Origin of the sequence: Methylobacterium sp. J-030, assembly GCF_022829545.1 — a bacterium.
Lineage (GTDB): Bacteria > Pseudomonadota > Alphaproteobacteria > Rhizobiales > Beijerinckiaceae > Methylobacterium.
Genome location: NZ_JAKSYM010000363.1, coordinates 1 through 48,176, shown reverse-complemented (window position 1 = coordinate 48,176; position 48,176 = coordinate 1). Strand labels below are relative to the sequence as shown.

At 71.6% G+C, this 48,176-nt stretch carries 52 protein-coding genes; 25 read left to right on the top strand and 27 right to left on the bottom strand.

Going from position 1 to position 48,176, the window contains the following annotated elements; all coding sequences use genetic code 11:
- From MKK75_RS28755 to MKK75_RS28730, 6 genes are all read left to right on the top strand, one after another.
- On the top strand, positions 1-646 hold a 646-nt coding region (locus tag MKK75_RS28755; RefSeq protein ID WP_279594205.1), incomplete at its 5' end, for a DNA translocase FtsK.
- 426 nt (positions 647-1,072) lie between these two features.
- Positions 1,073-1,561 (top strand): Hsp20 family protein, encoded by a 489-nt coding sequence (locus tag MKK75_RS28750; protein ID WP_244045899.1) that lies wholly within the window; start codon positions 1,073-1,075, stop codon positions 1,559-1,561.
- A 123-nt stretch (positions 1,562-1,684) separates the two neighbouring features.
- The gene (locus MKK75_RS28745) at positions 1,685-2,221 is read left to right on the top strand and encodes an Hsp20/alpha crystallin family protein (protein ID WP_244045898.1); all 537 of its coding nucleotides are present in this window, start codon (positions 1,685-1,687) and stop codon (positions 2,219-2,221) included.
- Positions 2,222-2,478: 257 nt separating this feature from the next.
- Positions 2,479-2,919, top strand: a complete 441-nt coding sequence (locus MKK75_RS28740; RefSeq protein ID WP_279594204.1) for a hypothetical protein — start codon at positions 2,479-2,481, stop codon at positions 2,917-2,919.
- Positions 2,920-2,935: 16 nt separating this feature from the next.
- Complete coding sequence (locus MKK75_RS28735; RefSeq protein ID WP_244045897.1) at positions 2,936-3,274, top strand: hypothetical protein; 339 nt, start codon at positions 2,936-2,938, stop codon at positions 3,272-3,274.
- A 120-nt stretch (positions 3,275-3,394) separates the two neighbouring features.
- Positions 3,395-3,973 carry a hypothetical protein gene (locus MKK75_RS28730; RefSeq protein ID WP_244045896.1) on the top strand — a complete coding sequence of 193 codons (579 nt, stop codon included), beginning with the start codon at positions 3,395-3,397 and terminating at the stop codon, positions 3,971-3,973.
- Here MKK75_RS28730 and MKK75_RS28725 read toward each other — a convergent pair.
- The gene (locus tag MKK75_RS28725; protein ID WP_244045895.1) at positions 3,944-4,663 is read right to left on the bottom strand and encodes an ArsR/SmtB family transcription factor; all 720 of its coding nucleotides are present in this window, start codon (positions 4,661-4,663) and stop codon (positions 3,944-3,946) included. The two genes, MKK75_RS28730 and MKK75_RS28725, sit on opposite strands and share 30 nt — an antisense overlap.
- Between MKK75_RS28725 and MKK75_RS28720 the strand changes: the two genes are divergently transcribed.
- Positions 4,644-4,895 (top strand): hypothetical protein, encoded by a 252-nt coding sequence (locus MKK75_RS28720; RefSeq protein ID WP_244045894.1) that lies wholly within the window; start codon positions 4,644-4,646, stop codon positions 4,893-4,895. The two genes, MKK75_RS28725 and MKK75_RS28720, sit on opposite strands and share 20 nt — an antisense overlap.
- A 15-nt stretch (positions 4,896-4,910) precedes the next feature.
- On the opposite strand, the gene MKK75_RS28715 is transcribed toward MKK75_RS28720, so the two are convergent.
- From MKK75_RS28715 to MKK75_RS28705, 3 genes are all read right to left on the bottom strand, one after another.
- Positions 4,911-5,951, bottom strand: coding sequence for an aldose epimerase family protein (locus MKK75_RS28715; RefSeq protein WP_244045893.1), 1,041 nt, complete (start codon positions 5,949-5,951; stop codon positions 4,911-4,913).
- Between the two features lie 2 nt (positions 5,952-5,953).
- Positions 5,954-7,201, bottom strand: a complete 1,248-nt coding sequence (locus tag MKK75_RS28710) for a nuclease (RefSeq protein WP_244045892.1) — start codon at positions 7,199-7,201, stop codon at positions 5,954-5,956.
- Between the two features lie 132 nt (positions 7,202-7,333).
- Positions 7,334-8,248 (bottom strand): hypothetical protein, encoded by a 915-nt coding sequence (locus MKK75_RS28705; protein ID WP_244045891.1) that lies wholly within the window; start codon positions 8,246-8,248, stop codon positions 7,334-7,336.
- Positions 8,249-8,809: 561 nt separating this feature from the next.
- Here MKK75_RS28705 and MKK75_RS28700 point away from each other — a divergent pair.
- The 3 genes from MKK75_RS28700 to MKK75_RS28690 are packed head-to-tail and all read left to right on the top strand — an operon-like array spanning position 8,810 to position 11,324.
- On the top strand, positions 8,810-9,763 hold the full coding sequence (locus MKK75_RS28700) for a lipid kinase (protein WP_244045890.1): 954 nt from the start codon (positions 8,810-8,812) through the stop codon (positions 9,761-9,763).
- Positions 9,760-10,524, top strand: coding sequence for a TerC family protein (locus tag MKK75_RS28695; RefSeq protein WP_244045889.1), 765 nt, complete (start codon positions 9,760-9,762; stop codon positions 10,522-10,524). Before MKK75_RS28700 ends, MKK75_RS28695 begins: the two co-directional genes overlap by 4 nt.
- The gene (locus MKK75_RS28690; RefSeq protein WP_244045888.1) at positions 10,524-11,324 is read left to right on the top strand and encodes an ABC transporter substrate-binding protein; all 801 of its coding nucleotides are present in this window, start codon (positions 10,524-10,526) and stop codon (positions 11,322-11,324) included. Before MKK75_RS28695 ends, MKK75_RS28690 begins: the two co-directional genes overlap by 1 nt.
- 4 nt (positions 11,325-11,328) lie before the next feature.
- Here the strand turns inward: MKK75_RS28690 and MKK75_RS28685 are convergent, their stop codons facing one another.
- The 3 genes from MKK75_RS28685 to leuS form a co-directional block, all read right to left on the bottom strand.
- Positions 11,329-11,610 (bottom strand): helix-turn-helix domain-containing protein, encoded by a 282-nt coding sequence (locus MKK75_RS28685; protein WP_244045887.1) that lies wholly within the window; start codon positions 11,608-11,610, stop codon positions 11,329-11,331.
- Positions 11,607-11,930: a type II toxin-antitoxin system RelE/ParE family toxin gene (locus tag MKK75_RS28680; protein WP_244045886.1), complete on the bottom strand. Its 324-nt coding sequence runs from the start codon at positions 11,928-11,930 to the stop codon at positions 11,607-11,609. The genes MKK75_RS28685 and MKK75_RS28680 overlap by 4 nt, the downstream gene beginning before the upstream one ends.
- 149 nt (positions 11,931-12,079) lie before the next feature.
- Positions 12,080-14,665 (bottom strand): leucine--tRNA ligase, encoded by a 2,586-nt coding sequence (leuS, locus tag MKK75_RS28675; RefSeq protein ID WP_244045885.1) that lies wholly within the window; start codon positions 14,663-14,665, stop codon positions 12,080-12,082.
- A 407-nt stretch (positions 14,666-15,072) separates the two neighbouring features.
- On the opposite strand from leuS, the gene MKK75_RS28670 reads away from it, so the two are divergent.
- Positions 15,073-15,825 (top strand): YggS family pyridoxal phosphate-dependent enzyme, encoded by a 753-nt coding sequence (locus tag MKK75_RS28670; protein ID WP_244045884.1) that lies wholly within the window; start codon positions 15,073-15,075, stop codon positions 15,823-15,825.
- A 182-nt stretch (positions 15,826-16,007) separates the two neighbouring features.
- On the opposite strand, the gene MKK75_RS28665 is transcribed toward MKK75_RS28670, so the two are convergent.
- On the bottom strand, positions 16,008-16,706 hold the full coding sequence (locus MKK75_RS28665; protein WP_244045883.1) for a glutathione S-transferase family protein: 699 nt from the start codon (positions 16,704-16,706) through the stop codon (positions 16,008-16,010).
- Positions 16,707-16,820: 114 nt separating this feature from the next.
- Here MKK75_RS28665 and MKK75_RS28660 point away from each other — a divergent pair, with 114 nt between their 5' ends.
- Positions 16,821-17,396, top strand: coding sequence for a TetR/AcrR family transcriptional regulator (locus MKK75_RS28660; protein ID WP_244045882.1), 576 nt, complete (start codon positions 16,821-16,823; stop codon positions 17,394-17,396).
- A gap of 136 nt (positions 17,397-17,532) precedes the next feature.
- Here the strand turns inward: MKK75_RS28660 and MKK75_RS28655 are convergent, their stop codons facing one another.
- On the bottom strand, positions 17,533-18,102 hold the full coding sequence (locus MKK75_RS28655) for a L,D-transpeptidase (protein WP_244045881.1): 570 nt from the start codon (positions 18,100-18,102) through the stop codon (positions 17,533-17,535).
- 389 nt (positions 18,103-18,491) lie between these two features.
- Here MKK75_RS28655 and MKK75_RS28650 point away from each other — a divergent pair, with 389 nt between their 5' ends.
- The 4 genes from MKK75_RS28650 to MKK75_RS28635 all read left to right on the top strand — a co-directional run bounded on the left by MKK75_RS28650 (position 18,492) and on the right by MKK75_RS28635 (position 21,629).
- A complete protein-coding gene (locus MKK75_RS28650; protein WP_244045880.1) occupies positions 18,492-19,178 on the top strand; it encodes a response regulator transcription factor in 687 nt (228 codons plus the stop codon).
- A 65-nt stretch (positions 19,179-19,243) separates the two neighbouring features.
- Positions 19,244-19,696, top strand: coding sequence for a cyclic nucleotide-binding domain-containing protein (locus tag MKK75_RS28645; RefSeq protein ID WP_244045879.1), 453 nt, complete (start codon positions 19,244-19,246; stop codon positions 19,694-19,696).
- Positions 19,697-19,819: 123 nt separating this feature from the next.
- The gene (gene dapD, locus MKK75_RS28640) at positions 19,820-20,695 is read left to right on the top strand and encodes a 2,3,4,5-tetrahydropyridine-2,6-dicarboxylate N-succinyltransferase (RefSeq protein WP_244045878.1); all 876 of its coding nucleotides are present in this window, start codon (positions 19,820-19,822) and stop codon (positions 20,693-20,695) included.
- Between the two features lie 79 nt (positions 20,696-20,774).
- Positions 20,775-21,629 (top strand): alpha/beta fold hydrolase, encoded by an 855-nt coding sequence (locus tag MKK75_RS28635; RefSeq protein ID WP_244045877.1) that lies wholly within the window; start codon positions 20,775-20,777, stop codon positions 21,627-21,629.
- 6 nt (positions 21,630-21,635) lie between these two features.
- Here MKK75_RS28635 and MKK75_RS28630 read toward each other — a convergent pair whose 3' ends face one another.
- Positions 21,636-22,076, bottom strand: a complete 441-nt coding sequence (locus MKK75_RS28630; protein ID WP_244045876.1) for a hypothetical protein — start codon at positions 22,074-22,076, stop codon at positions 21,636-21,638.
- Positions 22,073-22,636, bottom strand: a complete 564-nt coding sequence (locus MKK75_RS28625) for a hypothetical protein (RefSeq protein ID WP_244045875.1) — start codon at positions 22,634-22,636, stop codon at positions 22,073-22,075. Before MKK75_RS28625 ends, MKK75_RS28630 begins: the two co-directional genes overlap by 4 nt.
- 183 nt (positions 22,637-22,819) lie before the next feature.
- On the opposite strand from MKK75_RS28625, the gene MKK75_RS28620 reads away from it, so the two are divergent.
- From MKK75_RS28620 to holA, 5 genes are all read left to right on the top strand, one after another.
- Complete coding sequence (locus tag MKK75_RS28620) at positions 22,820-23,692, top strand: acid phosphatase (RefSeq protein ID WP_244045874.1); 873 nt, start codon at positions 22,820-22,822, stop codon at positions 23,690-23,692.
- Positions 23,693-24,140: 448 nt separating this feature from the next.
- Entirely contained in the window at positions 24,141-26,357 is a 2,217-nt protein-coding gene (locus MKK75_RS28615) for a TonB-dependent siderophore receptor (RefSeq protein ID WP_244045873.1), read from the top strand.
- A gap of 119 nt (positions 26,358-26,476) precedes the next feature.
- A complete protein-coding gene (locus MKK75_RS28610; protein WP_244045872.1) occupies positions 26,477-27,433 on the top strand; it encodes an AEC family transporter in 957 nt (318 codons plus the stop codon).
- Between the two features lie 290 nt (positions 27,434-27,723).
- Entirely contained in the window at positions 27,724-28,269 is a 546-nt protein-coding gene (gene lptE / locus MKK75_RS28605; RefSeq protein ID WP_244045871.1) for an LPS assembly lipoprotein LptE, read from the top strand.
- Between the two features lie 6 nt (positions 28,270-28,275).
- The gene (holA, locus tag MKK75_RS28600) at positions 28,276-29,307 is read left to right on the top strand and encodes a DNA polymerase III subunit delta (protein ID WP_244045870.1); all 1,032 of its coding nucleotides are present in this window, start codon (positions 28,276-28,278) and stop codon (positions 29,305-29,307) included.
- 238 nt (positions 29,308-29,545) lie between these two features.
- Here holA and MKK75_RS28595 read toward each other — a convergent pair whose 3' ends face one another.
- The 4 genes from MKK75_RS28595 to mnmG all read right to left on the bottom strand — a co-directional run bounded on the left by MKK75_RS28595 (position 29,546) and on the right by mnmG (position 34,110).
- Positions 29,546-30,439, bottom strand: a complete 894-nt coding sequence (locus MKK75_RS28595) for a ParB/RepB/Spo0J family partition protein (protein ID WP_244045869.1) — start codon at positions 30,437-30,439, stop codon at positions 29,546-29,548.
- A gap of 59 nt (positions 30,440-30,498) precedes the next feature.
- Complete coding sequence (locus MKK75_RS28590) at positions 30,499-31,356, bottom strand: ParA family protein (protein WP_279594203.1); 858 nt, start codon at positions 31,354-31,356, stop codon at positions 30,499-30,501.
- On the bottom strand, positions 31,353-31,991 hold the full coding sequence (gene rsmG, locus MKK75_RS28585; RefSeq protein WP_244045868.1) for a 16S rRNA (guanine(527)-N(7))-methyltransferase RsmG: 639 nt from the start codon (positions 31,989-31,991) through the stop codon (positions 31,353-31,355). Before rsmG ends, MKK75_RS28590 begins: the two co-directional genes overlap by 4 nt.
- A 232-nt stretch (positions 31,992-32,223) precedes the next feature.
- Entirely contained in the window at positions 32,224-34,110 is a 1,887-nt protein-coding gene (mnmG, locus tag MKK75_RS28580; RefSeq protein WP_244045867.1) for a tRNA uridine-5-carboxymethylaminomethyl(34) synthesis enzyme MnmG, read from the bottom strand.
- A 382-nt stretch (positions 34,111-34,492) separates the two neighbouring features.
- On the opposite strand from mnmG, the gene MKK75_RS28575 reads away from it, so the two are divergent.
- A complete protein-coding gene (locus MKK75_RS28575; protein WP_244045866.1) occupies positions 34,493-34,642 on the top strand; it encodes a hypothetical protein in 150 nt (49 codons plus the stop codon).
- Positions 34,643-34,684: 42 nt separating this feature from the next.
- Here MKK75_RS28575 and MKK75_RS28570 read toward each other — a convergent pair whose 3' ends face one another.
- Both MKK75_RS28570 and MKK75_RS28565 read right to left on the bottom strand, forming a co-directional pair.
- The gene (locus tag MKK75_RS28570) at positions 34,685-34,906 is read right to left on the bottom strand and encodes a heavy-metal-associated domain-containing protein (protein ID WP_244045865.1); all 222 of its coding nucleotides are present in this window, start codon (positions 34,904-34,906) and stop codon (positions 34,685-34,687) included.
- A gap of 181 nt (positions 34,907-35,087) precedes the next feature.
- Positions 35,088-35,960 carry a MipA/OmpV family protein gene (locus MKK75_RS28565; RefSeq protein ID WP_244045864.1) on the bottom strand — a complete coding sequence of 291 codons (873 nt, stop codon included), beginning with the start codon at positions 35,958-35,960 and terminating at the stop codon, positions 35,088-35,090.
- Between the two features lie 285 nt (positions 35,961-36,245).
- Between MKK75_RS28565 and MKK75_RS28560 the strand changes: the two genes are divergently transcribed.
- Positions 36,246-37,694, top strand: a complete 1,449-nt coding sequence (locus tag MKK75_RS28560) for an EAL domain-containing protein (protein WP_244045863.1) — start codon at positions 36,246-36,248, stop codon at positions 37,692-37,694.
- A 180-nt stretch (positions 37,695-37,874) separates the two neighbouring features.
- Here MKK75_RS28560 and panC read toward each other — a convergent pair whose 3' ends face one another.
- From panC to bla, 4 genes are all read right to left on the bottom strand, one after another.
- The gene (gene panC / locus MKK75_RS28555) at positions 37,875-38,723 is read right to left on the bottom strand and encodes a pantoate--beta-alanine ligase (protein WP_244045862.1); all 849 of its coding nucleotides are present in this window, start codon (positions 38,721-38,723) and stop codon (positions 37,875-37,877) included.
- A 158-nt stretch (positions 38,724-38,881) separates the two neighbouring features.
- Complete coding sequence (locus MKK75_RS28550; RefSeq protein ID WP_244045861.1) at positions 38,882-39,238, bottom strand: hypothetical protein; 357 nt, start codon at positions 39,236-39,238, stop codon at positions 38,882-38,884.
- A 167-nt stretch (positions 39,239-39,405) separates the two neighbouring features.
- Positions 39,406-39,894, bottom strand: coding sequence for a YbaK/EbsC family protein (locus tag MKK75_RS28545; protein ID WP_244045860.1), 489 nt, complete (start codon positions 39,892-39,894; stop codon positions 39,406-39,408).
- 21 nt (positions 39,895-39,915) lie between these two features.
- Positions 39,916-40,794 carry a class A beta-lactamase gene (gene bla, locus MKK75_RS28540; protein WP_244045859.1) on the bottom strand — a complete coding sequence of 293 codons (879 nt, stop codon included), beginning with the start codon at positions 40,792-40,794 and terminating at the stop codon, positions 39,916-39,918.
- Positions 40,795-40,935: 141 nt separating this feature from the next.
- Between bla and mnmE the strand changes: the two genes are divergently transcribed.
- Positions 40,936-42,261, top strand: a complete 1,326-nt coding sequence (mnmE, locus tag MKK75_RS28535; protein ID WP_244045858.1) for a tRNA uridine-5-carboxymethylaminomethyl(34) synthesis GTPase MnmE — start codon at positions 40,936-40,938, stop codon at positions 42,259-42,261.
- 12 nt (positions 42,262-42,273) lie between these two features.
- Here mnmE and MKK75_RS28530 read toward each other — a convergent pair whose 3' ends face one another.
- Together MKK75_RS28530 and MKK75_RS28525 are read right to left on the bottom strand one after the other, a co-directional pair.
- Positions 42,274-42,753, bottom strand: a complete 480-nt coding sequence (locus MKK75_RS28530; RefSeq protein ID WP_244045857.1) for a hypothetical protein — start codon at positions 42,751-42,753, stop codon at positions 42,274-42,276.
- Positions 42,754-42,951: 198 nt separating this feature from the next.
- Entirely contained in the window at positions 42,952-44,574 is a 1,623-nt protein-coding gene (locus MKK75_RS28525) for an ABC-F family ATP-binding cassette domain-containing protein (protein WP_244045856.1), read from the bottom strand.
- Positions 44,575-44,742: 168 nt separating this feature from the next.
- Here MKK75_RS28525 and MKK75_RS28520 point away from each other — a divergent pair, with 168 nt between their 5' ends.
- Entirely contained in the window at positions 44,743-45,003 is a 261-nt protein-coding gene (locus tag MKK75_RS28520) for a hypothetical protein (protein ID WP_244045855.1), read from the top strand.
- Between the two features lie 94 nt (positions 45,004-45,097).
- Here the strand turns inward: MKK75_RS28520 and MKK75_RS28515 are convergent, their stop codons facing one another.
- The 4 genes from MKK75_RS28515 to MKK75_RS28500 form a co-directional block, all read right to left on the bottom strand.
- On the bottom strand, positions 45,098-45,496 hold the full coding sequence (locus MKK75_RS28515) for a type II toxin-antitoxin system VapC family toxin (protein ID WP_244045854.1): 399 nt from the start codon (positions 45,494-45,496) through the stop codon (positions 45,098-45,100).
- On the bottom strand, positions 45,493-45,747 hold the full coding sequence (locus tag MKK75_RS28510) for an AbrB/MazE/SpoVT family DNA-binding domain-containing protein (RefSeq protein WP_244045853.1): 255 nt from the start codon (positions 45,745-45,747) through the stop codon (positions 45,493-45,495). Before MKK75_RS28510 ends, MKK75_RS28515 begins: the two co-directional genes overlap by 4 nt.
- A gap of 151 nt (positions 45,748-45,898) precedes the next feature.
- Entirely contained in the window at positions 45,899-46,810 is a 912-nt protein-coding gene (locus MKK75_RS28505; RefSeq protein ID WP_244045900.1) for a neutral zinc metallopeptidase, read from the bottom strand.
- Positions 46,811-46,952: 142 nt separating this feature from the next.
- The gene (locus tag MKK75_RS28500) at positions 46,953-47,831 is read right to left on the bottom strand and encodes a uracil-DNA glycosylase family protein (RefSeq protein WP_244045852.1); all 879 of its coding nucleotides are present in this window, start codon (positions 47,829-47,831) and stop codon (positions 46,953-46,955) included.
- Between the last annotated feature and the right edge of the window lie 345 nt (positions 47,832-48,176).

Genomic DNA, 48,176 nt, shown 5'->3' with positions numbered 1-48,176 from the left:
CATCGAGGGGGCGATCCAGCGTCTGGCCCAGATGGCGCGGGCGGCGGGCATCCACCTGATCATGGCGACGCAGCGTCCGTCGGTGGACGTGATCACCGGCACGATCAAGGCGAACTTCCCGACCCGGATCAGCTTCCAGGTCACCAGCAAGATCGACTCGCGCACGATCCTGGGCGAGATGGGCGCGGAGCAGCTGCTCGGTCAGGGCGACATGCTGTTCATGGCCGGCGGCGGGCGCACGACGCGCGTGCATGGGCCGTTCTGCTCGGACAGCGAGGTCGAGAGCGTGGTCGCCCACCTCAAGCGCCAGGGGCGGCCGAGCTACCTCGACGCCGTCACGGCGGACGACGAGGACGGGGCTCCCGAGAAGGGCGCCAAGGGCAAGGCCGGCGCGGCGGAACTCGAACTCGACGGCGCGGTGTTCGACCAGGGGTCCTTCGGCGAGGCTGGCGGCGACCTCTACGAGCAGGCCGTCCAGGTGGTGCTGCGCGACCAGAAGGCCTCGACCAGCTACATCCAGCGCCGCCTGCAGATCGGCTACAACCGCGCCGCCTCGCTGATGGAGCGGATGGAGGTGGAAGGCATCGTCGGGCCCGCCAACCATGCCGGCAAGCGCGAGATTTTGGTGGAGGACGCGGTCGGCTGAGCCCGGCCGCCGGGTATAGCTTTCCAGAGTCGGCACGCGCCCTCCCTCCCCTCTTTGCGGGGGAGGGTGGCCCCTGCGTCAGCAGGGGTCGGGAGAGGGGAACCCGGGTTCAGAAAAGGGCGCGACCGGCCTGACGGGCACAGCTCCATCCTGCGCCGTCGCTCCCCTCTCGCGGGACTTCGTCCCGACCCGACCCCCTTCGGGGGCCACCCTCCCCCGCAGAGGGGGGAGGGAGATGCGCGTGGGACCGATCGCCCCTTCGAACGCCTTTCGCCCAGCCCACCAAAAAATTTTCGTTTACCCGCGGAACCTGCCTGCCGCCCGCACGTTACGCGCGTGCGAGGTCTGGAAACGGGCTCGCGGGAGGGCGCCGGATCCGGTGTCCGGCGTCGCTTGTAGTCACGTTGCTCTCTGGAGGATGTGGGTATGAGGACTTACGACGTTTCGCCCCTGTTCCGGTCGTCCATCGGGTTCGACCGCCTGTTCGAGCTGCTCAACCAAGCTGAGCGCGTCGAGCCGTCCACCGCTTGGCCGCCCTACAACATCGAGAAGGTCGCCGAGGACCAGTACCGCATCACCATGGCGGTGGCGGGCTTCACGGCCGATGAGATCGCGCTGACCCAGCAGGATACCGCGCTGCTCGTCACCGGCCAGAAGGCGGCCCCGGAGGCCGAGAAGCACTATCTCCACCGCGGCATCGCGGCCCGCACCTTCCGGCAGACGTTCAATCTCGCCGAGCACGTGAAGGTGGTGGGCGCGAACCTGGAGAACGGCCTGCTCACCGTCGCGCTGAAGCGGGAGGTGCCGGAGGCCCTGAAGCCCCGCCGCATCGCCATCGGCGGCGTCTCGGCGTCGTCCGGCCAGGACAACGCCCCGGCGCAGATCGGCCGCGAGCGCGAGGCCAAGGCCGCCTGATCCCGCGCCCTGCGGCCCGGGCGCCTCCGGGCCGCAGGGCATCCCGAGACGACACTCCCGCGCGGGTCCCCGGACCCGGGGGCCCGCTCCCGCAACGACATGTCTTGCGATGGAGACCGGACCATGAGCGTGCGCGATCTGAGTCCCTGGAACCGCAGCGGCGGCACCCCGGCCCCGGCCGGCCTGTCGAACGAGCCGGCGAGCCCGTTCCCGACGCTGCACCGCGAGATGAACCGCCTGGTCGACGACGTGTTCACCGGGTTCGGCGTGCCGAGCCTGACGGGCACCAGCCTGGCGGCCCGGAGCTTCGGCTGGCCGAACGTCGCGGTGGTGGAGGCGGACGGCGCCCTGCGCGTCTCCGCCGAGCTGCCCGGCCTCGACGAGACGGATGTCGAGCTCCTGATCGCGGACGGCGTGCTGATCCTGAAGGGCGAGACGCGCGCCGAGACCGCCGACAGGGAGCGCGGCTATTCCGAGCGCAGCTACGGCCGGTTCGAGCGGTCGATCGCCCTGCCCTTCGCGGTGCAGGAGGACAGGGCCGAGGCGAGCTTCCGCAACGGCGTCCTCACCGTGACGCTGCCGCGCTCGGCCGAGGCGCCGGATCGCTGGCGCCGCATCGCGATCAACGGCGGCAAGGGCGCCTCCGCGGCCAAGCACTGAGCGCCGCCGGAGCGGTCTGCGAGCCCGTCATGGTTTCGAAAGGTGGAGACCTTTCGCCGGTCACGGGTGGAGCCCTGGAGACCATCTCAGGGCCCGCCCTAAGAACCCGCCAAAGGGCTCGCCCTTCGGGAACCCGGGATCGCGGATCAGACAGGCTCCGAGGCCAAACGCAGGACGCGGCGGCCGGCGCGCACCCTGGGGCGTGCCGGCCGCCCCCAGCCTCCGCCCGCACGCGGGGGAGTCCAGAGGAGGGTTTCATGCAGCCGATCGACACCCTTTCCCGTCAGGCCGCCCCGGTCGCGACCGGTATCGCGCGCGGCATCGAGCGTCTCGGCCCGGTGGCGGCGGCCAATCTCCGGGCACCGGCGGTCGACCCGTTCGAGGCCTTCGTGGCGCCGGGCGACGTCTTCCGCCATCCCCGCGAGGTGCCGACCTATCCGGGCCTGTCCACGGCCGAGAAGCGGGTAATCCTGGCCTCATGGGCCTCCGACGCCCGGGCGGTCGAGGCGAGCCCGACCCTGCGCTGCCTGCCGGGCTGCCGGGCCGAGCCCGTCCCCATCGACGAGATCCTGGCGGCGCTGCAGGCGCTCGACGCGGGATCCGCGCCGCAGCCGGCGCCGCGCCGGTCGCCCGTCCCGGCGGCCGTCACCCGGCGCTGGGCGCGCGAGCGCGATACGCCCGGATCCGCCCTGAACTGAACCGGGAGGACATTCCATGACGACGTTCGACCTGAAGGATCACCATCGCGGTCTCTGGCGCCGGCGGCGGCACCGCGGCCCGGCGGCCGAGACCCACGAATCCATGCTGGTCGGCTGGCTGCTGACCACCGTGATGTGCCTCGCCCTGGCGGCGCCCTGCCCGCCCGCGGCCCTGCCCTGGGTTGCGGCCGTGCTGCTCAGCCTGTCGGGCTTCGCGTGGCTCGGCTTCGCCCTCACCCGGGGCGTACCACCGGCCACGTCCCCGGCCCTGACGGTCTGGGACGCCGCGCTGCTGTCCTTCGCGGCGAGTTTCGGCATCCAGGCGGCCGCGCGGCTCGGGCTCCTCGGAGCCTGACGCGCAGGATGAAGGCCCACACGTCGCGTCCCGGCGGATGCCGCCCGGGCGGAGGCGGGACCGGAGCCCCCACGGGGCTCCGGTCCCGGTCGAGAGACCCACACATGTCGGGAGGTCACCATGGAGGAACGGACGATCGGAATCGGCCCCAACACCCCGCCCGTGGCGGTGCCGCCGGACTGGCTCGCCGGCCGCGCGGCCCGGATCCGGCGCCGGGAGCGCTCGGTCGCCTATGCCGAGCGCCAGGGCGTGGCCTACATCGCCGAGCCCGGGACCGGCGTCACCGGGCCGACGCCGGTCGCGCCCACGATCCCGTCCTGGCAGCCCGGCCCGCGCCCGCGCCCGCGGCCCCCGCGCCCGCCGGTCCGGCGCGCGTCGGAAGACCGCAGGCCGGCGCCCGCGCTTCCGGATCTGGAGCGGGCGCTGGTCAACCCCGCGGCGGTGTTCGCCACGCCCGCGCAGGTGCTCGACCATTCCCGGCTGCTGCCCGGCTGCAAGCGGGAGATCCTGCGGCGCTGGGCCTGGGACGAGCACCTGAAGGAGGTGGCGGCCGCGGAAGGCATGGCCGAGGGCGAGCCCTCGCAACTCGACGTTGTGAAGGCCGCGCTCCTCGCGCTCGGCGAGACGTGGCATCCCCACCCGGCCGCACCCGCCGCCGCGATCCCCGTGTCACGGGAATGCGCGTGCGCCGCCGCATGAGGCCGGATCGAGGCCGAGTTCGGTCCTGAGGGCGATCCAGCCCTTCGGCGTGGCCTGCACGGCGCGGCCCGTCTCCGCGCGCCGCAGCCAGCCCTGTGCGCAGAACGCCCGCATCAAAGCGGTCGCCAGCGGGCCGGCGAGGTGGTGCTCGCGCTCGGTCCAGTCGAGGCAGGCCCCGGCGAGACCGTGGCGGCTTGGCCGCAGCGCCGCCACGTCGAGCCCTAGGCCGGCGCACCACGCAACCCCGGCCGGGGTCACGTCGTAGCGCCTGCCCTCCGCCGGACGGAGGAGGTCGCGCGCCTGCAGGGCCTCGGCGACGGCGACACCCAGTTGCCCGGCCAAGTGATCGTAGCAGCAGCGCGCGAAGTGCAGGCTCCGGGCCTCCTGACCCGGCGGCTTGCGGCGCACCTCCCCCGGCGGACGGATCGCCGCCAGATGCTCCAGGGCCTCGGCCACGTGGGGGCCGGCGAGCCGATCGTAGCGGTGGCGGCCTTGCCTCTCGACCGTCAGCAGCCCGCCGTCGCGGAGCTTGCCGAGATGGGCGCTCGCCGTCTGCGCGGTCACTCCGGCCGCGTAGGCCAGCTCGCCCGCGGGGCGGGCCCGCCCGTCGAGCAGGGCCATCAGCATGGCCGACCGGGCCGGATCCGCGATCAGGAAGGCGGCGGTGGCGATGTTGGGGTGCAGACCCATCGGCGATCTCCCGCGGAACCGGCCCATCCTGCCACCGGAACCGGACGCATGGTTCGACGCGCATCGAAGCATCGGGCGGCGGCTCACCTGGGAATATCCACGCGGCGCGCCGCACGGCGATCAGGTCGACCTCGTCGAGGTGATGGATCGTGCGGGCGGACGCATCGCCCATCACCGGGTCTACTGGGGCTGGGCGGGGTTCCGGGCGCTGACCGGCCGCGCGGGGCGCTGAAACTGGCGGACGCCCCTAATCCACCGAGAACCGGAACTCCGTGGCGGCCGCAAACGCCTCGCCCGGCCGCAGCACCGCGGAGGGGAAATTCGGGTGGTTCGGGGCGTCGGGGAAGCCTTGCGTCTCGAAGCAGACCCCATCGCCGGACCGGTAGATCCGCCCGGACGGGCCGATCAGCGTGCCGTCGAGGTTGTTGCCGCTGTAGAGCTGCAGCGCCGGCTGCGTGGTCCAGACGTCGAGCCGGCGCCCGCTGCTCGGATCGGTGCAGGTCGCGGCTGGCCGCAGCGTCCCGGCGGGGCCGCGCAGCGCGAAGGTGTGGTCGTAGCCCTTGGCGTAGGCGAGCTGCGGGTCCCCGGTGCGGATCCGCTCCTCCAGGGCCCGCGCGGTGCGGAAGTCGAACGGCGTGCCCGCGACCGGCTGGAGCGCGCCGGTCGGGATCTGGGTCGCGTCGGTCGGCGCGAAGGCATCGGCTTCGAGCTGCACGCGGTGGCCCAGGACGCTGCCCGTCCCCTCCCCGGCGAGGTTGAAGTAGCTGTGGTTGGTGAGGTTCAGGATCGTCGGCCGGTCGGTCACGGCGGCATAGTCGATCCGCAGCACCCCGTCCGCCGGCAGGCTGTAGGTGACGCGGACGTCGAGATTGCCCGGAAACCCCTCCTCCCCGTCCGGCGAGCGGCGGCTCAGGACGAGGCGCGTCGCGTCCGAGGCGTCTGCCCGCCACAGGCGTTTGCCGAAATTCCGCGGGCCGCCGTGCAGGGTGTTGGGGCCCTCGTTCACCGGCAATTGGTAGCTGTGCCCATCGAGGCTGAAGCGCCCGCCGGCGATGCGGTTGGCGTAGCGGCCAACGATCGCGCCGAAGCTCGGGCTCAGGGTCTCGTAGCCCGCCAGGGTGTCGAGGCCGAGGACGACGTTGGCCGTGCGGCCGGACCGGTCGGGCACCTCGATCGCCGTCACGGCGGCGCCGAACGCGATGACGGCGACGCGCAGGCCGCCGCGGCTCAGGACGTGGCGGGCGACCGGCCGGCCATCCGCGGTATCGCCAAAATGCTCGGTCGGCACGCCTAGCGCTTCCACACGCCGAGCCGCTCGCTCCGGGCGTGATCCTCGGCCGCGACCAGTTCGGGGCTCGCCTCAGGGGAGGCGCGGCCGCCCCCATTGAACAGCACCACCTCGGAGAGGTCGCGGCCATCCACGAGGCAGTTCATGGTGGCGCTGCCGGGGGCGGGCTGGCAGGTCACCGGCCGGCTGCCGATGTAGCGGGCCAGCTCATCCGCCTGCCCGCCCCGCACCCATTCGACGCCGAACAGATGCACCACCTTGCCGCTGACCTTGAGGGTGGCGGTGTCGATCACCTGGGCCGGCCCCGCCACGGCGTTCGGCGGCAGCGGCGTGTCGGGCTCGGCGTCGCCGGCCGTCTCGGGGGGCGGCGTGACCGTATCGGGGGCGGCGGCGGGTGGAGTCTGGGACGCGGCGGGCGGGGTGGGGGGGCTCGGCGCCTCCGTCCGGATCGCGGCCGGGGCCGCGCGGCGCGGGGATTCGGGCCCGCGGCCGTTCAGGACGAGCCCTGCGGCGATCACCGCCACCAGGGTGCCGGCGGCCGCACCCAGGAGCAGGCGGTGCTGCCGGTGGGTCCCCTCGTCCACGACGGTCCCGCCGCCGGCGAGCCGGTCGCGCAGACGGCCGAGGCCCGCCCCGATGCGGCCGGGCCCGCTGTTCCAGGCCGCCGCCGGATCCAACCCCGGGGTCTCCGCAGCCTCGGTCTCGACCGGGCGGGCGAGCCGGCCGCGCAGGCGCGTCCGCAGGGTCGCGAACCGGCCGGCGGCGTTCTGGGCCAGGACGCGGCCCTGCTCGGAGGAGCGCTCGGCCAGGGACCGGGCCCGTTCGGATTGCGCGCCGACGAAGCGCGCGGTGGCGGCCTTCATCTCGTAGGCGCCAGTCCGCAGTGCGGAATCCCGGGGCTCCTCGACGGCGTGCGCCGCCCGTTCGATCTCCGGCTCGGGGGGCAGGAACAGGGCAGGGTGGCGCGCGCGCAGCTCCGCCATGAGATCCGCCAGGGTCATCGGCGCGTCGGACTCGTCCCGATGGCGCACGGCGCCCTGCCGGTCGAGAACCCGGATGCCGGTTCCGGCCTCGTCGGGCACGCAGGCGGCCTCGGCCAGGAGTTCGAGGGTCCGCACCGCCACCGGGCGGGGGCGGGCACGGGCGACCGCGTCCCGGATCGCCGCGCGCAAGGCGTCGCGGCCGGGATCGTCGCGGGGCGGACGGACCGGTTCCCCCTCCTGTTGCCCCACCAGAGTCGAAGCCGTCATTCACCCGATCCCGGCACCACCGAGGCGCGGCCCGGAACCCAGCTGCCGGAGCCCGCGCGGGAGCGCCTCACCAAACGTTCGATCGCCGGGATTCGTCCCCTCGGCCATCCGCCGCACGCGGCGACAGGCTCCTTACGCCTTGCCGGGCGAGGCGGCCAGGGTCCCGGCCTGGATGCTCCGCCGCAGGACGCGGCCGGTCTCGCCCAGGATGTAAGGCCGCGTGCCGGCAAAGCCCACCTCCAGGACCAGCTCGGCCTCGCCGCTGGAGACGGCGCCGCGCCCGGGATTGGCGGTGCGGAAATCGACCAGCGTGCGGATCGTGCAGGTCTCGGCGTCGCAGGCGGCGCGCATCGCCCGCGGCTCGTAGCGCCGCTCGGGCCAGCGCTGGACGAAGCTGCGCTTCTCGGCGACGAGCGCCGCCGTGGTGACCGGCCGGCCGTAGAAGCGCACGCGGGTCGCGTAGAACCGGGTCGCGGCGCCCACCATGGTGTCGTCGGAGCCCGAGACGGTGGCGAGGTAGCTCGCCGTCAGCGCCCGGGCGGCGGCGGCGCGCTCGGCCGACAGGCCCGGCGCCGGGGCGAGCGCGGCCGGCGTCTCGGCGAGGCGGTACGGGCGATGGGCTTCGTGGCGCGCTTCGGGGTGTTCCCGGCGGCGCAGGCTCTCCCGGACCGGCGGACGCTCCAGGGCGGCCGCCCGCTTCGGGCCAGGCCCCCGCGTCGCCGCGGCCTTCGGCAGGGCGTCCTCGGCCGGTTCCGGCCTGGCGGCCTCGCGGACCGGGGCGACCTCGCGCAGAGTCTCGGGCTGGGCCTTCGCAGCGGCCGCCTCCGGGCTCCGGGGGCTTGCGGCCCTCATCGACTCCGTCATCGGTTCCTTCGCGGCCCCTGCGGCGGGTGCGGCCGCGCGCGGCGGCGGGTCGACCCAGCCGCTCCCGGACGCCGCGCCCGGCTGCTGGGCCGCGGCGGTGCCCGCGAGGGCGAGCGGCAGGAGCAGGCCGAAGGCGAGCGTTTGGGTGCGGGCCTGGACTCGGACGGGGCGGGTGGCGGACATCGGTGCCTTCCTGGCGGCCGGGGCGGACATCAAGATGAACGCGCCCGCTTGGGTGGCGAGTTCCACGAGGGGCTCGGGCGCGGATGACATCTTGCCTGATCGTACGGCGGCGACCAGCCCTGGATTGCGGGGATGATGGGGTTGCGTTCGTGCGTTTGGGTACCAAGTCGGGGACAGTCACGGTCGAGGTCGCTCTCGGCTGCGGTTGTTCCCAGGTTCCACCCCACCGCGCACCGAGGATCCCGTGGCCCAACCCGACATCCAGGCCCGCCCGACCCGCCCTTCCAGGGTGGTCAGCCGCGCGCATCCCTTTTCCGGACGGGTGGAGCGTCAGTGGAACCCGGTCCGGGATCCGGCACGAAGAGCGCCGCGTCGGCGGCACGGATTGACCGGACGGACGCCCCGCGACGTGGTGCGCCTGGTCCCGGGTCGCATTCCCCTGGCGCTGCATGCACCCGGGAACCGGGTCCGTGCTCGTTTGGCGCGACGGAATGGCGCCGGATCCTCGCTCCATACCTTTCACCGGCTGACCCGCCGGTATCCCGGATCCGGGAGCCCCCGATGAGCGACGCGCCGCGCCGGGCCCTGCTGGTCTGCAACGCCAAGGCCCGCAACGGCGGCCTCGACCTCGACGAGATCCGCCGGATCCTGCGCGCGGGTGGGATCGAGCCGGTGGAGCCGCCGCCGGACGCCGATTGCCGCGACGCGATCCGCAGCCAAGCCGGATCGGTCGATCTGGTGATCCTCGGCGGCGGCGACGGCACCATGAACGTCGCTGCCCCCGCCCTGGTGGAGGCCGGCCTGCCATTCGCCATCCTGCCGCTGGGCACCGCCAACGACCTCGCCCGCTCCCTCAACCTGCCGCTCGATCCCCTGGAGGCGGCCCGCTTCATCCCGACCGCGCAGGCGCGGCCGGTGGATCTCGGCTGGGTCAACGGCCACTACTATTTCAACGTGGCGAGCATCGGCTTCTCGGCGGAACTCGCGGGCGCGCTGACGGCGGAATCGAAGAAGACCTTCGGCGTGCTGGGCTACGCGGTGGCGGCGATCCGGGTGCTGCGCCGGGTCCGGCCGTTCACGGTGACGATCGAGCGCGACGGCACGGTCGAGACGATCACCACCATCCAGGTCTCGGTCGGCAACGGCCGGCACTACGGCGGTGGCATGACGGTGGCGGAGAGCGCCGCGGTGGATGACGGCAAGCTCGATTTCTACAGCCTGGAGATCGACCATTGGTGGCGGCTGATCGCGCTGCTGCCGGCGCTCCGGCGGGGCACGCACGGCCGGGCCGCCGACGTGCGCGCCTTCCACGCGCAGGAGATCCGGATCGCGACACGCCGGCCCCGCCCGGTGAACACCGACGGCGAATTGACCACGCGCACGCCCGCGCACTTCAAGGTCTTTCCGAAGATCCTGCGGGTCTTCGCCCCCGAACCGGTGCGCGGCCCGAACCCGTTCGACCTCACGACTCTCGGCAGCCGCCTGTTCCCGACCAGCGAGGCGCCCCGCCCGTGACCGACCTGATCCAGCTCGCCGGCCAGCCCGCCGTCTGGGCCGCCCTCGCGACCCTCGTGGTGATGGAGGTGGTGCTCGGCGTCGACAACCTGATCTTCATCTCGATCCTGACCAACAAGCTACCGGCGGATCAGCAGACCCGGGCCCGGCGGATCGGCATCGGGCTGGCGCTGATCCTGCGGCTCGGGCTGCTGGGCACGGTGGCGTTCATCGTTCACCTGACCGAGCCGGTCTTCTCGGTGCTCGGCCAGGATTTCTCCTGGCGCGACCTGATCCTGATCGGCGGCGGCCTGTTCCTGCTGTGGAAGGCCACCAAGGAGATCCACCACAGCGTGGATCCCGATCCGGAGACCAAGGAGTCCGGCGGCAGCCTGGGCTTCGGCGCGGCGATCGGTCAGATCCTGCTCCTCGACCTCGTCTTCTCCATCGACTCGATCATCACGGCGGTGGGCATGACCGAGCACGTGCCGGTGATGATGGTGGCGGTGATCATCGCGGTCGCGGTGATGCTGATCGCCGCTGAGCCGCTCTCGGCCTTCATCGCCCGCAACCCCACCGTGGTGATGCTGGCGCTCGGCTTCCTGATCATGATCGGCATGGTGCTGATCGCCGAGGGGTTCGGGGCGCATGTGCCGAAGGGCTACATCTACACCGCCATGGCGTTCTCGGCGGGCGTGGAGGGCCTCAACATGCTGGCCCGACGGCGCCGACGCGGCGCCAAGGGGGCGGTGGTGCCGGCCGGTCGGGTCGAGCGCGCCTGATGCGGATCGGCGCGGCGCTCTCCTGGCTTCTCCTTCCGGCCCTCGCCCACGCGGAGACGAAGCCCATGCCGCCCGTGTCCATGACGCCTGCCCCCGCCGTCCTACACGATCTCGCCCCCACCGGCACCCTCCGGGCGGCGATCAACCTCGGCAATCCGGTGCTGGCGCAGGCCGGACCGGACGGCCCGGCGGGGGTCTCGGTGGATCTCGCCCGGGCGCTCGCCGCGCGGCTCGGCGTGACGGTGGCGTTCGTGACCTTCCCGGGGGCGGGCGCGGTCTCGGGCTCGGCGGGGTCCGGCACCTGGGACATCTGCTTCCTGGCGATCGACCCGAAGCGGGCCGAGGGCATCGCCTTCACGGCGCCCTACGTGCTGATCGCCGGCAGCTACCTCGTGCCGGCGGATTCACCGATCCACACCCTGGAAGAGGTCGACCGCGACGGCGTGCGGGTCTCGGTCGGGCGCGGCAGCGCCTACGACCTGTTCCTGAGCCGGAGCCTGAAACACGCGACCCTGGTGCGGGCGCCGACCTCGGCCGAGGCGGTGACGGCCTTCGCGCGGGACGGGCTGGAGGTGGCGGCCGGGGTGGAGCAGCCGCTCGCCGCCTACGCGGCGGCGCATCCGGCGGTGCGGCTGCTGCCGGGGCACTTCATGGAGATTCCGCAGGCGATGGGCCTGCCGGTCGGGCGCCCGGCGGGGGCGGCCTACCTCGCGGAATTCGTTGCGTGGGCAAAGCGCGAGGGGCTCGTGCGCCGCGGCCTCGAGGCCAGCGGGCAGGATCCGGGTTTGGCGGCGCCGTAACGGTTCAGGCCGCCTCAACGACCTGAATGCGAAGTGCAAGGCCTGTCGCGCTGGCGATATTGACCAACGCATCCAGGGAGAACTTGTCGACTTTGCCACGCATCAGGTCGTTGAGACGGGGACGCGTTAGGCCGAGCCGCGCCGCTGCCTTCTCCTGCGGCAGGTCCCAGGTGCGGATTCGTTCCCGGATGGCCAGCAACAGGTCGGCACGCGCCGTCATGTTGGCAGCCTCAATGGGCGTATCGATCAAAGCTTCGAAAACACTGTCAAAGGTCTCTGTGTTCATAGCCCGGCGTTCCAATCCCTGAGACGCTTCGTCGCCAAATCGATATCGTGCTGCGTGGTCTGCTGAGTCTTTTTCTGGAACGCATGAAGCACCAGAACGCAGTCTGGTAACGTCGCCAGATAGAGGATCCGGAACGCACCGCTGCGGTCCCGGATTCTGATTTCACTGACGCCCTGACCGACTGACGACATCGGCTTCCAATCGTCGGGGTCGAGGCCCGTCTGAACGGCGCGGAGTTCTACACCGGCTCTGTAGCGGACCGTTTCCGGAAAGCTCTGCAGCACCTTCCGGCTGTCACCGAGGAACGTGACGGGCTTCATGGTTCGATGTGGCGTGTGTATCAAAACCGGTACAATACGACAAGGCGCTAGTACCTCCCACGGCGAAGGTTGGCGGAGCCCTCGTCAATCGCTTCTGCGGGCCGGCGCGGCGCTGTATGCTTCCAACAAGCGCGACGATAGTCGAACTGTCACACCACCAGATTCACGATCCGCCCCGGCACCACGATCACCTTGCGGGGCGCCCGCCCCTCCAGGATCGTCTGGACAATCTCCAGCGCCAGGGTTGCGGCCTCGACGGCCTTGGCGTCGGCGTCGCGCGCCACGGTGACGTCCGCGCGCTTCTTGCCGTTGATCTGGACCGGCAGGGTGATCTCGTCCTCGACCAGAAGCCCGGCCTCCGCCTCCGGCCAGGGCGCCTGCGCGACGAGCCCGGAGCCCCCCAGCACCGCCCAGCACGCCTCCGCCAGATGCGGCATCATCGGCGCGATGAGCTGCACCAGGATCCCGGCCGCCTCCCGGGCCGCCGCCGGCGAGACCGGGCCGCGCAACCCGTCCTCCAGGGCGTTGGCCAGGGTGTAGATGTGGGCGACGCAGCGGTTGAAGCGCAGGCGCTCGATATCGTCCTGCACCGAGACCAGGGCCCGGTGGGCGGCCTTGCGCAGGGGCAGATCCGCGGCGCCGTCGCCGGTCGCCTGACCGGCGGCGTTCACCAGCCGCCAGACCTTCTGGACGAACCGGGCCGCGCCCTGCACGCCCTCCTCGGTCCAGATCACGTCGCGCTCGGGCGGCGAGTCGGACAGCATGAACCAGCGTGCCGTGTCGGCCCCGTAGCTCGCGATGATGTCGTCGGGGTCGACCACGTTCTTCTTCGACTTCGACATCTTCTCGATCGGGCCGATCGCGATCGGCGCCCGAGTTTTCACGTGAAACGCGCGGCGCTCGCCCTCTTCGGTGGCGAAGCCGATCTCGGCCGGCGGCACCCAGGCGCCGGCCGCATCCTTGTAGGTCTCGTGCACCACCATGCCCTGCGTGAACAGGCCCGCGAACGGTTCGGCGACACCGGCCCAGCCGGTCTCGCGCATCGCCCGCATGAAGAACCGGGCGTAGAGCAGGTGCAGGATCGCGTGCTCGATGCCGCCGATATACTGGTCCACCGCCAGCCAGCGGTCGACCACGGCGCGGTCGGTGGGCGCGTCGGTGAGCCAGGGCGCCGTGAAGCGGGCGTAGTACCAGGACGAGTCGACGAAGGTGTCCATCGTGTCGGTCTCGCGCCGGGCCGGGGCGCCGCAGCGCGGGCAGGGCACGGTGCGCCACGCGGCGTCGCGCTCCAGCGGGTTGCCGGGCTGGTCGAAGGACACGTCCTCGGGCAGCGTCACCGGCAGGTCGGCGACTGGGACCGGCACCGGGCCGCAGGACTCGCAGTGGATGATCGGGATCGGGCAGCCCCAGTAGCGCTGACGGGAGACACCCCAGTCGCGCAGGCGGAACTGGACCTTGCGGGTCGCGACCCCCTCCCCTTCGAGCCGCCGCGCCACGGCCTCGAACGCCGCGTCGGTGCTCAGCCCGTCGAGGAAGCGCGAGTTGATCATCCGCCCATCCTCGACATAGGCGGTGTCGGTGATGACGAAGCTCGCCGGGTCCTGGCCCTCGGGGCAGACCACCGGGGTGTTGCCGAGCCCGTACTTGTTGGCGAAATCGAGGTCGCGCTGGTCGTGCGCCGGGCAGCCGAACACCGCGCCGGTGCCGTAGTCCATCAGGACGAAGTTCGCCACGTAGACCGGCAGCTCCCAGGACGGGTCCAGGGGATGGCGGACGGTGAGGCCGGTGTCGAAGCCGTGCTTCTCGGCGGTGTCGATCGCGGCCTGCGCGGTGCCGGTGCGGCGGCATTCCTCGATGAAAGTCTGCAGCGCCGGACGATCTGTGGCGAGCGCGGCGGCCAGCGGATGGTCGGCGGCGATCGCCAGAAATTTCGCGCCGAACAGGGTGTCGGGCCGGGTCGTGTAGACGGTCACGGATTCGGGCGCGACGGCTGGCGGTCGGGCGAGTGCGAAAAGAACCTCCAGACCTTCCGAGCGGCCGATCCAGTTCTTCTGCATCAGCCGGACCTTTTCGGGCCAGCGGTCCAGCCCGTCGAGGGCGGTGAGCAGATCCTCGGCGAAATCGGTGATCCTGAAGAACCACTGGGTCAGCTCGCGCTGCTCGACGAGCGCGCCGGAGCGCCAGCCGCGCCCGTCGATCACCTGCTCGTTGGCCAGCACCGTGTGGTCCACCGGGTCCCAGTTCACCTTGGCGGTGCGGCGGGTGACGAGGCCCTTCTCCAGGAAATCCAGGAACATGCGCTGCTGGTGCTTGTAGTAGTCGGGGTCGCAGGTCGCGATCTCCCGGCTCCAGTCGAGCGACAGGCCCATGGCCTTCAACTGGTCGCGCATGGAGGCGATGTTGGCGTAGGTCCAGTCCCGCGGGTTGACCTTGCGCTCCATGGCGGCGTTCTCGGCCGGCAGGCCGAAGGCGTCCCAGCCCATCGGGTGCAGCACGGCGAAGCCGCGGGCGCGCTTGTAGCGGGCCACCACGTCGCCCATCGCGTAGTTGCGGACATGGCCCATGTGGATGCGCCCCGACGGATAGGGGAACATCTCCAGCACGTAGTATTTCGGACGGGGATCGCTGTTGTCGGTCTCGAACAGGCGCTGCTCGGCCCAGGCCTCCTGCCAGCGCGGCTCGGCATCCTTGGCGTTGTAGCGCTCGACGGGTTGGGGAACGGCGGTGCTGGTCATGGATCCGGCGGGGTCAAGGCTCGACGGCGTTCGGAGGAACGGTCGCGGCACGGTCGCGCCGCGATAGCATATCTGTGCCAGAGCCGGTCAACGGACGGCGTGATTCGGCCTTGCGCGGCGCGCGCGAGCGCATAGGTCCGTCGGAAGCACATAGGGTACACGAGAGCGGCCTTCGCTGGGCCGATCCAATCCACATCCTCATCCTGAGGTGCCCGCGTGAGCGGGCCTCGAAGGAGGGCTCCAGGGATCGCCCGGCTGGCTGGAGGGCTCCTTCGGGGCCTCCGCTGCGCTCCGGCACCTCAGGATGAGGGTGTAGATTGGATCACCCGCCTCCCGGAAGGATCCGTATCGTTCCCTGCAGCGGGGCCACAGAGGCCGGCGCCCGGCAGCGACAGGACAGGCACAGGATGCACGACGCGACCACCGAATCGGATTCCCCCCCGACTGACGGGATGGGGCATCCGACCGCGAAACCCCCGGTCGGGCAGGCGGACGTCGCCGCCGGGCTCGCCGAGGTGCGGGCGGCGATCGCCCAGGCGGCCGAGGATTCCGAGCGCGATCCGGCCGAGGTCCAGCTGGTGGCGGTCTCCAAGACCGTGCCGGCCGAGGGCATCCTGCCCGCGCTCGCGGCGGGGCAGCGGGTGTTCGGGGAGAACTACGTCCAGGAATCCACGGCGAAATGGCCGGCCCTGCGCGACCGCTATCCGGATGTGGAGCTGCACCTCGTCGGGCCGCTGCAATCCAACAAGGCCCGGGAGGCGGTGGCGCTGTTCGACGTGATCCACGCCCTGGACCGGCTGTCGCTGGCGGCGGCACTCGCCAAGGAGATCGCCCGGTCCGGACGCACGCCCAAGCTGCTGATCCAGGTCAACACCGGCGCGGAGCTTCAGAAGGGCGGGGTCCTGCCGGACCAGCTCGATACCCTGCTCGCCGCGTGCCGCGATACGCACGGGCTGGCGATCCAGGGGCTGATGTGCATCCCCCCCGCGGACGACCCGCCCTCGGCCCATTTCGCCCTGCTGGCCCGGCTGGCCAAAGAGCACGCCCTGCCGATCCTCTCCATGGGCATGAGCGCGGATTTCCCGGCGGCGATCCAGCTCGGCGCCACCCATGTCCGGGTTGGGACCGCGATCTTCGGGGCGCGGATGCCGAGGGGATAGGGGTGTGTGCCGGGCTTCAGGGATCGGACGCGATCGGCGTGGCCCGCCATGGCCGGGTTCGACCCGGCCAGTCGTAGGGCCCGTCGCCGTCGCATCCCCGAAGCCGCCAGCGCAGATCGCCGCGCAGAGGCGGTGAAGGCGATCGTGCGGCCGGACGGTTGCCAAGCCCGGCCGCTGAACGCTCAGGGGCGATTGTCGATCTCCGGCACACCGCTGCTCCGGTCGGCATACGCGGCGATGAAGGCCGGTCGAGCCTGCCAGCGCCGCCAGAAGCCATCGAGATGTTCGAACCGCTCGTCGAGCGGGGTGGCGTTGACGGGGAACTTGGAGAACGCAATCGCCGTCGCCAACGTGATGTCGGAGAATGTCGGCTGCTCGCCGCCCAGCAGCCACGCGCGGCCATCCGCGAGATGCCGGTCGACGAGACCGGCATGCGCCAGGGCCACCTTGCGCGAATGCTCGCCCCAGGCCGGGTTGCTGGTCAGTTCGAGCTTCGGGCCCAATCCCTGGTGCAGGACGTGGAAGGCCGTGACGATGGGGTAGAGGATGTGCACCCACACCCGGCTGTCCCACATCTGATCCAGACCGCGCTCATGCGCCGTCGCCCCCATGATCTTGCGGCCTTCGAACGTGTCGTCGAGGTAGCGGGCGATGGCCGAGGTCTCGCTGAGGTAAGAACCATCGGCGAGGGCGAGGGTCGGCGTCTCGCCCCAGGCGTTCATCTTCAGGTGCTTCCAACCCCGCTGCTCGCCGACCGGCGACATGTCGTAGATCGTCTCGTCGAAGCGATCGGCGATGCCCTTCTCGTGCAGGAAGATGCGCAGGCGCTGCGGGTTGGGAAAGGCCGAGGGTGAGGTGAAAAGCTTCAGCTTGTCGGACATCGTCGTCTCGCTTTTCGCGTGCCGTGATCTGTCTGTCAGATGACAGGCTGTAGGCTATGACTCCGATCTTGTACCGTCAACACCTGTCTGCCATATGACAGGTGGAGGTCGGAGATGGCAGCGACGGCGAAGGGGAATGTGCGAGAGGCGATCCTCGTGGCCGCCAGGGAGGCGGCGATGGCCGCTGGCTACGGCGGCCTCAACTTCCGCGACCTCGCCGAGACCGTCGGCATCAAGGCCGCCAGCATCACCTACCACTTCGCGACGAAGGCTCTCCTCGGCGAGGCGGTCGCACGGCGCTACTGGGAAGACATCGCCCGCGATCTCGAAGCCATTTCGACGAATGCCGGAAGCCCGACAGAAGCGTTGCAGCGATACCCGAGCCTCTTCCGGCTGTCCCTGGAGCGCGACAATCGCATGTGCCTGAGCAGCTTCATGGCGACGGAGCATGACGCGTTGCCCGAGCCGGTGCTGAAGGAGGTGCAAACGTTCGCCGACGTGAACACCGCTTGGCTCTGCGACCAGTTGGTCGCCGCCAAACGCGCCTCGCGAGCCGAGGGTGAGCTGCGGGCCCGCGCCATCTATGCGGCTGTCGCCGGGGCGCAGATCATCGCTCGAAGTCGTTCGGACGTAAAGTTGTTCGACAATTTGATCGAAAGTTACCAAAAAACGGGATTACTCCCAAGATAATTGAACTTCACCTCCAGCAGTTTCGGATTTGGGTGCCTCCGCCGCATCCGATCCAGGCCGGACGACGGGTTCGGCGCAGGTCTCACCCGGAGGCAGACCGGCTGTGTTCGACCCCGCCGCTCTCTGAGAACCGCCCTCACCCGATCCGCAGATGCGTCCGCGGCCCGAGCCGCCGCAGCAGCCGCAGCAGGTCGGCCCGGGCGAGGGCGACGCAGCCCTCGGTGGGACGGTAGCCGGCCCGGGCGAGGTGCAGGAAAATCGCCGAGCCCCGCCCCTTCCGGATCGGTCCCCGGTTGTAGTCGAGGTCGATCACCACGTCGTAGAGCCCGTCGTCCCGCCACAGGGATTCGGCGCTGACGCCGGGCGCCGGCAGGCGGAGCGGGCGATTGTAGCGGCGGTCCCGGCGATCGTCGCACCAGCCGTCGCCGGGGCGCGTCGCCCGGAGCGGCAGCGCCGTGCGCGGGCGGAGGCCGAGGCGGTCGGGCCGGTAGGCGCCCCCGCGCAGCCGGAACCGCCCGCGGGGCGAGCCGCCGTCGCCCTCGCGCTTGTCGACCACGAGACCGCCGGAGCCGAGGGCACAAGGGATCACCGCCCGCCCGACCAGCAACTGGCCCCGGCACCGGTCGCCGACCAGGGCCCGCACGCGGATCTCGCGCAGCGTCACCCGCACGCCGTCATCGGCCTGTCCCTTCGCCCGCCGCCGCATATCCGCCCTCCCCTCGACGCCCCCGGCCGGGTCCAGCCGGCGCGGCTTATGCCCGATATCCGCAGTCGGACGGATGAAAATTGCGCACAAGGCAATTTCCGGCCACAAAGGATGCCCTATCCTTGGCCGGAACCCGGAATGCCAGCCGGGACTCGGGAGGAGATCGGTCCCTCGCCAGCGCGGGTGGGCCCCTTCGGAGTCCAGCCCGGCGGTCCGGCCACCGCAGCAATCCCGTTCGCCGGGGCGTCCTCCGCCGCGGCGGCGCAATGGTGCGGAAACCGAAGCCTCCGCAGAATCGCCGCGATCCTGCCGAGAACCGTTAGTGATCGCGTGCTGCCCCCCGGGAGGATCGCCCTCCCCCGCCGGCGGCCTGTCCTGGGACCCGGACGATGCCGAATGCCTACCGCCTGCTGATCTGCGACGACGACGCGATCCTGCGCGACACCCTCACCGAGCAGCTCGACCTGTGCGACGCGTTCTCGGTCTTCACCGAGGCGAACGCCGCGGACGCGATCCGGCGGGTGGCCGCGGAGCGCATCGACCTCGCCGTGATGGATGTCGGCCTGCCCGACCTCGACGGGCGCGAGGCCGTGCGCCGGATGCGCGCCGGCGGCTTCCGCGGGCCGGTGATCATGCTGACCGCCCAGGATTCCGAGGCCGACCACGTCGAGGGGCTGGAGGCCGGCGCCAACGACTACGTCACCAAGCCGTTCAAGTTCGGCATCCTGCTGGCCCGGATCCGCGCCCACCTGCGCAGCCACGAGGCCTCCGAGGACGCGGTGTTCCAGATCGGCCCCTACACGTTCCGGCCCGGCGCCAAGCTGCTGGTCGGCGAGCGCGGCTCGAAGCTCAAGCTCACCGAGAAGGAGACCGCGATCCTGCGCTTCCTCTACCGGGCCGGTAGGGCCGTGGTGAACCGCGACACGCTGCTCGCCGAGGTCTGGGGCTACAACGCCCACGTCACCACCCACACGCTGGAGACGCACATCTACCGGCTGCGCCAGAAGATCGAGCCCAATCCCGCGACCGCCGCGATCCTGGTGACGGAGGGCGGTGGATATAAATTGCTGCCCTGACTATTTGCCTTTTTGCGTGTAATCGATCCTGCGATCCCAATCGACAGGGTTGATGAGGCGGTTCTTTGGGGCTCGACGACGACATCGCGATCCTCGCCGCCGCGCCGGTGTTCGGCTTCCTCGACCGCGATGCCCTGCGCCTGCTCACCTTCGCGGCCGAGCGCCGCGAACTCGCCGACGGCGACCTGCTGTTTTCCCGCGACGAGCCGGCCGACGGGGGTTTCGTGGTGATGTCCGGCACGATCCGGCTGATCCCGCGCCACGGCCGGTCCGAGCCGGTGCGGGCCGGGCGGTCGGCGGTGATCGGCCAGCTCGCGCTGTTCGTGCGCGGCACGCGCCCGACCGAGGCCCGCGCCGAGGGCGCCGCCGCGGTCCTGCGGATCACCCCGACGCTGATGCGGCGCGTGCTGGAGGAATTCCCGGAGGCGGCCGAGGCCGTCCATGCCGAGCTGGCTGAGGACCTCGCGGCCTTCGTGACCGATCTCGACCGGGTGCGGGGGCTGCTCGCGGTGGAGTGAGCCCGACCGGGCTGCCGTGGTCCTCGACCGGGCGTGGAACCCCCGCCATGGCGCCCCCCTCAGGTGACAGCCCCGAGCCCCGCTTGTAAGCACGGGCTCCCGCCACGAGAGTTCTCGACCTTCATGTCCCAGGCCGGCAAACCCCTTTCCGCGCACGCCCATTCCGATCTTGCCCAGACCATCGAAGCCGCCTGGGAGGACCGCGCCAGCGTCTCGACCGCCACGAAGGGCGCGGTGCGCGAGGCCGTGGAGGCGGCCCTCGACTTGCTCGATTCCGGCAAGGCCCGGGTCGCCGAGAAGAGCGGCAACGCCGATTGGGTGGTCAATCAGTGGCTCAAGAAGGCGGTGCTGCTCTCCTTCCGCCTCAACGACATGGCGACCATCGAGGGCGGCCCCGGCGGCGCCCCCTGGTGGGACAAGGTCGCCTCTAAATTCGCCGGCTGGGGCGAGGCCGAGTTCCGCGCCGCGGGCCTGCGCGCCGTGCCGGGCTGCTTCGTGCGCCGCGGCGCCTACATCGCGCCGGGCGCCGTGCTGATGCCGAGCTTCGTCAATCTCGGCGCCCATGTCGGCGAGGGCACCATGGTCGACACCTGGGTGACGATCGGCTCCTGCGCGCAGGTGGGGAAGAACTGCCACATCTCCGGCGGCGCCGGCATCGCGGGCGTGCTGGAGCCGCTCCAGGCCAACCCGGTGATCATCGAGGACGATTGCTTCATCGGCGCCCGCGCCGAGGTGGCCGAGGGCGTGATCGTCGGTCAGGGCAGCGTCCTGTCGATGGGCGTCTATATCGGCGCCTCCACCAAGATCGTGGACCGCACCACCGGCGAGGTGATGTATGGCCGCGTGCCGCCCTACTCGGTGGTGGTCTCGGGCACGATGCCCGGCAAGGCCCTGCCGGACGGCTCGCCCGGTCCCGGCCTGTACTGCGCGGTGATCGTCAAGCGCGTCGATGCCGGCACCCGGTCGAAGACCGCGATCAACGAGCTGCTGCGCACGTAGGCCCGTACGCCAGGGCTTTGCCCTGGCAACCCACCGAAGGGCGCGGCCCTTCGGGATCCCCGATCGGGTGGATTGCCGGATGGATACGCAGGCGCTGAACCTCACGGTGGCGGGCCGGCCGGTGCCGACGCCCTGCGCGGTGATCGGGCAGGGGCCGGAGGCGCTGCTGTTGCCGGCCCTGTCGACCATCTCGGCACGCGCCGAGATGCGGGACCTCGCCGGCGCGCTCGGCGCCGACTATCGCTGCCGCATCCCCGACTGGCCGGGTTTCGGCGCCCGGGCGCGGGCGCGGGTGCCGCTGGCCCCAAAAACCTTCCACGCCTTCCTGGACGCGCTGCTCGACGCCGCCCCGGGGCCCTACGCAATCGGGGTCGCGGCCGGCCACGCCGCCGGCTATCTGGTCGCGGCGGCACGGCGTCACCCCAAAACCTTCGACCGGCTGGTGCTGGTGGCGCCGACCTGGCGGGGGCCGCTGCCCACCGCGATGCCGGGCCGCGCCCACTGGTTCCCGCGGATCCGCCGGGCCGTGGAGGCGCCGCTCCTCGGCGAGGCGCTCTACCGGATCAACATCAGCCCGCCGATCATCGGCCGGATGCTGCGCGCCCATGTCTACGCCGATCCCGCCCGGGTGACCCCGGCCCTGATCCGCGACAAGCACGCCATCACCCGCCAGCGCAACGGCCGGTTCGGCACCGCCGCCTTCGTCACCGGTGGCCTTGACCCGGCGGCGAGCCGCGCGGAGTTTCTGGACCTGTTCTCGGGCGATCTGCCGCCGGTCCTGGTCCTGCGCCCGGACGGCGCCCCGCGCCGCTCGGGCGCCGAGATGGACGCGCTGATCGCCTCCGGCCGGGTGACGGGCGCCGCGATCCCGGGGGCGCTCAGCCCGCACGAGGAGCATCCGGACGCCGTGGCGGCCGCGATCCGGGCGGCCTGAGGATCCTCAGGGCAGGGCGCCCGGGGGATGTTCGGGCGGCATCGTGATCACGCCGCGACGATAGGGGAACCGGGCGCGCTGGAGCGGGTCGGGCCCCGTGAAGATCAGCCGCGCCCGGAACGCCACGGGGCTGACGCAGATCAGGTAGCCCCGCAGCGCTCGCTCATCCGGAACGAACAGGGCTTTCGTCAGATAGCGGTCTCCGGCGCGGACCCAGCCGGGGATCGGCAGGCCCCAGCGCCGGGCCAGATGCTCGCCGACCCCCCCCAGGAAGGCGTCGGCCTCCGGCAGCCCGAGCCGGCCGGGTTCCTCCGCGATGAAGGCGGCCTGCCGGGCCCCGTCGCCGTCGGCCGCGTAGAAGGCATCGAGGAAGTCGCGCAGGTGGTGCTCCCAGTCGCCGTCGAGGCGCGCACGCGCGACGACGGCGGACAGGCTGCGGGGCCTCACGGGGCCGCCTCGACGACGCTTTGGAAGCGGGCCCGCGCCCCCGGCGGCGGCGCCTCGCCGTAGATCGCGCGGTAGTGGCGTTCGAGGGTCGCCACGTCGCCGATGTTCAGATGCACCGCCAAGGCTCGGGCATCGTTCAGGTCCCGGTCGCCCCGGTCGAGGCTTTCGAGGGCATGGAGCTTCATCGCGAGGAGGTAGGACGGTGTCGCGAGGACGGTCCGGAGACCGGGCGTACCGCCCGTCGGATAGGTGCCGGACAGCGCGAACAGAGTCTCGTCCTCGTCGAGGGGCGTGAACATGCCGACCGCATCGTTGAGCCAGTCCGGCTCGAAGCCCATCCGCTCGGCGACGCGCCGGACCGACGGGGCGAGGGCGGCCTCGTCGTAGCCGGTCCGCACCACGGCATCGACATCCTCGGTGGACCGGCGCCACGCGAATTGCAGCATCAGCGCCCCGCCGCCATAGATCGCGAGCTCGACGAACTGGCCGTGATCGGCGAGGTCTGAGCCCAGGGCCTCGAAGGCTTCGAGGAGGCGGGCGCGGTCGAGCGGTCGAGCCATCGTGCCGGATGCCGGTAAAAGCGGGTCGGCGCAGGGTTCGCGCCTCCCGGAGCCGGGGTCAACCGCGGAAACCCCGCCCCTGGACAGGGGCGGGCACCTGTGCAGGGACTGAATCGGCCGGCCGAACCGTTCGTCCGGCAGCGGGAGCGGCCCGCCGATTCATCTGAGCCAGCTACGGATCCGATGCCCCGCACCTCGACCCTGCCGAACGCTACCCTGACGCTTCTGGTCCTTCTCGCCACCGCGATCCCGGCCTGGGCCGAGGATCCGCCCCGCCCTGCCCCCACGGCCGCGCCCTCGCTCGGCGCCGACACGCTCAAGCCCGGCAGGCCGGCCGTGAAGCCCTACCTCGCCGACGCGGCGCTGCCGGACGCGGTCCGCATCCTGCCGCCGCCGCCGGCCCACGACGCGCCCCTGGACAGGGCCGACCGGGCGGCCTTCGCCAACACCCGCGCCCTCAAGGGCAGCCCCCGCTGGGAGATCGCCGCCAACGACGTGGCGGAGGGCGCCGCCGCGGTGCTGGAGAACTTCGCCTGCGTGCTCGGAACCCGGATCGACCAGGCCCGGGTGCCGGCGGTGATCAACCTGCTGGAGCGCGCCCGCCTCGACCTCGCCCATGCTACCCGGGCCCCGAAGGTGCATTACCGGCGGCTGCGCCCCTTCGTGGGCAACGACGCGCCGATCTGCGTGCAGCGTACCCAGGCGCTCGCCGACAGCTTCAGCTACCCGTCCGGCCACGCCACCCAGGGTTGGGCCTACGCGCTGATCCTGGCCGCCCTGGTGCCCGAGAAGGCGACCGCGATCCTGGTGCGCGGGCGGGCCTACGGCGAGAGCCGCATCGTGTGCGGGGTGCACTGGCTCAGCGACGTGGCGGCGGGGCGCCTCACCGGCACGTCGGTGTTCGCGGCCCTGATGGGCGATCCGGCCTTCCGGGCCGACCTGGAGAAGGCCCGCAGCGAACTCCACGCCGCCATGGCCGGGGCCGGAGCCCCCCCCGATCAGGCCACCTGCACCCGGGAGAGCGACGCCCTGCGCGAGCCGCCGCTGGAATTCTGACGTCGCGTTCCGGAAACCCGGGCACGCCGGCCCTTTGACGGTGTCCGCAGCGATCCGACGCCATGGCGTCGCGCCGGTTCAGCGCGGTTTCCGATGCGGGAACGCGGCCCTTTCCCGGGCGCATGCAGCGCAGGCGGAATGCGACCCGGGATCCGGTTCCGCTTCGCTCCACCCGTCCGGGAAATGGGCGCGCGATCGGCGCAGGAGCGCTGATCCTACGATGCGAACGCGGTCGCGCATCTCGAACGGGCTGCCCCTCGATCCGCGGGACCATTCGGGCAAACCGGTAACCGGCCCGGCTTCAACGTCGTCCCAGCCTCGAATCATTCCACTTTTTAAGTCTTCTAAGTGTGTGATTTACAACACGTATTCGCCTTGATCAACAACCCGTGATCGACCCATCGTGAGACCCGAATGCCAATCCAACGGCATGACAACAGGGTTTTCGATGTTCATGCGTACCGTCCGCCCCGGGCTGCTCCTCGCCGCCACGGCCCTCGCAGGCCCCGCCCTCGCCCAGGACCGGAGCGTGCAGCTCAACGAGATCTCCGTGGAGGCCGTCGGCCCCGGCCCCGTGGTTCCGGCCGGTGCGGGGCTGGGCGGCAACGTGAGCGGCGGCGATGGCGGCACGGCGGCGACCAGCGGCGGCGGGGGCGGGCCGTCCGGCGTCACCGGCTACGTCGCCCGGATCAGCCCCACCGCCACCAAGACCAACACGCCGCTGATCGAGGCGCCGCAAGCGGTCTCGGTCGTCACCCGCGAGCAGCTCAACGACCGCAACGTCCAGAGCTTCAGCGACGCGCTGGCCTACGTCCCGGGGGCCAGCATCAACGTGTCGGGCTTCGATCCGCGCTTCGATCAGGTCTTCATCCGCGGCTTCGACGTGCTGTCCAACCAGGGCACCTACCGCGACGGCCTGCGCCAGATCGGCAGCGGCTTCATCTTCCCGCGGATCGAGCCCTACGGCCTGGAGGCCGTGACCATCCTGCGCGGGCCGGCCTCGGGCCTCTACGGGCTCGGCTCGCCGGGCGGCATCCTCGACGTCACGTCGAAGCGCCCGGTCTTCGCGCCCTTCGGCGAGGTCTGGTTCCAGAGCGGCAGCTTCGACCGCTTCCAGGGCAATTTCGATCTCGGCGGCCCGGTCGAGGGCTCGGACGGCACCATGGCGTACCGGCTGACCGGCGTGCGGCGGGAGGCCGGCACCTTCATCGGCCGCGGCACGAACGACGACCAGCTCAACATCGCCCCGGCCTTCACGTGGAAGCCCTCGGCCGACACCACCCTGACCTTCCTGAGCGAATTCCAGGTCCGGAACACGCCCGCGACCGTGTTCTACTACAACGATCCCGGCTTCCGGGTGACCAAGTACTACAGCGGCGATCCCCGCTTCGCCGGCCTCGACCAGACCCAGTACCGGGTGGGCTACGCCTTCGAGCACCGGTTCTCGGACGACCTGATCGTCCGCCAGAACTTCCGGCATTACGGCATCTTCCTCAGCGCCAAGTATGCGGAGATCGATTCCATCAACGCGGCGCGGACCCTGGGCTCCCGCTCGACCGGCTACATCCGCGAGGGGCTGGTGCAGCAGACGCTGGACAACCAGCTCGAGGCGCACCTCGTCACCGGCCCGGTCGCCCACACCCTGCTGGCGGGCGTGGACTACGCCCATTACGGCCTGAGCAACCGCTTCGGCGCCGGCCCGGCGCCCGACCTCGACCTGATCACGCAGAATTACGGCCGGCAATTCATCCCGACCCCGACGCTGGGCAGCCCCACGCGGCAAGCGCAGGACCAGATCGGCGTCTACCTGCAGGATCAGGCCAAGTTCGGCGACTTCATCCTGACCCTGAACGGACGGCACGACTGGGTCTTCCAGGACAACCGCGCGACGCCCGCCAGCGCGGTGACCCGCCAGGACAACACCGCCTTCACGGGCCGCGTCGGGCTCGGCTACGTCCTGGCGCCGGGCCTCGTGCCCTATGCCAGCTACGCCACCACCTTCACGCCGCAGGTGGGCACCGATGTGCGCGGGCAGGCCTTCAAGCCGGCGACCGGCGACCAGATCGAGGCGGGCGTCAAATACCTGATCCCCGGCACCAACATCCAGACGGCGTTCGCGGGCTTCGACATCGAGCAGTCGAGCATCCTGCGGACCGACCCGACCAACCTTGCCTTCCAATCCGCCACCGGCTCGGTGCGCTCCCGCGGCTTCGAGGCCGAGGCCGTCGCCAACCTCGCGCCGGGCACGAACCTGACCATCGCCTACACGCACCTCGACTTCCGGTTCGTGAGCCAGACCTCGTTCACAGGCGCGACCCAGGACGGGAACCGCGTCTCCGGCATCCCGAGCGACACCTACGCGTCGTTCCTCACCTACGCGTTCCCGACCTCCTCGCCCCTGCGCGGCCTGACCATCGGCGGCGGCATCCGCTACATCGGCACGAGCTTCGCGGACGACGACAACACGGTGCGCAACCCCACCGTGACGCTCTACGACGCGCTGGTGGCCTACGACTTCGCGGCGATCGACCCGAAGTACCGGGGCCTGCGCGCGCAGATCAACGCCACCAACGTGTTCGACCGGACCTACAACACCTGCGCGTTCGGCAACTGCTTCCGCGGTGCCCCGGCGACCGTGATCGGCAGCCTGATCTATCGCTGGTAGCGCAGGGCGGGGGCAGGGGGCCCGGGGATGTGGGCATGGCAGGTCCCCGCCCCCGGCACTGGAGCGCGGCGGTCAGATCGTCCAAAGGCCGAAGGCTCATCCTCCGGTCCGGACCCGCCATGCTGTCGACCCTCCCGGTCGTGCTGCCGATCTTCGCGCTCGTCTTCGCCGGGTGGCTCGCCCGGCGGATCGGCGTGCTCGGCGCCGCCGCCACCACGGAGCTGAACCGCTTCGTGGTATTCCTCGCCCTGCCGGCGCTGCTGTTCGACGTCACCGCCCACGCAAACTGGGCCGCCCTGTGGAAGCCCGGCTTCGTCGGCGCCTTCGGGTTGAGCAGCCTCGCGGTCTTCGCCCTCACCGTCCTGATCCGGCGCGGGGCCGGGCGCCCCCTGGCGGATGCCGCCCTGGACGGGCTCAACGCGGGCTACGCCAATGTCGGCTTCATGGGTTTTCCCCTGGCGCTGGTCGCCCTCGGGCCGGAGGCGCTCGCCCCCACCACGGTGGCGGTGATCCTCACGGTCTGCGCGGTGTTCGCGGTGGCGATCGTGCTGATCGAGACCGGGCTCCGGCAGGCGGATCCGGCGGGTCGGCGCGTGCCGATCTGGCTCGCGGTCGGCCGCTCCCTGGTGCGCAACCCGCTGCTGGTCGCCCCGGCGCTCGGCGCCCTGGTGCCGAGCCTCGGCCTCGCCGTGCCGGCGCCCGTGGAGACGTTCCTGAAACTCCTCGGCGGCGCGGCCTCGCCCTGCGCTCTGGTGGCGCTCGGCCTGTTCCTGGCCCAGAGGCGCCGGAGCCGGGGCGGGCAGGGCACAGAAGGGCATAGGCGCGTCGCGGCCCTGCTGGTCGGGCTGAAGCTCGCCGCCCACCCGCTGCTCGCCTACGGGCTCGGCCGGTACGTGTTCGACCTGCCGCCGCTCCTGCTGCACACCGCCGTGCTGATGGCGGCGCTGCCCACCGGCACCGGGCCGTTCATGCTGGCGGAATTCTACCGGCGCGAGGCCGACCTCACCGCCACCGTGGTGCTGGTCTCGACCGTGCTGGCGGTCGCGACGGTCTCCGGCTACCTGGCGACCCTGTGAGCGCCTGCGCGACGGTAGCGGACGGCCCCCGTCCGGGTTTCGAAAGGGCGAGCCCTTTCGCGGGTCCAGGGCAGAGCCCTGGTGTCGGGCTTCGCCCGATCTCGGGGCTCCGCCCCCGAACCCCCGCCCAAGGGCTCGCCCTTGGGAAACCCGGGACCCGGGTGGTTCGGAAACCGAATGACCACGCTCTCGCCGCAGAGGAATCGTAACGCGGGCCGCGTAGCTTGATGGCGCGGGGCCCCCTGTCCGCGCTAGAACGATCCGGCGAAGCGGGGCGGAACGGCGGCGTGATGGCGGGTTCGGGCGTATCGGGTGCGGGGCGGATCACACGCCTCGCCTGCGTGGGCGGTCTTGCGCTGAGCCTGTCGGCTTGCTTCCGCCCCCTCTACGGGCCGACCGCCTCCGGCGTGCCGGTCCAGGCGCTGCTGGCCTCCGTGCAGGTCGACGACGTGGCGATGGCCCAGGGCCAGGAGCGGCTCGGCCACTACCTGCGCAGCGAGCTGGTGTTCGACCTCGACGGCTCGGGCCAGCCCGCGACCAAGACCTACCGGCTGAAGCTCTCGGGCTCCGAGATCGTGCAGACCCCGATCGTCTCCTCCACCACCGGCCGGGCCGAGGCCGGCACCCTGGTGGCCAACATCAAGTACAGCCTGGAGGACATGTCGGGCACCAAGGTCTACACCGAGGGCGTGGCGACCTCGACCGCGACCTACGACCGGTCCGTCCAGCGCTTCGCCAGCCAGCGGGCGGCGCGCGACGCCGAGATCCGGCTCGCCAGCGTGCTCTCCGACCAGATCAAGAGCCGGCTGGCCGCCGTGCTGTCGACCAAGCCGTAGGCCGACATGGTCGCCGTCAAGGCCGGTGAGATCGAGGGGCTGATCCGGCGCGGGCCCGACCCGCGAATCCCGGTGATCCTCGTCTACGGGCCCGACACCGGTCTGGTGACCGAGCGCGCCCGCAAGCTCGCCGAGGATTTCGTCCCCGACCCGGCCGATCCCTTCGCGCTGGTGCGGATCGACGGCGACGCGCTGGCGTCCGATCCGGGCCGCCTCTGCGACGAGGCCGGCACGATGGGCCTGTTCGGCGGCCGCCGGTCGATCTGGGTCCGGCCCGGAACCCGCAACTACGCGCCGGCCGTCGAGGCGGTGCTGGGGGCGCCGGTGGCCGACGCGCGCATCGTGGTGGAGGGGGGCGACCTCGCCAAGAACAACCCGCTGCGCACCCTCTGCGAGCGGTCGCCCAAGGCGCTGGCGATTCCCTGCTACGCCGACGACGAGCGCACGCTGGCCGACCTGATCGACCGGACCCTTCAGGAGCGCGGCCTGCGGATCGACCGGGCCGCCCGGGAGGTGCTCGCGCGGAGCCTCGGCGGCGACCGCCGGGCGAGCCTGATGGAGATCGAGAAGCTCGCCCTCTACGCCGCGGGGGAGGGCACCGTGACGCTCGATCACGTGGAAGCCATCACCAGCGACGTGGCGGCGAGCGTGCTCAACACCCTGATCGACGCGGCCTTCGACGGGCGCCGGGAGGCCGTGGAGCGCGACTACCGGCGGTTCCGGCACGAGGGCCTGGATCCGGGCGTGGTGCTGGGCTCGGCCCTGCGGCATGCCCTGACGCTGCTGACGACGCGCCTGGACAACCCCGATAAGACGCCCGCCCTGATGGTGGCGACGTGGCGGGGCCTGCATTTCAAGCGCAAGGCCAGCCTGGAGGGGCAGCTCGGCACCTGGGGACCCGCCACCCTGCGGCAGGCCGCGGTGGCTCTGCAGGCGGCCGTCCTGGCCTGCCGCCGGGCCGAGCCGGAACTGGCCCATGCGCTGGCCTCCGCGGCCCTGCTGCGGGTCGCCGAGGCGGGCGCTCGCCGGCGGCGGTAGGGACGTTTGGGGTGCCTTGCGGATACGTTTGAGCACCAGCCCTTTCCCGGGCGCATGCAGCGCCAGCGGAATGCGACCCGGGATCCAGCGCGAGAAGCCGCGAAGCGTCCATATTCGGTGCCGCTCCGCGACGCTTCGTATGCTGGGTCCCGGATCACCTTCCACTGCGTTCCAGGCGTCCGGGAAAAGGGCGCGCTCCCATGGGTAGGCAGGCCCCTCGAGAAACCCGAGCTCCCCGTCAGCCGTCCGAGACCTTGAACCGGTTGAGTAGCCCCTGCAGCTCGTCCTGGGTCTCGTAGCGGATCCGGATCTCCCCCGAAGCCTCGTCCTTCGGCCGGTAGGACACCTCGACGCCCAGCGCCCGCCGGATTCGCAGCTCAAGATCACGCACCGGCGCGGTGCGCTCGGCGGAGAGGCGCGGGCGGCCGGGGCGGGGGGTCTCGGACGGCTCGGCCTCGGCCGAGGCCAGGGCCTCCACCTGCCGCACCGACAGGCCCTCGGCCACGACCCGGCGGGCCAGGCCCTCCGGATCCTTCACCGACAGCAGAGCGCGGGCATGGCCGGCGGTCAGCTCGCCCGCGGAGAGGCGGTCCTGCACGGCCGGCGGCAGGTTCAGGAGGCGCAGGGTGTTGGCGAGGTGGCTGCGGCTCTTGCCCAGGATCTCGGCGAGATCGCGCTGCGTGTACGAGAAGTCCTGCATCAGGCGCTCGTAGCCCGAAGCTTCCTCGATCGGGTTCAGGTCGCTGCGCTGGACGTTCTCCAGGATGGCGAATTCCAGGGAGGCGCGGTCGTCGATCTCGACCACCACCACCGGCACCTCGTCGAGCCCAGCCCGCTGGGCCGCGCGCCAGCGCCGCTCGCCGGCCACGATCTCGAACGTCCCCGGCACGTCGCCGATCGGGCGGACCACGATCGGCTGGATCAGGCCGCGCTGGGTGATCGAGGTCGCGAGTTCGGCGAGTTCCACCTCACCGAAGCCGCGCCGCGGGTTGCGCGGGTTGGGCCGCAGGAACTCGATGGCGACCTTGCGCTGCCCCTCGACCTTCGCGGGCGCCGGCCCGGCATCGCCGAAATCGCCGATCAGCGCGGCGAGACCGCGCCCCAGCCGGGGTCTTGCCCCCTCCTCCGCCATGCTTGCCACCCGTCTCACGCTCCACACGCCCCCTTGTGTCGGGGGCTCGTCACTTATCGTCAGGCCGCCGCCGGGACCCGGCCCTCGCGCTGGATCACCTCCGAGGCGAGGCGCAGATAGGCCTGGCTGCCGGCGCATTTCAGATCGTAGAGCAGAGCGGGCTTGCCGTGCGAGGGGGCCTCCGAGATCCGCACGTTGCGCGGAATCACGGTCTCGTAGACCTTGTCGCCCATGAAGCCGCGCACATCCGCCACCACCTGGGCCGAGAGGTTGTTGCGCGGATCGTACATCGTCAGCACGATGCCCTGAATCGTCAATTTCGGGTTGAGGGCGCCGCGCACCTGCTCGACGGTCCGCAGCAATTGGCTCAAGCCCTCCAGGGCGAAGAACTCACATTGCAGCGGCACCAGCACGGCGTCGGCCGCCGCCAGGGCGTTGATGGTCAGGAGGTTGAGCGAGGGCGGGCAGTCGATGAGCACGTAGCTGATCCGGCTCAGGCTCGGCGCCTGGGTCAGGCTCCTCAGCGTGCCGCGCAGGCGGTGCGCCCGGTCGGGCAGGGTGGCGAGTTCCAGCTCCAGCCCGAGCAGATCCATGGTGGAGGGCGCGATCGACAGCCGCGGCACCGCCGTGGGGATCACCGCTTGGGCGAGCGAGGCCTCGCCGGCCATCACCTCGTAGGTCGAGACCCGGCGATTCGCCCGGTCGATCCCCAGGCCCGTGGAGGCGTTTCCCTGCGGATCGAGGTCGATCACCAGCACGTCCTCGCCGATCGCCGCCAGCGCGGTGCCGAGGTTGATCGCCGTCGTGGTCTTGCCGACCCCGCCCTTCTGGTTGGCCAGCGCCAGGACACGCACGGGGCGACGCACGGCAGACTCCATGGACCGGTCGGCGGGCTCGCCGAGGATGGCTTCGCTCATCGGTGACTCGGGGCGGCGAGGGCGGTGACGCGCACGATCCGGGCATCGGAATCGGTCCGGCTCGGCACGAGGTCGTTAACGACTGTCCACTGCGCGGCCGCCTGGGTCAATTCGGCTTGCGCATCCCGGCCCTTCGGAAACAGGCCGGTGGTGCCCGTTTTCAACAATGGCGCCGTCCAGGCGAGGAGTTGGGGCAGGGGCGCGAGGGCCCGGGCGCAGACGATCGCGGTTGTTCCGACGTATTCGCCGATCACCCCCTCGATCCGGGCGTTGCGCACCCGGGCCGGGGCGCCGGTGAGCCGGGCCGTCTCGGTGAGGAAGGCGCATTTGCGCGCGTTGCTCTCGACGAGATCCACCCGGATGCCGCGCTCCGCCCCCGCGATGGCGAGGATCAGCCCCGGGATGCCGGCGCCGGAGCCGAGATCCAGCCACGTCTTCGCCCCGGGGGCGAGGTCGAGGAGCTGGAGCGCGTCGTCGATGTGCCGGCTCCAGACCTCCGCCAGGGTGGCAGGGCCGACGAGGTTCTTGATCGGCTGCCAGCGTCGGAGCTGGGCCACGTAGAGGTCGAGGCGCTCGGCTGTTTCACGTGAAACATTCGCGTCCGCGAGGACGCGCGCACGATCGGGATCGGTCATAGATGGGTTGAGACCTTGGCCATGCCGACGGTCGTCCCGGGCCATCCCATCCTCGACCTCATCCTGAGGTGCGGCGAAGCCGCCTCGAAGGAGGGCTCCAGGGATCGCAGTGGCTTCTGGAGGGCTCCTTCGAGGCCTCCGCTTCGCTCCGGCACCTCAGGATGAGGTAGAGGGTGGGATGACGCGGGCCTAGTTCCGGGGCCGGCGGGTATCCCCATCCTGCTCAACCGCATCACCGGCCCACCGTGGCAACGCGCTCGCCCCGCCGGGCATGGGCGGCGAGCAGCGTCAGGGCTGCGGGGGTCACGCCTTCGATCCGGGCCGCCTGCCCCAGCGTGCCCGGCCGCACGGTCTCGAGCTTGGTGCGCATCTCGTTGGAGAGGCCGCTGATCGCCCCGTAATCCAGGCTCGTCGGCAGCCGCACCGCCTCGTCCCGGCGAAAGGCCGCGATGTCGGCGTTCTGCCGGTCGAGATAGACCGCGTAGGTGGCGTCGGTCTTGAGCCGGTCGGCGACCAACGGTGGCACGGCGGCGAGGTCCGGCCAGATCGCCGCCAGGTCCCGCCACGCGATCTCCGGATAGGCGAGCAGCTGGAAGGCCGTCCGCCGGATGCCGTCGCGGTTGAGGCTGATCCCGTGGGCGGCCGCCTCGCTCGGCGTCAACGTCAGGGTGTCGAGTCGGTCGCGGGCCGTATCGAGGGCGCGTTGAGAGGCGGCGAAATGGGCCGCGCGCGCCGGGCCGACGCAGCCCAGATCGATCCCCCGGGGCGTCAGCCGGGCGTCGGCGTTGTCGACCCGCAGGGACAGCCGGTACTCCGAGCGCGAGGTGAACATCCGGTAGGGTTCGCTGACCCCGTGGGTCACGAGGTCGTCGATCATGACGCCGAGATAGGATTCGGCCCGATCGAAGGTCGCGGTCTCACCCCCGCCCGCCCGGCGCGCGGCGTTCAGGCCCGCCACCAGCCCCTGGCCGGCCGCCTCCTCGTAGCCGGTGGTGCCGTTGATCTGGCCGGCCAGGAACAGGCCGGGACAGCTCTTCACCTGCAGCCCCGTGTCGAGTTCCCGGGGATCGACGTAATCGTACTCGATCGCGTAGCCCGGCCGCAGGATCTCGACCTGCTCCAGGCCCGGGATCAGCCGGACGAGGTCGTGCTGCACCGCCTCGGGTAGGGCGGTGGAGATGCCGTTCGGGTAGATGGTGGGATCATCGAGCCCTTCAGGCTCTAAAAAAATCTGGTGGCCCTCGCGGTCGCCGAAGCGCACCACCTTGTCCTCGATCGACGGGCAGTAGCGCGGCCCCCGGCTGGCGATGCCGCCGGAATACATCGGCGAGCGGTGCAGGTTGGCGCGGATCAGGTCGTGGACGGCCTGCGTGGTCCGGGTGATGCCGCAGCGGATCTGCGGGTTGGTGATCCGCGCGGTGAGCGTCGAGAACGGCACCGGCTCGGCATCGGCCTCCTGCATCTCCAGGCCGGCCCAGTCGATGGTCCGGCCGTCGAGGCGCGGCGGCGTGCCGGTCTTCAGGCGGCCGAGACGCAGGCCGAGGCGGTCGAGGGTCCGGGCCAGTCCGACGGCGGGCGCCTCGCCGACCCGGCCGGCGGGGATCTGGCGCGCGCCGATATGGATCAGGCCGCGCAGGAAGGTGCCGGTGGTCAGCACCACCGCGCCGCAGGCGAGGCTGCGCCCGTCCGCCAGGACGAGACCCCGGATGTGCCCCTCGGCATCTAGGATCAGATCCTCGCAGGCGCCCGCCACCACGGTCAGGCCCGGGGTTTCGGCGACGGCCGCCTGCATGGCGGCGGCGTAGAGCTTCCGGTCCGCCTGGGTCCGTGGTCCGCGGACGGCCGGACCCTTCCGGCGGTTGAGCAGGCGGAACTGGATGCCGGCCGCATCCGCGACCCGACCCATCAGCCCGTCCAGGGCATCGACCTCGCGCACGAGGTGCCCCTTGCCGAGCCCTCCGATGGCCGGGTTGCACGATAGGGTGCCGATCGTGGCCGGATCGTGCGTGACCAGAGCGGTGCGCGCCCCGCAACGCGCCGCGGCGGCGGCCGCCTCGACGCCGGCATGGCCGCCGCCGACGACCGCGACATCGAACCGGTCGGGGGAGGGGATGGGCATCGGGTCTCGAACAGGGTCTGAAGGCGTGTCGCCGGGCCGGCCGATGGGGCGGGCCAGGCAGGTCGCCGGAGGGTCTAAAGGGGGGCAGGCGCGGTGGTCAACGGTCCGTCCCGGCGCAGGTCGAGACCGATCCCCGTACCGGGCTCACCATGTCTGCATGCGAATACAGTATTTTGGACGTCGAGGATATGCGTCGGAAATGGACGTCGGCGCTTTGGATTTCGTTGATCAATCAAGACGTGATGAATCGGTCTTGCCAGAGGGTTTCGCGCGTGCAAACCTGTCCTGTCCCCGATTCCTGGCTGGGCGCCCGTGTCCGGCAGGCACCCGGGGGACTTCGCTTCGCAGCGTCGCCCGGCGACGCGCGGTGGGGGAGACGACGATGTCCTCGCTCACGATCGGCCTGGGAGCCGCCTGCTGTGCGGCCGGCGCGGCCGCCCATTTCCTCGACACCACCCATCGCAAGGAGGGTTTCTTCGGTCTCGCGGCCTTCGCCCTGCTGCTGACCGGGATGTACCTGACCCGCGCGTAGGCGAGCTGACTCGCCCCAGCCCGCCGCCTCAGCCCGGCCGCCTCAGCCCGTCATGGCGGTGGCCGTGTAGCCGGCCCTGGTGAGGGCGTCTGCGACCGCCAGAGCCTGCGCGTCGGTGCGGATCGCCACCCGTCCCGCCGGCCGGTCCACCTGGACCTCGGCCGCGGGGTCGAGGCGCTTCACCGTGCGGGTCACCGCGGCGGCGCAGCCGTCGCAGGTCATGCCTTCGACCCGCATCAGCAGATCGGCGCGCGTCGCGTCCATTCGAGCCTCCGTGAACCGTGTCGCCGACATGTCGGCGTTCGGGGCGGCCGGCGCAAGCGGCGGCGCATACCCAGGCACGGTGAGCCCGACCCATGGACGGGATCACCGTGCCCGGCGGGCGACGGCCGCCGCGCCTTCGCGCGGACGAACCGCGCTGGGGCAGGCCCGTCAAGGCTCGGTATCAGAACAGCGCCGGCATCCGGAACGCGTAGTCGATTCGCAGGCCGAACTGGTACTGGTTCGGATTGCCGAAGGGCCGGCGCACCAGCGGGCTGTCGCCGGAGGCGCCCAGGATGCGGGTGTAGCCGGCATAGGCCGTGTAGGCCCAGGTCTCGCTCTGCGTGTAGGTCACGCCGCCGAGCACGCCGGCCGAGTAGAAGCTCGCCGGGTCGTACGGGGTGACGCGGCCGTTGAGCGCCGCCTCGACCGGCGACACGCCGAAATACTTCTGCGCGTAGCTGGCATCGCCGATGTTGAAGCGCGGCCCGATCGAGAACAGGAATTTTTCCACCGGGATCAGGTAGTCGGCCGCCACGGAGCCGACCGTGCCGTGATGGCCGTAGACCCCCTGCCGGGCCTCCACGCGGGTGCGGATGAAGGAGACCGGGTAGAACTCCGCGAAGACCCCCGGCTCGACCGCGAAGCGCGCATCGCGAAAACCGAACAGGTGCCGCCGGTCGTCGCCGTAATAGCGCCCCGGCACGAACCGCGCGGTCGGGCCGATCCGGAAGGTCCCGTTGTCGAACAGCGCCAGGCTGAAGCCGTCGTCCGGCGTCGAGAAGCGGCGCGGCTCGCCCACCTTCCGGATGTCGATCGAGGGATAGAACACCGCCGTGTAGTCGCTGGCGCCGGGATAGCGCGGGATCGCCTGGATCGAGCCGCCCACCGTCACGATCCATGTGCTGGGATCGACCATGGTGAAGGCCGGCGCCTGCCGCGGAAGATCAGCGGTGAGATCGGCCGCCCGGGACGCGATCGTGCCGCAGACGGCAAGGAGCGCGCCGGCGCCGAGAACGGTGCGCAGGCGATGCTTACGCGGAGGTACGGAGCTCATGGCCACGCTTTATGGCGCCTTTTGCTGACCCGTGCATTTGCAAGGCGCACAACCCGTCCCGGAGCGTCGCGCAATTGGGCGGCCCGTGACGATTCCGCAACGTTCCAGCGGGCACGGGCGTCACACCGCACGGAATTAACAACCCCCCGCCCGGCGGTGCCGAATCGCGGCCTTGCCGTGCCGGCCCCTCCGGGCCATTGATCGGAGGATTCGATTCGCGTCCGGCGGGGCTTCGCCCGGGACCCTCCCGGCGACCGGCGCGCGATTCCGGCAGGTGTTCAGACGATGGTCCCGGTCCTCGGCCGGTACGCGGGGCTGTTGGCGGTCGCCCTGATCGGGCTCGTCGTGTTCGGGCCGCTCGCCGTGTTCCTGCCGCTCTGGAGCGCCCTGACGCTCGGCGCCGTGGCGGCGGCGGCGGCCGGCCTCGCCCTCGCCCGCATCCAGACCCTGACGGCACGCTGCGAGAAACTGTCGGGCGAGGTCGATCTCCTGTCCCGGCGCCTGCTGAAGGTCGAGACCGCCAAGCCGGGCCCCGAAGCCGGCGCAGCGGCGTTCCAGGCCCAGATCGAGGAGCTGACCGTCGAGTTCGGCCTGCTCTCGGGCATCGTGCGCGACCTCACCGCGGTGGTGAGCACGCAGGATGCCGAGATCGCGAGCCTCAAGGCCCGGCCCGAGCCGGCCCCGCCGCCGCCGGTCATGGCTGCGGCGCTCCCCGCCGCCGACCCGCCGCAGCCCGCGGCCGCAGCGCGGCAGCCGGCCGCCTTCGAGCCGCCGGCCTTCCAGGCTTCCGCCCTGGAGTCCCCTGCTTCCGCAAAGCCGGCCGCCGCCCCGCTCCCGCCGCGGCCGATCCCGCCCCGGCCGGTCCAGTCCCGGCCGATCCCGCCCCGGCCGGAGCGGGACCCGGCGCGCGAGGCCGACATCATCCGGGCCTTCGAGGAGGACGGGCTGGAGATCCACCTTCAGCCGGTGGTCAGCCTGCCCCAGCGCAAGGTCGTGGCCTACGAGGCGCTGGCGCGGCTCCGGATCGGCGGTCCGGATTCCGCGGCTCCGGCCGAGCCGGAGACGTTCCTGCCGGTGCTGGAGCGCGACGGTCGCACCACCGAGCTCGACCGCCGCATGCTGCAGCGGGCCGCCCTGGTGGTGCGGCACCTCGCCCGCCGCGGCAGCGACACTCTGCTGACCTACAGCCTGTCGCCGCTCTCGCTGTTCGAGCCCGGCCTTCTGCGCGAACTCGGCCGCACCGTGGCGGAGGATCCATCGCTCGCCGGGCTGGTGATCGCCCTGCCGCAGGCGAGCTGGCGCGGCCTCGATGCCGGCCAGCGCGGCCTGCTGACGCCTTTGCGCGGGCGGATCGGCTTCAGCCTCGACCGGCCGGACGACCTGCGCTTCGACGCGGTGGCGTTCGCGGCCCTCGGCATCGGGCAGGTCCGGGTGCCGGCCGCGATGCTGCTGCGGCCGCAGGCGGGAGGCAGCCTGTCGGATATCGCGGTCGAGGACACGGGCCCGGCCCTGGCGCGGGTCGGGATCCGCCTCGTCGCCACCGGCGTCAGCGACGAGGCCGACATCCCCGACCTGATCGACCTCGACGTGCCCTTCGCGCAGGGCGCGGCCTTCGCGGCGCCGCGCCCGGTGCGGGCCGAGGTGCTGACCGCGCCGCCCGACATTCCGGAGCCCCCCACCGAGCCGGGCCCCGAGCGCCGGCCGTTCCGCTCGGTCCTGCGCCGGGCGGTCTGAGCGCGGTCCGCATCGTACAGTCATGGCTTTCGAAAGGGCGAGCCCTTTCGCGGGTCCAGGGCAGAGCCCGACTCTCAGGGGCTCCGCCCCCGAACCCCGCCCAAGGGCCCGCCCTTTGGAAACCCGGAAGCACGATCGGCCCGCCGCCGTCGTGCACCCGGCAGGCCGGCGCGCGTCGGCTCAGACCGCGAGATTGTCGATCAGCCGCGTCCGCCCCAGGAAGGCGGCGGCGAGGACCCGGGCCGGCCCATCCACCCGCTCGACCGGCGCCAGGGTGCGGGCATCGCAGATCGTGAGATACTGGACCCGGAAGCCCGCCGCCTCCAGGGCGGCCCGTCCGGCGGCGATCCGCCCGGCGACGCCGGTGCCGTTGCGCGAGGCGAGGGCGATCTCGGCCAGCACCGCGTGCAGCTTCGGGGCGACGGCGCGCTCGTCCGGCGACAGGTAGCGGTTGCGCGACGACAGGGCGAGGCCGTCGGGCTCGCGCAGGGTCGGGACGCCGCGGATCTCGACCGGCATGTCGAGGTCGGCCACCGCCTGCTGGATCACCCGGAGCTGCTGGAAATCCTTCTCGCCGAACAGCGCGACGTCGGGCCGGACCTGATTGAGAAGCTTGGTCACCACCGTGGCGACCCCGGCGAAGTGGCCGGGCCGGAACGGGCCGCACAGCCCCTCGGACAACCCCGCGACCTCGATCCGGGTGGCGAAGCCCGGCGGGTACATGGTCTCGACCGTGGGCGTCCAGGCGGCGGCGGTGCCGCCCTCGCCCAGCAGCGCCAGATCGGCTCCGAGATCCCGTGGATAGCGCGAGAAATCCTCGGTGGGGCCGAACTGCGTCGGGTTCACGAAGATGCTCACCACCGCGCGGTCGCCGATCCGCCGGGCCTCCGCCACCAGGGCGAGGTGCCCCCGGTGTAGCGCCCCCATGGTCGGCACCAGGACGATCCGCTCGCCCGCCGCCCGCCAGGCGGCCGTGCACTGACGCAGCGCGGCCAGGTCGCTGAAGCGCAGGGGAACGGAATCGGGCACGGCACGGGCTCCGGAGGGGCGGGACCGCCCGTCTAAGCAGGTCTCGCAAGAGTGGCCGCCGGTTTTGCGACGAAGACCTGCGACCGCACAAGGACCCGAGCAGACTTGCCTGGGCCTGCCAACGCAAGTCTTCCGGGAGCATGCGGCCGGGGAGGGGATCAGGGGCAGTAGGGCAGCAGGGAGCGGCCGAACGGATCGTCGACGCCGAGCGGCGGCGTGAAGCCGTAATAGCTCGGATGGGCCAAGCCGTACTCGGAGCCGACATAGCTCGGATCGTCCGGCGCGTTGGTGGGCACGGGCGCCCGCCGCGGGGTGCAGCCGACCGGCACGGGGCGGGTCCGCAGGGCGTAGACCGGCGGGCGGTCGACGCCGTCGCTGCGCGGGAAGAAGCGGAGGCGGGCGCTGGGTTCCGGTCCGTAGGCCCCCCAGACGTCGAGGTCCGCGGCCGCGCCGGGGCCGGCGAGCAGCAGGGCGAATCCGAGCGCCGTCGTTCCCCTGCGCCCGATCATCCGCATGCCGCACCCGTCCAAGCCGCAGGCCGGCAGCGTGGCGAACCCAGGTAAATGGCTGGTTACCCGGGGGGCGAGCCGTGTGCGATCACCTCCCCGACGGACGGGGCCTTGTTGCAGCGTGACGGGTGATCCGATTCGACCGCCTCCTCCTCGGGGGCCGCACAGCAGCCTCACGTCAGCGGCACGACCAGCGCCTGCAGCACCGCGACGAGATCCCCCTCGCTCAGCCGGATCTGCAAGCCCCGGCCGCCGCCGTTGACGTGGATCTCAGCGCCCGGATCCCCCAGGGAGCCGGCGTCGATCGCGGTCGGGACGGGGCGCTTCTGGCCGAGCGGGCTGATGCCGCCGACATGGTAGCCGGTCAGCCGCTCGGCATCGGCGGGCTTGAGCATCGCGGCGGCCTTGCCCGAGAAGGCGGCCGCCACCCGCTTCATCGAGACCTCCCGGTCGGAGGCGACCAGCAGGCAGACCGTGCACCCATCGACCGCGGCCATCAGGGTCTTCAGCACGCGGCCGGGCGGCACGCCCAGCGCCTCCGCGGCCTGAAGGCCGATGCGCGGGGCATCGGGATCGTAGTCATAGGCGTGGAGGCTGTAGCGGAGGCCGGCCTTGTCGAGGGCCTGGGTCGCCCGGGTGCGTCTGGGGGCTGATCGGGCCATGGCGTCGGTGCAGGATTGGCCTCAGGCGGTAATCCGTGCGGCGAGGAGGCGGCCGATCTCGGCATGGGCCGATTCGATCGCCGCGGCGGGCATCGTGGAGCCGGTGATGTACACGGCCACGGTCACGGGCGCACGCCCCGGCGGTCGCAGGATCGCCACGTCGTTGATCGTGCCGTTGACGCCGGTGCCGGTCTTGTCGCCGACGGTCCAGTCCTCGGGCAGGCCGGCCCGGAGCCGCTTCAGGCCGGTCTGGCTTCCGACCAACCAGCCCTCCAGACGGTCGCGCGATCCCGCTGCCAGAACGGAGCCGCATAGGATCCGGCCGAGGGTCGCCTGCATCGCCTCCGGGGTGGTGGTGTCGCGCGGGTCGCCGGGGATCGCGCTGTTCAGGGTCGGCTCGTCGCGATCGAGCCGGGTCGTGGGATCGCCGATGCGCCGCAGCCAAGCGGTCAGGCCCTCGGGTCCGCCGAGGCGGGCGAGGAGCAGGTTGGCCGCCGTGTTGTCGCTCCATTCGATCGCGGCGGCGCAGAGATCCTTCACCGAGAGCCGCCCGGTACCGCCGGTCGCCTCCAGGGCCTTCCGGGTCACGGGCGCATAACTCAGAAGGTCGCTCGCGCCGTACATGACCGGTGCGTCGAGCCGCTCGGCGCCGGCATCGACCCGCGCCAGGACCGCCGCGGCGGCCAGGACCTTGAAGGTGCTGCAGAGCGGGAAGCGCTCGTCCGCCCGGTGGCGCAAGAGGGCTGGGTCCGCCGATCCGGCCGCCACACCGATCCGGCCGCCGATCCGCCGCTCGATCGCTGCGATGTCCGGTTCGGCCCCGGCCCCGGCGCGCCGCATCGGCAGGATCAGCGGGGCGGCGAGCAGGCTGCGGCAGAGCGTGCGGCGCGTCGGGTGCATCCTGACCTCCGTGGGGGGGCATCGGGGTTCGGCGCCGGCAGGATCGGCCAACAGCGGGATCGGGTATAGGGAGCCGGCCTGTTTCACGTGAAACACCCGCCCGCGGCCTGAAAAAGGCGAAGCTTGCGTGACGCTGCAGCCATGATTGACGCCGAAACCCTCTTCGCCCCCGCCAGCGGCTTCGGCCGGGCCGCCGTCGCGGTGATCCGCCTCAGCGGGCCGGGCGCCCGGGATGTCGTCACGGCCCTGGGCGGAGCCCTGCCGCCGCCCCGCCGGCTCTCCCTGCGGACGCTCCGGGACCCGGCCGACGGGAGCGAGCTCGACCGGGCGCTCGTCGCCTGGCTTCCGGGGCCGAACACCTATAGCGGCGAGGATATGGCGGAACTGCATCTCCACGGCGGGCCGGCGGTGCGAATGGGCGTGCTCACCGCCCTCGCCCGGATGCCGGGGTGCCGCGCGGCCGGGCCCGGTGCCTTCACGCGCCGGGCCGTGCTCAACGGCCGGATGGATCTGGCCGAGGCCGAGGCCGTCGCCGACCTGATCGACGCGGAGACGGAGGGCCAGCGCCGGCAGGCCCTGCGCCAGCTCGACGGTGCCCTCAGCCGCCAGGTCGCCGCCTGGCGCGCGGAGGCGATCGATTGCCTCGCCGCCGCGGAGGCGGCCCTGGATTTCGCCGACGAGGGCGATGTCGACGATGCGGGCCTCGACGCCGCGCTGTTCTGCCGGGCCGCCTCCCTGCGCGACCGGATCGCCCAAGTCCTGCGCGACGGGCGCCGGGGCGAGCGGCTGCGCGACGGGTTCACCGTGGTGCTGGCCGGCGCGCCCAATGCCGGAAAGTCGACCCTGCTGAATGCACTGAGCCGCCGGGATGTCGCCATCGTGTCGGATACGCCCGGCACCACGCGGGACGCGATCGAGGTGCGGCTCGATCTGGGCGGCCTGCCGGTTCTCCTGGTCGATACCGCGGGGCTTCGCGACACGGCCGAACCCGTGGAGGCCGAGGGCATCCGGCGCACCCGCGCGCGGATCGCAGGCGCCGATCTCGTCCTGGCCCTGGTGCCTCCGGAGGGCGGGGAACCCGACCTCGCCGGCACCGCCGTCCGCGTCCTCACGGTGCAGACCAAGGCCGATCTATTAGCCGGCTTTCAAGAGGCGCGATCGGACGGCCGCCTGGAAGTCTCGGTCAAGACCGGCCGGGGGCTCGATGCCCTCCTCGACGCCATTCAGGCGCAGGCCGAAGCCGGTCTGGGGCAGGGCGAGGCGCTGATCACCCGGGCACGCCATCGCGCTGCCCTCGAGGCCTGCGCCGCGCATCTCGACCGCCTGTGCGCCGGGGCCGGCGGGCCGCCGGAACTCTCCGCCGAAAACCTTCGCCTCGCCGTCCGGGCGCTGGGCGAAGTCGCCGGTCATGTCGGGGTCGACGACGTGCTCGATCGATTGTTTGCCGGCTTCTGTATCGGCAAGTAGGGGGCTTCGGACCTAGCTCGGGATCCGCAGGAGGCGCGGCCGCCAGATCCCGAGGGCGACGTTGGCGGCCGAGATCACCAGCAGCACCCACAGGGTCCCGCGCTCGCCGGGGAGCGAGACCGCCAGCGCCGCCGGATCGAGGTGGCCGGCCAGCGCCCGGGCGCTCAGCGCGGCCTCCTGCTTCATCGGACCCTGCACGTAGACCAGCCCACCCTCGAACATCAGGACGCCGGTGGCGAGCTTCAGCCACGCCCAGCCGGCATTGAGGTAGGCCCGGGTCACCGCCATGGCGAGCAGGCCCGACATTAGCGTCACGGCGAGCGCGGGCAGGAACACCCAGGTGGCGACAGCCCCCATCGCGCCGCGCATCGCCGCGTAGCCGGGCAGGGCGGTCGGGAGCGGGGTCAGCGCCAGCATGACCACCAGGGAGGCCAGCGCCCCGAGCAATCCGGCCGAGCCCATCGTGTGGAGGAACTTGAGAAGGCGTCGCACGGCGTCTCACGCAGGGCCGTTTCCGCTCAACCTAGCGCGGAGGCTCCCGGCGGGATAGCGGCGCGCCGGTCGCAGGGCGTCCGGCCCAAACCCTCACCGTCCGTGCGGACGCCGCGAAGCAATCCCGCCAGCGCCACGTCGACCAGCCTCCCGCTGCCCCGGGCCGCTTCGCGGCGCTCGCGATGACGGTGCGGCCCGTCAGCTCCGCAGGCCCGGCGCCTCCTGGCCGGTGCGGGCGACGTACTCGGTGTAGCCTCCGCCATACTGGTGGATGCCCTCCGGCGTCACCTCCAGAACCCGGTTCGAGAGCGCCGCCAGGAAATGCCGGTCGTGGGAGACGAACAGCATCGTGCCCTCGTAATTGGCGAGCGCCGCGATCAGCATCTCCTTGGTGCCCATGTCGAGGTGGTTGGTCGGCTCGTCGAGCACGAGGAAGTTCGGCGGGTCATAGAGCATCAGCGCCATGACCAGCCGGGCCTTCTCGCCGCCGGACAGCACCCGGCAGCGCTTCTCGACATCGTCGCCCGAGAAGCCGAAGCAGCCCGCGAGCGCCCGCAGCGAGCCCTGCCCGGCCTGCGGAAACGCGTCCTCCAGGGTCTCGAACACGGTGCGGTCGCCGTCGAGCAGGTCCATGGCGTGCTGGGCGAAGTAGCCGAGCTTGACGCTGCCGCCGACCGTGACCGAGCCGTCGTCGGGTTCGGTGGTGCCGGTCACGAGCTTCAGGAGCGTCGACTTGCCGGCGCCGTTGATGCCCATCACGCACCAGCGCTCCCGGCGCCGCACCGAGAAGTCGAGGCCCTCGTAGATCGTGCGGCTGCCGTAGCGCTTGTGCACCCGTTTGAGCATCACGACGTCGTCGCCCGAGCGCGGCGCCGGCTGGAACTCGAAGGCCACCGATTGCCGCCGCCGGGGCGGCTCCACGCGCTCGATCTTGTCGAGCTTCTTCACCCGGCTCTGCACCTGGGCGGCGTGGGAGGCCCGGGCCTTGAAGCGCTCGATGAAGGCGATCTCCTTCGCCAGCATCGCCTGCTGGCGCTCGAACTGCGCCTGCTGCTGCGCCTCGTTGAGCTTCCGCTGGCTCTCGTAGAAGGCGTAGTCGCCCGAGTAGGTGGTGAGCGCGCCGCCGTCGATCTCGATCACCTTGGTGACGATGCGGTTCATGAACTCGCGGTCGTGCGAGGTCATCAGCAGGGCGCCGTCATAGGCCTTGAGGAAGGATTCGAGCCAGATCAGGCTCTCCAGATCCAGGTGGTTGGACGGCTCGTCGAGCAGCATCACGTCCGGGCGCATCAGGAGGATACGGGCCAGCGCGACGCGCATCTTCCAGCCGCCCGAGAGGGCACCGACATCGCCCTCCATCATCTCCTGGCTGAAGCTCAGGCCGTCGAGCACCTCGCGGGCCCGGCCTTCGAGGGCGTAGCCGTCGAGCTCCTCGAACCGGGCCTGGACCTCGCCGTAGCGTTCGACCAGGGCGTCCATCTCGTCGGCGCGGTCCGGGTCGGCCAAGGCCGCGCCGAGATCGGCCAGTTCGGCCGCGACCGTGCTCACCGGGCCGGCGCCGTCCATCACCTCGGTGACGACGCTGCGGCCGGACATCTCGCCGACATCCTGGCTGAAATACCCGATCGTGATGCCCCGGTCGGCCGAGACCTGGCCCTCGTCGGGCTGCTCCTGGCCGATGATCATCCGGAACAGGGTGGTCTTGCCGGCCCCGTTCGGGCCGACCAGCCCGACCTTCTCGCCCCGTTGGAGCGCCGCCGAGGCCTCGATGAAGACGAGCTGCCGCCCGTTCTGCTTGGTGATCTTGTCCAGGCGTATCATGGGCGGGCGCTGTCCGGAGGTTTCCCGGGCGCTTACGGCATTGGCCGCGGCGGTGCAAAGGCAGGATGCCGCAGTGCGGGATAACGCTTGCGTTCGGCGCAGGCCTGGGCGCATCCCGGGACCTAAAGTGCAGGCTCGGCCGTTGCCCCCGGCAATATGAGGAACGCGATGCTGTTCGGTTGGTGGAAGACGGGTCTCGACATGGCCATGCTGGGCCTCGAGGCCCAGGGGGTGATCGTGCAGCGCATGGCGATGTTCGCCCTCGGCGGCCCGGCCGCCCAAGTCGAGGCGCAGCTGATGGTGACCGAGAAGATCATGGCCGCCGGGGAGACGGCCCTGATGCTCGCCGCAGGCGCCTCGAACGGCAAGGTAATCCGCAGCTACCGGCGGAAGGTCCAGGCCAACGCGCGGCGGTTGAGCCGGGGGTGACGGGGCCGGCCTCATGAATGGACGCGAGCCAGCTCGCAGGGACTGGCGTGGCCGGACAGGCCCCGTGTCGGACAGGCCCCAGCCGGATCCGCGCTCAGGATAGGAGCCGCGTGGCTTCCCCGTGCTGGGACAGCAGCGCGACAGCCTTCCGGTCGAAGGAAACGAACGTCTCGCCGCCGAGCCAGCGGCCCTCATGGGCGGTGACGCCGTCGGCGAAATCGCCTCCGGCATCGAGCAGCCTGAGCCCGGCCTCTACGGCGGGCCGGTTCAGGGAGACGTGTCCGGCATTGAGCAGCGCGCGGATCGCGGTTGCCACGTCGGCTGTCGCGAGCTTGGCCCCGCGCCGGAGGATCCAGACCAACGCGCACAGGCATCGCAGCGGCACCGCAATCAGGGTTGCGTCCTGAAGCAGCCTTCGCGCCACGCGCGCCTGCATGGGGTCGTCCGCCAAGATCGCGCGCACTAGGACATTGGTATCGGCGGCGATGTTCACGCGCCGGCCCAGCCCGCTTCGGTAATGGCGCTCATGGCCTCGATCGTCAGCGGCTTATCCAGCGTCACCTTTCCGTCGAGGGCGTGGAGGGAATCGTCGATGGTGCCGACCGGCCGGGCCGCCCGCACCCGCAACTCGCCACCGGGCAATTTCTCGACGTCGATCCGCTCTCCGGGTTTGACGCCGAGATGCTCCAGCAGATCCCGCCTGAGCGCGACCTGACCTTTCGCCGTCACCGCGAGGGATGCCATCGCGATCTCCAGAGCTTCGATGGTCGGACCAGACGGGAGTCTTCCAGTCCCGTCAATCCCGATGCCGAAGGTCGCGATCGGGATACCTCAGACCAACGCCCTGCGGACGAGGCAGCTCCGGTGGTCGGGCCCCTGAACCCGTCCCCGAGACTCAGTTCCCCGCCGTCCGGAACGTGTCGCACGCCTTGGTCTGGCCGCTCTTGTAGCCGGCTGAGAACCAGCGCTGGCGCTGGGCCGAGGAGCCGTGGGTGAAGGAATCCGGCACCACGTAGCCCTGCGAGCGCCGCTGCAGGGCGTCGTCGCCGATCTGGGCGGCGGCGTTCAGGGCCTCGTCGATGTCGCCCTGGTCGAGCTCGGCGTACTTGTCGTTGGAGTTCTTGGCCCAGACGCCCGCGAGGCAATCGGCCATCAGCTCGATCCGCACCGACAGGGCGTTCGCCTCGGTCTTGCTCGACGCCTGCTGCTGGCGCGCCTGGACCTTGCCAAGGATGCCGAGCACGTCCTGGACGTGGTGGCCGACCTCGTGGGCGATCACATAGGCGTAGGCGAAGTCACCCTTCACGCCGAACTTCGAGGCCATCTCCTTGAAGAAGCTCGTATCCAGATAGACCTTCTTGTCGAGCGGGCAGTAGAACGGGCCCATCGCGGCCTGGGCCGAGCCGCAGCCCGAACGGGTGCCGCCGGTGTAGAGCACCAGGGTCGTCGGGGTGTATTGCTTGCCGGTCTGCTGCGGCAGGATCTGGCTCCACACGTCCTCGGTGTTGCCCAGGATCTTCGACGCGAACCGGCCGCTCTCGTCGGTGGGCGCCTGCCGCCGCTTGGCTTGCGTCTGCGGGTCGGCGGGCTGCTCCTGCTGGCTGCGTCCGCCGCCGATCTGCTGGGCGCCGCCGATCAGGATCGCCGGGTTGATGCCCGTGAAGTAGCTGATGATCAGCAGCACCACGATCGTGCCGATCCCGAGGCCACCGGCGCCGCCGCCGGGGAAGCCCATGCCGCCGCCGCCGCCGCCCTCGCCCCGGCGATCCTCGACGTTGTCGGAGCTGCGTAGATCGTCCCAGCGCATGGTGGGTCCCGCCATCGATGCTGCGCCGGCCGCCGCGGGCGGGACGCGTGGAGGTATGCGTCGTCTTGTCCGGACGGCGGCGAACCGCCGGCGGGAACGAAGCTCTAATGGCGGGAGGGGAGAGCCGGTTCCGCTTCCGCGGTCAAGCTTTCCCGTCGAGGAGGGCGCGCAGGGACCGGAAGTCCCGCCATGCCAGGCGCTTCTGCGCGGGCTGGCGCAGCAGGAAGGCCGGGTGGAGCGTGGCGAGCAGCTTCACCTCGCGATTCGGCAGCTTGTAGGGGAACAGCCGGCCGCGGGTCCGCAGGATGCCGTCCTTGGAACCGGTCAGCGTCTGGGTCGCGGGGGCGCCGAGGCAGACGATGAGGTCGGGATCGACCAGCTCGATCTGCCGCTCCACGAAGGGCCGGCACACCGCCACCTCCTGGGGGGTCGGGTTGCGGTTGCCCGGCGGTCGCCAGGGCACGATGTTGCCGATATAGGCGCTCGTCCGGTCGAGCCCGATCGCCTTCATCATCTTGTCGAGAAGCTGGCCCGAGCGGCCCATGAACGGCTTGCCGATCCGGTCCTCGTCGGCGCCGGGCGCCTCGCCGAGAAACATCACCCGCGCCTCCGGATTGCCGTCGGCGAAGACGAGGTTTTTCGCCGTGAAGCGCAGCGGGCAGGCGTCGAAATCCGCGAGGATCCGCTCCAGCTCGTCGAGGCTTTTCGCCTGCCGAGCCCGGGCGCGGGCATCGCTGGCCGCCTCGTCGGGCTGGGCGCTGGCGGCGCGGCCGAAGGTCCGCGGCGCGGCGGCGGGCGGGGCCGAGCCGGGGGGCGGCACGAGCGTGTTGGCGACCGGGCTGGCCGGCTGCTCGACCGCTCGGGGTGCCGCGCGGCGCGCCGTGCGCAGGGTGGGGGCCGGCGTGTCGGCCTCGCCGAAGCGGTCGTGCGGGTGCTCGTCGAGCGCCGCGTCGGCACCAGCCTCCACGTGGAAGTCGAGATAGGCGATCAGGTCGGCTTGCGCGTCGGTCGGGCTCGGCATCGGAGACATCATCTGGGATTGCCGCGGCCTGTGGACAACGTTTGGAATTCCTGTGGGTGGCAAGGGTTTGCGTGACCGAACAGCGCGGTGTCGGCGACCCCGGATACGGATCCTCCCATCCACCACCTCATCCTGAGGTGCCGGAGCGCAGCGGAGGCCTCGAAGGAGCCCTCCAGCCAGCCGCGCGATCCCTGGAGGCCTCCTTCGAGGCGGCTTCGCCGCACCTCAGGATGAGGGGGTGGATGGGATCACCCCGTACCCCCTCCGGTGCGGCAAAGGGAACTTTGCCGTAAGCCTGGGCGTCGGCAACTTGCCTTTCTAGCTTGGAATCGCTTGAGACGGCAG

What these genes read in the sequence shown, in the direction of transcription:
- MKK75_RS28750 (WP_244045899.1), top strand. Translation starts at nt 1,073, where the DNA reads ATGAGGACTTACGACGTTTCGCCCCTGTTCCGGTCGTCCATCGGGTTC.
- MKK75_RS28745 (WP_244045898.1), top strand. Translation starts at nt 1,685, where the DNA reads ATGAGCGTGCGCGATCTGAGTCCCTGGAACCGCAGCGGCGGCACCCCG.
- MKK75_RS28740 (WP_279594204.1), top strand. Translation starts at nt 2,479, where the DNA reads ATGCAGCCGATCGACACCCTTTCCCGTCAGGCCGCCCCGGTCGCGACC.
- MKK75_RS28735 (WP_244045897.1), top strand. Translation starts at nt 2,936, where the DNA reads ATGACGACGTTCGACCTGAAGGATCACCATCGCGGTCTCTGGCGCCGG.
- MKK75_RS28730 (WP_244045896.1), top strand. Translation starts at nt 3,395, where the DNA reads ATGGAGGAACGGACGATCGGAATCGGCCCCAACACCCCGCCCGTGGCG.
- MKK75_RS28720 (WP_244045894.1), top strand. Translation starts at nt 4,644, where the DNA reads ATGTTGGGGTGCAGACCCATCGGCGATCTCCCGCGGAACCGGCCCATC.
- MKK75_RS28725 (WP_244045895.1), bottom strand. Translation starts at nt 4,663, where the DNA reads ATGGGTCTGCACCCCAACATCGCCACCGCCGCCTTCCTGATCGCGGAT.
- MKK75_RS28710 (WP_244045892.1), bottom strand. Translation starts at nt 7,201, where the DNA reads ATGACGGCTTCGACTCTGGTGGGGCAACAGGAGGGGGAACCGGTCCGT.
- MKK75_RS28705 (WP_244045891.1), bottom strand. Translation starts at nt 8,248, where the DNA reads ATGTCCGCCACCCGCCCCGTCCGAGTCCAGGCCCGCACCCAAACGCTC.
- MKK75_RS28700 (WP_244045890.1), top strand. Translation starts at nt 8,810, where the DNA reads ATGAGCGACGCGCCGCGCCGGGCCCTGCTGGTCTGCAACGCCAAGGCC.
- MKK75_RS28690 (WP_244045888.1), top strand. Translation starts at nt 10,524, where the DNA reads ATGCGGATCGGCGCGGCGCTCTCCTGGCTTCTCCTTCCGGCCCTCGCC.
- MKK75_RS28685 (WP_244045887.1), bottom strand. Translation starts at nt 11,610, where the DNA reads ATGAACACAGAGACCTTTGACAGTGTTTTCGAAGCTTTGATCGATACG.
- MKK75_RS28680 (WP_244045886.1), bottom strand. Translation starts at nt 11,930, where the DNA reads ATGAAGCCCGTCACGTTCCTCGGTGACAGCCGGAAGGTGCTGCAGAGC.
- leuS (WP_244045885.1), bottom strand. Translation starts at nt 14,665, where the DNA reads ATGACCAGCACCGCCGTTCCCCAACCCGTCGAGCGCTACAACGCCAAG.
- MKK75_RS28670 (WP_244045884.1), top strand. Translation starts at nt 15,073, where the DNA reads ATGCACGACGCGACCACCGAATCGGATTCCCCCCCGACTGACGGGATG.
- MKK75_RS28665 (WP_244045883.1), bottom strand. Translation starts at nt 16,706, where the DNA reads ATGTCCGACAAGCTGAAGCTTTTCACCTCACCCTCGGCCTTTCCCAAC.
- MKK75_RS28660 (WP_244045882.1), top strand. Translation starts at nt 16,821, where the DNA reads ATGGCAGCGACGGCGAAGGGGAATGTGCGAGAGGCGATCCTCGTGGCC.
- MKK75_RS28655 (WP_244045881.1), bottom strand. Translation starts at nt 18,102, where the DNA reads ATGCGGCGGCGGGCGAAGGGACAGGCCGATGACGGCGTGCGGGTGACG.
- MKK75_RS28650 (WP_244045880.1), top strand. Translation starts at nt 18,492, where the DNA reads ATGCCGAATGCCTACCGCCTGCTGATCTGCGACGACGACGCGATCCTG.
- dapD (WP_244045878.1), top strand. Translation starts at nt 19,820, where the DNA reads ATGTCCCAGGCCGGCAAACCCCTTTCCGCGCACGCCCATTCCGATCTT.
- MKK75_RS28635 (WP_244045877.1), top strand. Translation starts at nt 20,775, where the DNA reads ATGGATACGCAGGCGCTGAACCTCACGGTGGCGGGCCGGCCGGTGCCG.
- MKK75_RS28625 (WP_244045875.1), bottom strand. Translation starts at nt 22,636, where the DNA reads ATGGCTCGACCGCTCGACCGCGCCCGCCTCCTCGAAGCCTTCGAGGCC.
- MKK75_RS28620 (WP_244045874.1), top strand. Translation starts at nt 22,820, where the DNA reads ATGCCCCGCACCTCGACCCTGCCGAACGCTACCCTGACGCTTCTGGTC.
- MKK75_RS28615 (WP_244045873.1), top strand. Translation starts at nt 24,141, where the DNA reads ATGTTCATGCGTACCGTCCGCCCCGGGCTGCTCCTCGCCGCCACGGCC.
- MKK75_RS28610 (WP_244045872.1), top strand. Translation starts at nt 26,477, where the DNA reads ATGCTGTCGACCCTCCCGGTCGTGCTGCCGATCTTCGCGCTCGTCTTC.
- lptE (WP_244045871.1), top strand. Translation starts at nt 27,724, where the DNA reads ATGGCGGGTTCGGGCGTATCGGGTGCGGGGCGGATCACACGCCTCGCC.
- holA (WP_244045870.1), top strand. Translation starts at nt 28,276, where the DNA reads ATGGTCGCCGTCAAGGCCGGTGAGATCGAGGGGCTGATCCGGCGCGGG.
- MKK75_RS28595 (WP_244045869.1), bottom strand. Translation starts at nt 30,439, where the DNA reads ATGGCGGAGGAGGGGGCAAGACCCCGGCTGGGGCGCGGTCTCGCCGCG.
- MKK75_RS28590 (WP_279594203.1), bottom strand. Translation starts at nt 31,356, where the DNA reads ATGAGCGAAGCCATCCTCGGCGAGCCCGCCGACCGGTCCATGGAGTCT.
- rsmG (WP_244045868.1), bottom strand. Translation starts at nt 31,991, where the DNA reads ATGACCGATCCCGATCGTGCGCGCGTCCTCGCGGACGCGAATGTTTCA.
- mnmG (WP_244045867.1), bottom strand. Translation starts at nt 34,110, where the DNA reads ATGCCCATCCCCTCCCCCGACCGGTTCGATGTCGCGGTCGTCGGCGGC.
- MKK75_RS28575 (WP_244045866.1), top strand. Translation starts at nt 34,493, where the DNA reads ATGTCCTCGCTCACGATCGGCCTGGGAGCCGCCTGCTGTGCGGCCGGC.
- MKK75_RS28570 (WP_244045865.1), bottom strand. Translation starts at nt 34,906, where the DNA reads ATGGACGCGACGCGCGCCGATCTGCTGATGCGGGTCGAAGGCATGACC.
- MKK75_RS28565 (WP_244045864.1), bottom strand. Translation starts at nt 35,960, where the DNA reads ATGAGCTCCGTACCTCCGCGTAAGCATCGCCTGCGCACCGTTCTCGGC.
- MKK75_RS28560 (WP_244045863.1), top strand. Translation starts at nt 36,246, where the DNA reads ATGGTCCCGGTCCTCGGCCGGTACGCGGGGCTGTTGGCGGTCGCCCTG.
- MKK75_RS28550 (WP_244045861.1), bottom strand. Translation starts at nt 39,238, where the DNA reads ATGCGGATGATCGGGCGCAGGGGAACGACGGCGCTCGGATTCGCCCTG.
- MKK75_RS28545 (WP_244045860.1), bottom strand. Translation starts at nt 39,894, where the DNA reads ATGGCCCGATCAGCCCCCAGACGCACCCGGGCGACCCAGGCCCTCGAC.
- bla (WP_244045859.1), bottom strand. Translation starts at nt 40,794, where the DNA reads ATGCACCCGACGCGCCGCACGCTCTGCCGCAGCCTGCTCGCCGCCCCG.
- mnmE (WP_244045858.1), top strand. Translation starts at nt 40,936, where the DNA reads ATGATTGACGCCGAAACCCTCTTCGCCCCCGCCAGCGGCTTCGGCCGG.
- MKK75_RS28525 (WP_244045856.1), bottom strand. Translation starts at nt 44,574, where the DNA reads ATGATACGCCTGGACAAGATCACCAAGCAGAACGGGCGGCAGCTCGTC.
- MKK75_RS28520 (WP_244045855.1), top strand. Translation starts at nt 44,743, where the DNA reads ATGCTGTTCGGTTGGTGGAAGACGGGTCTCGACATGGCCATGCTGGGC.
- MKK75_RS28510 (WP_244045853.1), bottom strand. Translation starts at nt 45,747, where the DNA reads ATGGCATCCCTCGCGGTGACGGCGAAAGGTCAGGTCGCGCTCAGGCGG.
- MKK75_RS28505 (WP_244045900.1), bottom strand. Translation starts at nt 46,810, where the DNA reads ATGCGCTGGGACGATCTACGCAGCTCCGACAACGTCGAGGATCGCCGG.
- MKK75_RS28500 (WP_244045852.1), bottom strand. Translation starts at nt 47,831, where the DNA reads ATGCCGAGCCCGACCGACGCGCAAGCCGACCTGATCGCCTATCTCGAC.